The organism is Microbacterium sp. B19(2022) (assembly GCF_012030385.1).
GTDB classification, from domain to species: domain Bacteria; phylum Actinomycetota; class Actinomycetes; order Actinomycetales; family Microbacteriaceae; genus Microbacterium; species Microbacterium oxydans_B.
Window position 1 is genome coordinate 109,895 of the sequence record NZ_JAAUVO010000010.1, and the last position, 48,278, is coordinate 158,172.

At 69.9% G+C, this 48,278-nt stretch carries 49 protein-coding genes and 1 tRNA gene (1 of these 50 cut by a window edge); 25 read left to right on the top strand and 25 right to left on the bottom strand.

Annotated features, from left to right (window positions below):
- Nucleotides 1–948, bottom strand: partial view of a 2-succinyl-5-enolpyruvyl-6-hydroxy-3-cyclohexene-1-carboxylic-acid synthase gene (gene menD / locus HCX50_RS11215; RefSeq protein WP_167634477.1) — the 5' portion only. It extends 702 nt beyond the left edge of the window; the window shows 948 of its 1,650 coding nt (coding positions 1–948); the start codon lies at nt 946–948; its stop codon lies off the left edge, out of view.
- Nucleotides 949–962: 14 nt separating this feature from the next.
- Entirely contained in the window at nt 963–1,313 is a 351-nt protein-coding gene (locus HCX50_RS11220) for a PLD nuclease N-terminal domain-containing protein (RefSeq protein ID WP_029260899.1), read from the bottom strand.
- 74 nt (nt 1,314–1,387) lie between these two features.
- Here HCX50_RS11220 and HCX50_RS11225 point away from each other — a divergent pair, with 74 nt between their 5' ends.
- The 5 genes from HCX50_RS11225 to HCX50_RS11245 all read left to right on the top strand — a co-directional run bounded on the left by HCX50_RS11225 (nt 1,388) and on the right by HCX50_RS11245 (nt 6,492).
- A complete protein-coding gene (locus HCX50_RS11225) occupies nt 1,388–1,816 on the top strand; it encodes a hypothetical protein (RefSeq protein ID WP_237682450.1) in 429 nt (142 codons plus the stop codon).
- 70 nt (nt 1,817–1,886) lie between these two features.
- Nucleotides 1,887–2,537, top strand: a complete 651-nt coding sequence (locus tag HCX50_RS11230) for a DsbA family protein (RefSeq protein ID WP_167634413.1) — start codon at nt 1,887–1,889, stop codon at nt 2,535–2,537.
- Nucleotides 2,538–2,644: 107 nt separating this feature from the next.
- Nucleotides 2,645–3,451 carry a tyrosine-protein phosphatase gene (locus HCX50_RS11235; RefSeq protein ID WP_091029455.1) on the top strand — a complete coding sequence of 269 codons (807 nt, stop codon included), beginning with the start codon at nt 2,645–2,647 and terminating at the stop codon, nt 3,449–3,451.
- 44 nt (nt 3,452–3,495) lie between these two features.
- Entirely contained in the window at nt 3,496–5,574 is a 2,079-nt protein-coding gene (locus tag HCX50_RS11240; protein WP_091029452.1) for a bifunctional lysylphosphatidylglycerol flippase/synthetase MprF, read from the top strand.
- 93 nt (nt 5,575–5,667) lie between these two features.
- On the top strand, nt 5,668–6,492 hold the full coding sequence (locus HCX50_RS11245; protein WP_337749550.1) for a nucleotidyltransferase domain-containing protein: 825 nt from the start codon (nt 5,668–5,670) through the stop codon (nt 6,490–6,492).
- Nucleotides 6,493–6,527: 35 nt separating this feature from the next.
- On the opposite strand, the gene HCX50_RS11250 is transcribed toward HCX50_RS11245, so the two are convergent.
- From HCX50_RS11250 to tet(42), 3 genes are all read right to left on the bottom strand, one after another.
- On the bottom strand, nt 6,528–6,899 hold the full coding sequence (locus HCX50_RS11250; protein WP_167634417.1) for a GntR family transcriptional regulator: 372 nt from the start codon (nt 6,897–6,899) through the stop codon (nt 6,528–6,530).
- Nucleotides 6,896–7,807: a hypothetical protein gene (locus tag HCX50_RS11255; RefSeq protein ID WP_167634419.1), complete on the bottom strand. Its 912-nt coding sequence runs from the start codon at nt 7,805–7,807 to the stop codon at nt 6,896–6,898. The genes HCX50_RS11250 and HCX50_RS11255 overlap by 4 nt, the downstream gene beginning before the upstream one ends.
- 96 nt (nt 7,808–7,903) lie before the next feature.
- Nucleotides 7,904–9,217, bottom strand: coding sequence for a tetracycline efflux MFS transporter Tet(42) (tet(42), locus tag HCX50_RS11260; RefSeq protein WP_237682451.1), 1,314 nt, complete (start codon nt 9,215–9,217; stop codon nt 7,904–7,906).
- Between the two features lie 71 nt (nt 9,218–9,288).
- Here tet(42) and HCX50_RS11265 point away from each other — a divergent pair, with 71 nt between their 5' ends.
- Nucleotides 9,289–9,903, top strand: coding sequence for a TetR/AcrR family transcriptional regulator (locus HCX50_RS11265; RefSeq protein ID WP_167634421.1), 615 nt, complete (start codon nt 9,289–9,291; stop codon nt 9,901–9,903).
- A gap of 25 nt (nt 9,904–9,928) precedes the next feature.
- Here the strand turns inward: HCX50_RS11265 and HCX50_RS11270 are convergent, their stop codons facing one another.
- Entirely contained in the window at nt 9,929–11,143 is a 1,215-nt protein-coding gene (locus HCX50_RS11270; protein WP_167634423.1) for an FAD-dependent monooxygenase, read from the bottom strand.
- 70 nt (nt 11,144–11,213) lie between these two features.
- On the opposite strand from HCX50_RS11270, the gene HCX50_RS20180 reads away from it, so the two are divergent.
- The gene (locus HCX50_RS20180) at nt 11,214–12,092 is read left to right on the top strand and encodes a TetR/AcrR family transcriptional regulator C-terminal domain-containing protein (protein WP_167634425.1); all 879 of its coding nucleotides are present in this window, start codon (nt 11,214–11,216) and stop codon (nt 12,090–12,092) included.
- 1 nt (nt 12,093) lies between these two features.
- Here HCX50_RS20180 and arfB read toward each other — a convergent pair whose 3' ends face one another.
- Nucleotides 12,094–12,534, bottom strand: a complete 441-nt coding sequence (gene arfB / locus HCX50_RS11280; RefSeq protein ID WP_167634426.1) for an alternative ribosome rescue aminoacyl-tRNA hydrolase ArfB — start codon at nt 12,532–12,534, stop codon at nt 12,094–12,096.
- Between the two features lie 117 nt (nt 12,535–12,651).
- Between arfB and HCX50_RS11285 the strand changes: the two genes are divergently transcribed.
- From HCX50_RS11285 to HCX50_RS11330, 10 genes are all read left to right on the top strand, one after another.
- Nucleotides 12,652–13,494 (top strand): helix-turn-helix transcriptional regulator, encoded by an 843-nt coding sequence (locus tag HCX50_RS11285; protein WP_167634428.1) that lies wholly within the window; start codon nt 12,652–12,654, stop codon nt 13,492–13,494.
- Nucleotides 13,495–13,662: 168 nt separating this feature from the next.
- Nucleotides 13,663–14,730, top strand: a complete 1,068-nt coding sequence (locus HCX50_RS11290; RefSeq protein ID WP_167634430.1) for an ABC transporter substrate-binding protein — start codon at nt 13,663–13,665, stop codon at nt 14,728–14,730.
- Entirely contained in the window at nt 14,727–15,812 is a 1,086-nt protein-coding gene (locus HCX50_RS11295) for an iron chelate uptake ABC transporter family permease subunit (protein ID WP_167634432.1), read from the top strand. Before HCX50_RS11290 ends, HCX50_RS11295 begins: the two co-directional genes overlap by 4 nt.
- On the top strand, nt 15,809–16,912 hold the full coding sequence (locus HCX50_RS11300) for a FecCD family ABC transporter permease (RefSeq protein ID WP_091029425.1): 1,104 nt from the start codon (nt 15,809–15,811) through the stop codon (nt 16,910–16,912). The genes HCX50_RS11295 and HCX50_RS11300 overlap by 4 nt, the downstream gene beginning before the upstream one ends.
- A gap of 11 nt (nt 16,913–16,923) precedes the next feature.
- Entirely contained in the window at nt 16,924–17,712 is a 789-nt protein-coding gene (locus HCX50_RS11305) for an ABC transporter ATP-binding protein (protein ID WP_167634434.1), read from the top strand.
- A complete protein-coding gene (locus HCX50_RS11310; protein ID WP_167634436.1) occupies nt 17,709–19,343 on the top strand; it encodes an ABC transporter transmembrane domain-containing protein in 1,635 nt (544 codons plus the stop codon). Before HCX50_RS11305 ends, HCX50_RS11310 begins: the two co-directional genes overlap by 4 nt.
- Nucleotides 19,336–21,153: an ABC transporter ATP-binding protein gene (locus HCX50_RS11315; RefSeq protein ID WP_167634438.1), complete on the top strand. Its 1,818-nt coding sequence runs from the start codon at nt 19,336–19,338 to the stop codon at nt 21,151–21,153. The genes HCX50_RS11310 and HCX50_RS11315 overlap by 8 nt, the downstream gene beginning before the upstream one ends.
- Nucleotides 21,150–22,040 (top strand): SIP domain-containing protein, encoded by an 891-nt coding sequence (locus HCX50_RS11320; RefSeq protein ID WP_167634440.1) that lies wholly within the window; start codon nt 21,150–21,152, stop codon nt 22,038–22,040. The genes HCX50_RS11315 and HCX50_RS11320 overlap by 4 nt, the downstream gene beginning before the upstream one ends.
- Nucleotides 22,041–22,138: 98 nt before the next feature.
- On the top strand, nt 22,139–22,879 hold the full coding sequence (locus tag HCX50_RS11325; RefSeq protein WP_167634442.1) for a DUF3800 domain-containing protein: 741 nt from the start codon (nt 22,139–22,141) through the stop codon (nt 22,877–22,879).
- Nucleotides 22,880–23,051: 172 nt separating this feature from the next.
- On the top strand, nt 23,052–23,243 hold the full coding sequence (locus HCX50_RS11330) for a hypothetical protein (RefSeq protein WP_167634444.1): 192 nt from the start codon (nt 23,052–23,054) through the stop codon (nt 23,241–23,243).
- 27 nt (nt 23,244–23,270) lie between these two features.
- On the opposite strand, the gene HCX50_RS11335 is transcribed toward HCX50_RS11330, so the two are convergent.
- Both HCX50_RS11335 and HCX50_RS11340 read right to left on the bottom strand, forming a co-directional pair.
- Nucleotides 23,271–23,346 (bottom strand) — tRNA-Met (locus HCX50_RS11335).
- 87 nt (nt 23,347–23,433) lie between these two features.
- Nucleotides 23,434–24,420, bottom strand: a complete 987-nt coding sequence (locus HCX50_RS11340; protein ID WP_167634446.1) for a helix-turn-helix transcriptional regulator — start codon at nt 24,418–24,420, stop codon at nt 23,434–23,436.
- Nucleotides 24,421–24,482: 62 nt separating this feature from the next.
- Between HCX50_RS11340 and HCX50_RS11345 the strand changes: the two genes are divergently transcribed.
- Both HCX50_RS11345 and HCX50_RS11350 read left to right on the top strand, forming a co-directional pair.
- Complete coding sequence (locus HCX50_RS11345) at nt 24,483–25,529, top strand: ABC transporter ATP-binding protein (protein WP_167634448.1); 1,047 nt, start codon at nt 24,483–24,485, stop codon at nt 25,527–25,529.
- Complete coding sequence (locus HCX50_RS11350; RefSeq protein WP_091029401.1) at nt 25,526–26,305, top strand: ABC transporter permease; 780 nt, start codon at nt 25,526–25,528, stop codon at nt 26,303–26,305. The genes HCX50_RS11345 and HCX50_RS11350 overlap by 4 nt, the downstream gene beginning before the upstream one ends.
- A gap of 122 nt (nt 26,306–26,427) precedes the next feature.
- On the opposite strand, the gene HCX50_RS11355 is transcribed toward HCX50_RS11350, so the two are convergent.
- Together HCX50_RS11355 and HCX50_RS11360 are read right to left on the bottom strand one after the other, a co-directional pair.
- On the bottom strand, nt 26,428–27,423 hold the full coding sequence (locus HCX50_RS11355) for an NADP-dependent oxidoreductase (protein ID WP_167634450.1): 996 nt from the start codon (nt 27,421–27,423) through the stop codon (nt 26,428–26,430).
- A gap of 9 nt (nt 27,424–27,432) precedes the next feature.
- On the bottom strand, nt 27,433–28,143 hold the full coding sequence (locus tag HCX50_RS11360) for an SDR family oxidoreductase (protein WP_167634452.1): 711 nt from the start codon (nt 28,141–28,143) through the stop codon (nt 27,433–27,435).
- Nucleotides 28,144–28,245: 102 nt separating this feature from the next.
- Here HCX50_RS11360 and HCX50_RS11365 point away from each other — a divergent pair, with 102 nt between their 5' ends.
- Entirely contained in the window at nt 28,246–28,851 is a 606-nt protein-coding gene (locus HCX50_RS11365; RefSeq protein ID WP_167634454.1) for a TetR/AcrR family transcriptional regulator, read from the top strand.
- Nucleotides 28,852–28,860: 9 nt separating this feature from the next.
- Here the strand turns inward: HCX50_RS11365 and HCX50_RS11370 are convergent, their stop codons facing one another.
- The 5 genes from HCX50_RS11370 to HCX50_RS11390 form a co-directional block, all read right to left on the bottom strand.
- Nucleotides 28,861–30,249: a DUF6716 putative glycosyltransferase gene (locus tag HCX50_RS11370; RefSeq protein WP_167634456.1), complete on the bottom strand. Its 1,389-nt coding sequence runs from the start codon at nt 30,247–30,249 to the stop codon at nt 28,861–28,863.
- Nucleotides 30,246–31,118, bottom strand: coding sequence for an N-acetylneuraminate synthase family protein (locus HCX50_RS11375; RefSeq protein WP_167634458.1), 873 nt, complete (start codon nt 31,116–31,118; stop codon nt 30,246–30,248). Before HCX50_RS11375 ends, HCX50_RS11370 begins: the two co-directional genes overlap by 4 nt.
- Nucleotides 31,119–31,211: 93 nt before the next feature.
- On the bottom strand, nt 31,212–32,372 hold the full coding sequence (locus HCX50_RS11380; protein ID WP_167634460.1) for an acylneuraminate cytidylyltransferase: 1,161 nt from the start codon (nt 32,370–32,372) through the stop codon (nt 31,212–31,214).
- A gap of 26 nt (nt 32,373–32,398) precedes the next feature.
- Complete coding sequence (locus HCX50_RS11385) at nt 32,399–33,745, bottom strand: polysialyltransferase family glycosyltransferase (RefSeq protein ID WP_167634462.1); 1,347 nt, start codon at nt 33,743–33,745, stop codon at nt 32,399–32,401.
- Complete coding sequence (locus tag HCX50_RS11390; RefSeq protein ID WP_167634464.1) at nt 33,742–34,722, bottom strand: glycosyltransferase; 981 nt, start codon at nt 34,720–34,722, stop codon at nt 33,742–33,744. Before HCX50_RS11390 ends, HCX50_RS11385 begins: the two co-directional genes overlap by 4 nt.
- A 404-nt stretch (nt 34,723–35,126) precedes the next feature.
- On the opposite strand from HCX50_RS11390, the gene HCX50_RS11395 reads away from it, so the two are divergent.
- Entirely contained in the window at nt 35,127–36,053 is a 927-nt protein-coding gene (locus tag HCX50_RS11395; protein ID WP_167634466.1) for a hypothetical protein, read from the top strand.
- Between the two features lie 9 nt (nt 36,054–36,062).
- Nucleotides 36,063–36,362: a DUF4229 domain-containing protein gene (locus HCX50_RS11400; RefSeq protein WP_091029369.1), complete on the top strand. Its 300-nt coding sequence runs from the start codon at nt 36,063–36,065 to the stop codon at nt 36,360–36,362.
- 15 nt (nt 36,363–36,377) lie between these two features.
- On the opposite strand, the gene HCX50_RS11405 is transcribed toward HCX50_RS11400, so the two are convergent.
- The 3 genes from HCX50_RS11405 to HCX50_RS11415 all read right to left on the bottom strand — a co-directional run bounded on the left by HCX50_RS11405 (nt 36,378) and on the right by HCX50_RS11415 (nt 38,256).
- Nucleotides 36,378–37,352 carry a 1,4-dihydroxy-2-naphthoate polyprenyltransferase gene (locus HCX50_RS11405; protein ID WP_167634468.1) on the bottom strand — a complete coding sequence of 325 codons (975 nt, stop codon included), beginning with the start codon at nt 37,350–37,352 and terminating at the stop codon, nt 36,378–36,380.
- A gap of 51 nt (nt 37,353–37,403) precedes the next feature.
- Nucleotides 37,404–37,694: a DUF4287 domain-containing protein gene (locus tag HCX50_RS11410; RefSeq protein ID WP_091029363.1), complete on the bottom strand. Its 291-nt coding sequence runs from the start codon at nt 37,692–37,694 to the stop codon at nt 37,404–37,406.
- Between the two features lie 103 nt (nt 37,695–37,797).
- Entirely contained in the window at nt 37,798–38,256 is a 459-nt protein-coding gene (locus HCX50_RS11415) for an Lrp/AsnC family transcriptional regulator (protein WP_091029359.1), read from the bottom strand.
- A 72-nt stretch (nt 38,257–38,328) separates the two neighbouring features.
- On the opposite strand from HCX50_RS11415, the gene HCX50_RS11420 reads away from it, so the two are divergent.
- Nucleotides 38,329–39,768, top strand: a complete 1,440-nt coding sequence (locus tag HCX50_RS11420; RefSeq protein ID WP_167634470.1) for a DUF6421 family protein — start codon at nt 38,329–38,331, stop codon at nt 39,766–39,768.
- Between the two features lie 122 nt (nt 39,769–39,890).
- Nucleotides 39,891–40,550 (top strand): SDR family NAD(P)-dependent oxidoreductase, encoded by a 660-nt coding sequence (locus HCX50_RS11425; RefSeq protein ID WP_167634471.1) that lies wholly within the window; start codon nt 39,891–39,893, stop codon nt 40,548–40,550.
- A 12-nt stretch (nt 40,551–40,562) separates the two neighbouring features.
- Here HCX50_RS11425 and HCX50_RS11430 read toward each other — a convergent pair whose 3' ends face one another.
- Nucleotides 40,563–42,011, bottom strand: a complete 1,449-nt coding sequence (locus HCX50_RS11430) for an MFS transporter (RefSeq protein ID WP_167634472.1) — start codon at nt 42,009–42,011, stop codon at nt 40,563–40,565.
- An 84-nt stretch (nt 42,012–42,095) separates the two neighbouring features.
- Here HCX50_RS11430 and HCX50_RS11435 point away from each other — a divergent pair, with 84 nt between their 5' ends.
- Complete coding sequence (locus tag HCX50_RS11435; protein ID WP_091029346.1) at nt 42,096–43,163, top strand: threonine aldolase family protein; 1,068 nt, start codon at nt 42,096–42,098, stop codon at nt 43,161–43,163.
- 21 nt (nt 43,164–43,184) lie between these two features.
- Here the strand turns inward: HCX50_RS11435 and HCX50_RS11440 are convergent, their stop codons facing one another.
- The 5 genes from HCX50_RS11440 to HCX50_RS11460 all read right to left on the bottom strand — a co-directional run.
- Nucleotides 43,185–43,907 carry a FadR/GntR family transcriptional regulator gene (locus HCX50_RS11440; RefSeq protein ID WP_091029342.1) on the bottom strand — a complete coding sequence of 241 codons (723 nt, stop codon included), beginning with the start codon at nt 43,905–43,907 and terminating at the stop codon, nt 43,185–43,187.
- 14 nt (nt 43,908–43,921) lie between these two features.
- Complete coding sequence (locus tag HCX50_RS11445; protein WP_091029339.1) at nt 43,922–45,364, bottom strand: aldehyde dehydrogenase family protein; 1,443 nt, start codon at nt 45,362–45,364, stop codon at nt 43,922–43,924.
- Between the two features lies 1 nt (nt 45,365).
- Entirely contained in the window at nt 45,366–46,751 is a 1,386-nt protein-coding gene (locus tag HCX50_RS11450; RefSeq protein WP_167634473.1) for a glutamine synthetase family protein, read from the bottom strand.
- Nucleotides 46,736–47,500: an SDR family NAD(P)-dependent oxidoreductase gene (locus HCX50_RS11455; protein ID WP_167634474.1), complete on the bottom strand. Its 765-nt coding sequence runs from the start codon at nt 47,498–47,500 to the stop codon at nt 46,736–46,738. The genes HCX50_RS11450 and HCX50_RS11455 overlap by 16 nt, the downstream gene beginning before the upstream one ends.
- Nucleotides 47,501–47,523: 23 nt before the next feature.
- A partial coding sequence (locus HCX50_RS11460) for a gamma-glutamyl-gamma-aminobutyrate hydrolase family protein (protein WP_205829026.1) occupies nt 47,524–48,278 on the bottom strand: 755 nt, incomplete at its 5' end.

Below are 48,278 nucleotides of genomic sequence, written 5' to 3' on the forward strand. Positions count from 1 at the left end.
GCCGGGGGCGACGGACACGGCGCCGACGGCACGGGTGCGGTGGTTGAGGTTCAGCTCCTCCCCGCCCCGGCGCACCGCGATCACGTCGACATCCGCGCGCGAAAGGAGAGCTGCCGCTTCACGGCTGAGCGTCGGGTGGCCGAGGACGACGACGCGTTCGATCCGGCCGCCGAGCTCGTCGCGCGCCAGCAGTCGGCGGTACCCGTGCACGAGCTGTCGCCCGAACCGGGCACCGCTCACGATCTCTGCGATCAGCGGCCAGCCGCCCGCGTAGGCGACCTCCTCGGCATCGGCGCCCGCATCGGCGCCAGCGATCACGACGGTGCGCGGACCGCGGTCGAGCTCGAACGGTTCTTGTGCGAGCGGACGAGGTGCTTCGCCGGGGACCACCGAGAGCGCGGAGAGTGCCCCCGAGAGCGGCTCCCTCGCGGGAAGGTTGAGGTGCACGGGTCCTGCCACGCCGGGCAGCGCACCATCGACCTCGCGCGCGCCCATCGCGGTCGCGACGGCGCGCTCGGCGAGCCCGGCCCAGTCGCCGTCTCCCGGCACCGGCGCATCGACCTGGTCGCGCACCCACGGGTGGAAGAGACCTTCTTGGAGCGTCGCCTGGTTGGCGCCGACGCCGCGGAGTTCCGGCGGACGATCGGCGGTGAGCAGCAGCAGCGGCACACCGGAGTGGAACGCCTCGAGCACCGCGGGGAGCAGGTTGGCGACGGCCGTGCCCGAAGTGCAGATCACGGCCGCGGGCACACCCGTCTCACGGGCGATGCCGAGCGCAGTGAACCCGGCGACGCGTTCGTCGATGCGTACGTGCACCCGGACGTGCCCATCATCGGCGAAGCGCACCGCGGCGAGCGCGAGCGCCTGCGAGCGCGAGCCCGGCGACAGCACGATGTCACGCACGCCGTTCGCGACGAGGTCGGCGATCAGGGAGGACGCCGCCTCCATCGCCGGCGACGACGTCACGGGCGCGGGTCCGAGGCGGGAGGCTCGTCGGTCTCCTCGTCCAGACGGGCGAGCTCCTCTTCGAGGCGGCGGATGCGCGCATCCTGCTCGGTCTTGCTGATGCTGCGCAGGAACGCAGGATCGTCGTCCGGCGCGATGACGGGGCGAGTACCGGAATCGTTCGCACGGCGCCGGCCGATCACGAACCACAGGATTCCGCCGATCACGGGCAGGAGCACCACGATCGCGATCCAGGCGGCTTTGGACACACCCCGGTGACGCGTCGCCGGCTGCACTGCGCAATCGACGATGCTGTACACCCAGAACACGGCGGCGAGGAAGCCGCCGACGATCAGTAGTCTCGCCACCCCTCCAGTGTAGGCGTGTCAGCGCCGGCCCGGCCCCGGAGAGACAGAGGCGCGGTTGCTAGACTGCGCGGGAAATGCTGCCCTCATCGCCGGATCGGATGCTGCGAGTGCGGGCTGATCGGACGCTGATCGCCCGCGCGGTTACGGCCGTCGGCCTCGCGCTCCTGCTCGTGATCGGCGCCTGGTCCAGCTCCCACGGCCCGGCCGATGTGCACGCCACCCTCTGCCTGGCGTCCGGCGTCTCGTCGCCGGTTGACACCGTGGCCCCCGACCGAGGCACCGACAGCGCGACGGCGGTCGATGTGCTCTCCTCCGACATCGGCGTCTGCGTGCTCGCCGTGCTGTGCGGCATCGCCCTGGTGCTGCTGTTCCTCCGGCTTCCCCGTCGGGGCGCGCGACCTCTCGGCGCCCGCATTCCCCGCCTGACGTCGCCGAGCCGTGCCGGCCCGCGCCTCGTCGTCCCCGCGCTCTCCCTCACCCAGCTCTCGATCTCCCGCACCTGAACTCCGACGCGTGCATCGAGCCGCCTCGCGCGGCATCCTTCCCCGTCGTACCCGTGTGTCTGGAGACCCCATGAAGAACTCTGTCAAAGCGACCCTGATCGCCATCGCCGTCGCCATCGTGCTGCTGATCGTCGGCCTCGTGATCGCCCTCAACCAGAAAGCGGCGAGCGCGCCGCCCGAAGGCGAACAGCGGCAGACCGTCCGCACCGACTCCCATGTGCTCGACGACGGCGGCGACGGGGCCGTGACCGTGGTCGAGTTCCTCGACTTCGAGTGCGAGGCGTGCGGGGCGTTCTACCCGATCGTCGAAGAGCTCCGCGAGAAGTACGACGGCGAGATCACCTACGTCGTCCGCTACTTCCCCCTGCCGGGGCACATCAACTCCACCCAGGCCGCCCTCGCCGCCGAGGCCGCGGCGCAGCAGGACCGGTTCGAGGACATGTACCACCGGCTGTTCGACACCCAGGCGCAGTGGGGCGGGCAGGCGGAGGAGACCCCCGAGGTGTTCCGCGCGTTCGCCGAAGACCTCGGCCTCGACCTGGCCGCGTACGACGCCGCGATCGCCGATCCCGCCACCGCGGAACGCGTGCAGGCCGACAAGAGCGACGGCGAGAAGCTCGAAGTGAGCAGCACCCCGACGTTCTTCGTCGACGGGGAACAGCTCGAGCTGCAGAAGTGGGACGACCTCGAGCAGGCGATCGAGAAGGCCGTCAACGGCTGAGTCTCGGTGACGGGATCGTCCGCCCCACAGCATCCGGCGCGGACGGTCCCGTCGTCCTGCGGTCCCGATACGCTGAGATCAAGATCAGGGAGAGGGCCCGGACGACCATGGAACTGACGTCGATTCTGCAGGGGACGCACAACGCTCGAGAGCTCACCGGGCTCCCGCTCACCGGCGGCGGAACGCTCGCCTCCGGTCTCCTCTTCCGCTCCGACGCCCTCGCAGGGCTCACCGACGAGGGGCTGCAGGAACTCGTCGACCTCCGCATCGGGACCGTGATCGACCTGCGCACCGACGGCGAGCGGTCCCGCGCGGCGGACCGGCTTCCCGAGGACGGCAGCGTGACCCTGCTGCCCCTGCCGATGCAGGGCGGCGCCATGGACGAGATGGTGAAGCGGCTGCTTCCCGCAGCGGGTGGCGCGAGCCTGTCGGTCACGCAGGTCGCCGACGTGCTCAAGCAGGTGCCGACGCTGGAGGGGCTGTACGTGGCCATCCTGGAGGCGAGCGCCGCGCAGTTCGCGACCGTCGCGCGCACCGTGCTCGCCGCGTCGCGCACCGACCGCCCCGGAGTGCTGTTCCACTGCACCGCAGGCAAGGATCGCACAGGGCTCGCCGCGGCCGTCCTGCTGTCGGTCGCCGGGGTGCCGCGCGAGGCGATCGTCGAGGACTACACGCAGACGGAGAAGAACCTCGCGCTCGGTTTCGCCGAGGCGCTCACCGCGCTCATCACCTCCCTCGGTGTGCCTCTCACGCCGAGCCTGAAGACGCTCGCGACAGAGTCTCCCGCCTCGGCGATCGAGGCGGCCCTGGAGTGGATCGACGCGAACCACGGCGACGTCTCGGGCTATCTGCGCAGCGGCGGCATGACCGACGAGGAGATCGCGGACCTGCGCCGAGTGCTGCGCGGCGAGTAGCCGGCGCACTCCCGGTAGGTGAGCGCCATCGCTACGCTGAGCGCATGACTGAGGAGCGCTCTCCCACGCCCCACCCGGCCATCGCCGTCGTCCGCCGCATCCCGGCGACGCTGATCATGGTGCTGCTGATCCTCATCGTCGGGCTCGTCTGGAATGGGCTCTGGGCGCCGTTCGAGGACACGAAGCTGTTCCAGACCGTGGCCTACGGCCTGCCGAATCTCGTCGACGGCAAGTGGTGGACCCCTGTGACCGGCACGTTCTTCGTGAACCAGCCGTGGGTCTACGTGTTCACGATCGCCGGGTTCTGGGGCATGGCGTACCTGGAGTTCCGCCGCGGATCGCGGGTCGCACTCGCGTACTACTGGATCGGTCAGCTGTTCGCGATCTTCGCCACCGCGCTGCTGCTCCTCCTGCTCTCGCAGTTCCCCTGGGAGTGGGCCACGACCCAGGCGCAGGCGCTCGACGTCGGAGCATCCGGGGGAACCATGGCCTGCATCGCCGCAGCCGTCGGCCTCTTCCGCCCGCCGTGGCGGGTGCGCGGCTGGCTCATCCTGCTCGGGTTCGTGTTCATCGCGATGCTGTTCTGGGGCAAGATCGCCGATCTCGAGCACCTGCTCGCCGTGCTGCTGATCCTCGCGGTCGACCGTTCACTGCGCGTGCGGCACACGACCGTCCGTGAGCAGAGACTGATCGCGGTGATCGCCATCCTGGTGCTCGGCGCGGTCGAGATCATCACCACCCTCCTCCCCACCGACGGCCCGTTCGGTCCCACCGAGCCCGCATCCGGCGGCTTCATCGACCTCGCGATCGACGTCGTCGTGATCCTGGTGCTCGTGAACGGTCTGCGCCGCGGCCGCCGCTGGACCTGGGTGCTCGCACTGCTGCTCGGCCTCTTCAACGTCCTGGTCGCGGCGCTCGTGCTCACGCTCATCACCGTCTTCAGCCAGGCCCAGGTCGACTTCCGCTGGGACGGCGAGACCGAGCTCTCCCTGGCGAACGGATTCCTCTGGCTGGTCATGCTCGTCTACCTCATCTGGGTGCGCCGGGCGTTCGGGGCGAAGCGCAAGTCGAAGCTCGGCATCCAGCCCTCCCCCACGGCGGATGACATGAAGAAGGAACTGCGCACGCATGGCGGAGGCACCCTGTCGTGGATGACGACCTGGGACGGCAACAGCTACGCCCGCGTGACCGGCGGCATCGTCGCGTACCAGCGCCGCAACGGCGTGGCTCTGGCGCTCGCCGACCCGATCGGGCCGGCGGACGCTCGCGGCGAGGCCGTGACGGGGTTCATCCGCACTGCTGAGCAGGCGGGTCTGGTGCCGTGCTTCTTCAGCGCCGATGAGGCCACCCGCGCCGCGGTGCCCTCGACCTGGCGCAGCATCGTCGTGGCCGACGACACGATCGTCGACCTGCCGGGGCTGGAGTTCACGGGCAAGCGGTGGAACTCGGTGCGCACCTCGCTCAACAGGGCCGGCCGGGACGACATGACCTTCCGGATGACGCACCTGAAGGCCGAGTCCTGGGGTGTGCAGCAGCAGCTGCGGGCGATCTCCGAAGCCTGGGTCGGCGACAAGGATCTGCCGGAGATGCGCTTCACCCTCGGCACGCTCGATGAGGCGGAGGACCCGGAGGTGCGACTCGCGCTGGCCGTCGCACCCAACGGCGACATCGACGGCTTCCTCTCGTGGCTCCCCGTGTACGGCGGCGACGGCGCGGTGCGCGGGTGGACGCTCGATCTGATGCGCCGCCGCGACGGCGGGTTCGGCCCGGTGATGGAGTACCTCATCGGGTCTTCCGCGAAGCAGTTCTCGGAGGAGGGCGCGCAGGTCATGTCGCTCTCCGGCGCACCGCTCGCCCACGACTATCCGCCGGATGCGGGAGTGATCGCCGCACTCAGCGACCGGCTGGCGGACGCTCTGGAACCGGTCTACGGCTTCGGGTCGCTGCACCGGTTCAAGCAGAAGTTCCATCCCCGCTACGAGACGATGTACCTCCTGTTCCGCGACGAGAGCGACCTGACGAGGATCGGCGGCGCGCTCACCCGGGCGTTCCTGCCGGATGCCACGCTGCGGCAGTTCGCCGGGGCCGGGCTTGAACTCGTGCGCGGCGGCGGGAAGGACTGACTATTACGTTTTCCGGATAACACAACACTATGCGGATTTCCGGATAACACCCGCCCCGCACCCGGCGGCCGCGGCGTGAGTACGATCGGTGTCGTGCTCGATGAAGACCGCCTCCGCTCCATGGCCGACGAACTCACCACCGTGCACGGCGTGCGGGCGGTCGCACTCGGAGGCAGCCGGGCTCGGGGCACGCACCGCCCGGACTCCGACATCGATCTGGGTCTCTACGTCGACGCGGACGTCGACCGCGCGGGCCTGGGGCGTGTGGCGAGCAGCTGGACGGGTGCGCCTGTCGAGATCGCCGAACGGGGCGGCTGGGGACCATGGGTCGACGGCGGCGCCTGGCTCATCGTCGACGGAGTGCCGGTAGACCTCATCCTCCGCGACGTGGACCGGGTGGCCGCGCAGTGCGCTCGCGCCGCGAGAGGCGAGTTCGCCTTCCACACCCAGCCGGGGCATCCGCTCGGCTTCCTCGACGTCGCCTATGCCGGCGAAGTCGCGACGAGTGTGCCGCTGCGGGATCCGGACGGGATCCTGGTCGGGCTGGCTCGCAGCGTGACCCCCTACCCGGAGGCTCTGCGGGACGCGTTCCTCGCGAACCTCTGGCAGGTCGACTTCCTGCTGAACGCCGCTCTGAAGGGGGCGAAGTCCGGTGACGTCGCCTACGTGTCGCTGTGCGGAACCACGACGACGATGCTCACCGCGCATGCGTGGCACGCCTCGGCCGGCAACTGGGTCACGAACGAGAAGGGCCTCGTGACGAACGTCGCGCGCCTGCGGATCGACACCGGCGGGTTCAGCGCGGCGGCCGCCAAGGCGCTCGGGAACCTCGGGGCCTCCCCTGGGGAGCTGCTCGCATCGATCGCGCGGCTGCGAGAACTCCCGCGCCCGGTCGCCCACCCGGCGGATGTCCGCTGACGAAACCACGCGACGCCCGAAGGCCCCGGATCGGCTCAGTGCGCCGCGGGCTTCTGGGGGTGCAGTGCGAGCCAGGCGGTCCGGACGGCGCTGAGGGCCTGGTCGAGGTCGAGATCGCCGATGCTGCTCACGTAGCGCTTCGCCGCACGCTGAACCTGTGGAGGATGTGCTTTCCCCGGCGCGACTCGGGTTCCTCGAGTTCTGCTGGTTTCGATGAGACCTTCGGATTCGAGGGTCGCGTAGGCCTTCGCCACCGTCCCGGCCGCGACGCGCAGATCGGCGGCGAGTTGGCGTATGGAGGGCAGTCTCTGGCCGTCGGCGAGGTCCCCGGAGCGGATCAGGTCGGTGATCTGCCCGCGGATCTGCTCGAAGGGGACGACGCTGCTCTGCGGATCGAAGGTGATCATCGAGGCAGTCCCGCAGGCGCGGTCTCGGCGTTCCGCGGACCGGCCGGTGCTCCGGCCGCGAGCGCCGCGTCCGGGAGCGTGAAGGCCCAGAGCGTGGCGAGCGTGAGGACGACGATGCTGCCGATCATCAGGACGAGTCCCGCTCCCGCGAGCGTCTGACCGAGCACGTCCCAGATCGGGGGGACGCCTTCGAAATAGGTGTTGCGCATCGCCGACCCCGATTGGAGGGCCGTACCGCCGAACTGGAGCAGGAGCATCGCGCCGCCGACGGCGAGGATGATCCGATTGGTCGCCCGCCGCCAGCCGGCATCCACGTCGGCGCGCTCGCGCTGGGGCAGTGCGGGCGTGGAGCTGACGCGCCAGAGTGCGAGGAACGTGGCTGCCACGAGGACCACCGTCGCCACGAGAAGAGGAACACCATAGAACCAGCCAGGGTAGGGGCTGCTGGCGCTGGCGGAGTCCGCGGCCTGGAAGGCGATGGTCCGGTAGCGGCCCGATCCGTCCGGACTCGACGTCACCCCCGTGAAGATGAGGAACGCGACTTGGAGGATCACGGCCGCCGCGAGCAGGCCCGCTCCCAGCGGGGGCACGAACGACAACGGCGTCCGCGGCGTCAGGGACGCCTCGCGTGCGGCACCGGAGGCGAGCACGACCGCGCGAGGCGGGGTGGCGGAGTAGAGAAGCAAGCCCGCAGCGCCGCCCAGGGCGGGGGCGAGAGCGATCGGAAGTCCCGCCAACGACTGCAGGAAGGACCCGGCCAGGAAGAGGGCGACGATCACGGCGCCGGAGAAGACGACGGCGATCACCGCCCGCCGCCTGGCCGCGTCGAGAAGCGACTGGACGGATGCCGCCAGCGGCTCGGTTCGCCGTGGACGGCCACGGACGACCAACCATACGACGGCGACCACCGCCGCGACGCAAACGATGTATCCGACAAGCGCGATCCCCGCCATGATTCTGCCTCCGTGTATCACTCAGGTGATACAGAGTCTGCCCGTGGTGTATCAATCTGTCAACACACCGGCCGACGGATCACGCTGCACGACGGACTCCCTCGGGGCATCCGCATCCGCGCCCGCACCGCCAGGACGCTTGGCGGTGTTCGCGATGTGCGCGCGGCTGACGACGATCACCGCGACGATCATGATCGCGACACCCAGCCAGTACGGCGCGGCGGGGCTGACCAGGGCGTAGAGCGCGCCCGCGATGAGCGGCGCGGCCGTGCCCATGGCCGCGTTCAGCGACTGCGTCGCTCCGCCGAGCCAGCCCTGCTCGTCGTCGCCGACGGCGTTCGACATGGCACCGTCCATCGCGGCCTGCGAGGCGCCCTGGCCGGCGGCGAGCATGAGCGCGCCGACGATGAACACCCACGGCTGAGCGAAGATCGAGGCCACGATGGCGAGGGCCGCGAGGCCGATCATCTGCGCGATGATGCCGCTCACGATCACACCGCGCTCCCCGATACGCGGGAGCAGGATGCCGAGCAGCACACCCTGGATGAGGATGTCGATGATGCCGACCGCGGCGGTCAGGAGTCCGATCTGCGTCGGTCCCCACTGGATCGAGTCGAGTGCCAGTACGCTGAAGTTGTTCACGAAGAAGCCGAACGGCAGGGCGAGCAGGCCGAAGCCGATCATGAGCCCACGCAGCTCCTTGCGGCCGAACGCCTCCTTGAAGACAGCGAACGGCTGCACGTCACGGAGCTTGATCGTGGCGATGCGGTTGCCGGGCTTCAGGCTCTCGGGAAGCAGGAAGATGCTGAGGATCGCGATCGTCAACGCGACGGCGGCGGTGAGGAAGACCGGGAGCTGGAGGCTCACGGTGGCGAGGAGACCGCCGATCGCCGGGCCGATCATGGTGCCGATGCCGGACAACGCACCGAGCAGACCGAAGCGCTTGGCGCGCTGCTCGGGTGGGGTGATGTCGGCGAGGTACGCGAAGAGGGCAGGGAGGTCGCCGGCTGTCAGGCCCTGGATGACCCGGGCCAGGACGAGGACCCAGATCGCTCCGCCGATGCCGAACAGCGCCATCGAGAACGCGGCCCCGAACGCGGCGACGATGATGACGGGTCGGCGGCCGAACCGGTCGGAGAGGCGACCGAGGAACGGCGCGGCCAGGAAGGCGCAGAGCCCGTTGACCGCCTCGAGCACGCCCACCCAGATGGCGAGGTCGCTCTCGTGGGAGACGTACTGGAGCACGACGAAGGGAAGGACGGGGAGGACGACCGTCATCCCGATGACGGTGAGCATCGTCAGCACGATGAGCATGATCCAGGCGCGGTTCTGTTCCCGGCGCGTGAGGGTGTTGGGTGAAGTCATACCGAAAGTGTAGCGATACCAGTTTTGGTGTCAAGCCAGTTTTGTGGTCGGTTCACGATAGGGTGAGGACCATGACGACCCCAGAGCCCCTCGGGCGCCGCGAACGGAAGAAGGCCGCGACCCGCAAGGCGATCTCCGACGTCGCGACGATGATGTTCCTCGAGCGCGGCTTCGACAACGTGAGCATCCGCGAGGTCGCCGACGCCGCCGACGTCTCCCCGACCACCGTCTTCGCGCACTTCCCCCAGAAAGAGGCTCTCGTCTTCGACGAGGACGACGAGCAGCGCGACCGCCTCGTCTCCACCGTCCGAGACCGGCAGACGGGGACCACGATCAACCGCGCGATCCACGAGTTCTATACGGCCGAACTCCGCGCGAACGTCGACGAGCACGGCAACGACGTCACCCGCGTGTTCCTGCGCTTCCTCAACGAGACACCGGCACTGCGCGACTACGCGGCGAAGATGTGGCTCCGGCACGAAGACGCCCTGGCCGACGCCATCGCCGAGGAACTCGGTCTCGCCGAGCCGATCGCCGAGATCCGCGTCTACGCCCGGTTCGTGCTGCAGATGCAGCTGCTCGTCAACGACAGTGACGACCCTCTCGGCACCCTGGACGCGGGATTCCGGCTGCTCGACAGCGGCTGGGGACCGATCGAAGCCACGATCGCCGAATCCCGAGCTTGATCGCCCTCAGATGCGACGAGGTTGATCAAGGCATCGCAGCGACCGAGGTCGAGGCGTAGTCCGGGAGCTCGATCGCTTCGGACTTGTCGAGCATTCGCGCGACGATCTGACGCATCGGCCAGTGATGCATGAGTCGCGCGGAGAGCACCCGCATCCGGAGCATGAATCGACTGCGCGGAAGGAAGCCGTCGACGCCACCGGGCGCCAGTGTGTGGGCCGTCGCGACGTAGGGCCGCATGATCTCCTCGTAGCGGGCGAACGCCGCGGCATGATCTCCCGCGGCACGTCCGAGCTCGCCCGCCAGGACATACGCGCCGACGAGAGCGAGACTCGTGCCCATCCCCGTGAGGGGCGACCCGCAATAGCCGGCATCCCCGAGCAGGGCGACGCGCCCTCGGGTCCAGCTGTCCATGTGCACCTGGCTGACGGTGTCGAGATGGAAGTCGGCATCGGCATCCGCCGCCGCGAGCAGCTCTCCGGCCCGCCAGCCCATCCCATCGAAGACCTCGCGCAGGAGCCGCTTCTGGCTGGCGACGTCGCGCCGATCCACGTCCGCGCCGGTGGCGGCGAACGCCAGCATCGCCTTCGCCGAACCGCCGCGCTCGGGCCGCAGCGCAAGCATCCGCCCCGGCTCGCTGTACATGTCGAACCAGTCATCGAGCGGACCGGCGTCCGGCACGGTGCAGTAGCCGAGGTACGCGCCGAGGTGCACGACGTAGTCGGCCTCCGGACCGAAGGCGAGCGCCCGCACACCGGAGTGGATGCCGTCGGCACCGACGACGACGTCGAAGGTGCGGACCAGACCACTGCGAAAAGTGACCTCGACGCCATCCGGACCCTCCACCATCGACTCGATCCGGTCGCCGTAGATGACCTCGGTGTGGTCGTCGATGAGATCGAGGAGGATCTCCGTCAGGTCGCCCTTCATGATCTCGATCTCGGTCACGGGACTGCCGTCGCCGACGAAGAGATCGGCAGGCATCGTGGCGAGCTCGCGGCCCGCGCTGTCGATGTAGCGCAGCCCCTTCTCGTGCACGATGCGCTCGCGCACGCGGGGCATGATGCCCATCCGCTCGGCGACGACCTCGCCGAGTCCGCGGAGATCGACGGCCTGCCCGCCGAGGCGGACGTCGGGCGCCTGCTCGACGATCGTGGGGCGGATGCCCTGCCTGTGGAGCCAGTGGGCGAGGGCGGGTCCTGCAATGCCGGCGCCGGAGATGAGTACGCTGTATTCGTTCATGAGAAGCACGGTAATACAGCGAATATACGCTGTACAAGTGTTCTAGTTAGAAGGGTGGTGTACTAGTACGGTGCGAGCAACTTCACACACCATCGCGGCAGAGATCGCCGAGCGGATCGAGTCCGGAGACCTCAGCCCGGGAGACAGGGTGCCGTCGGCGCGCGGGATCACCCGCGACTGGGGCGTCGCGATCGCCACCGCGACCAAGGCCCTTGCGCACCTGCAGCAGCAGGGCCTGATCGTCTCGACACCGGGCATCGGCAGCGTCGTCGCCTCCCCCACGACGACGCCCACCCCCTCACTGACGACCGCGACCGTTGTCGCGACCGCGATCGCGATGGCGGACGCCGAAGGCATCGAGGCGATCTCGATGCGGCGGATAGCCGCCGAGCTCGGCACCGCCACCATGTCCCTCTACCGGCACGTCGAGAGCAAAGACGGACTCGTCCTGCTCATGATCGACGCGGTGCTCGGGGAGGAGTCGTTCCCCGAGCCGTCAGCGGACTGGCGCGCCGATCTGGAGGTGTCGGCGCGACTGCAGTGGGCGAGCTTCCAACGGCATCCCTGGCTCGCGGGGGTGATGTCGATCTCGCGGCCGCAGCTCGTCCCCAACGGTTTCCGCTACACCGAGTGGTGCCTGCGGGCCCTGGCCCCACTCGGGCTGAGCATGGAGACGATGATGTACATCAGCGTCATCGTCTTCAGCCACGTCAAGTCTCTGGCGACCGACATCGCCTTCGAGGCCGAGCAGCGTCAGGACACCGGCCTCACGGCAGACGAGTACATGACCACCCGATCCACCGACATCGCCGAGATGGTGTCGCCGACCGACCTCCCCCTGCTCGCCTCCCTGGTGCGATCGGACGACTTCGATCTCGACCTGGATGCGCTGTTCGAGTTCGGGCTGCAGCGGCTGCTCGACGGCATCGAGAGCTGGCTCCCGCGCTGACTCAGTCGTCGCGAGGTCGGCGGCGCAGGCTCTTGACGTCGGTGCGTCGCTGCTTGGCCTTGAGGCGACGCTCCTTCGACCCGCGACTCGGCTTGGTCGCACGACGCGGGGGTGCCGGCGGCCTCAGCGCCTCGGCGACCAGCGCGACGAGTCGATCACGCGCGGCATCACGGTTGCGCAGCTGCGCGCGATGCTCGGAGGCCGCGATCGTCAGCACCCCGTCGACCAGGCGGCCACTCAGCCGATCGAGCAGCCGCTCGCGCTGATGCGGCGTGAGCGCTGCGGAGTTCGCCGCGTCCCACACGAGTTCCGCACGCGAGTCGGCGGTGTTCACGCCCTGCCCTCCCGGGCCCGACGACCGCGAGAAGCGCCACGACAGCTCGGCCTCGGGGATCGTGAGACCCGACGAGACCCGCAGACCGGGGCGATGGGCGGAAGGCATGTCTCCATCATCGGGCCTCCCGAAGCCGCCCGCTGCAGTCCGGCTAGCATTGCGGGGTACGACGAGCCGCGCAGCATCCACTCCACGGCAGCGCACGCGGCCCTCACGCGGAGCACGATGAACTCATTCCGGCAGGACGACTGGGCGGCGAGCCCCTCGTTCCCGTCGACGGTGGCCGAGCCGTACTTGATGGGCACGGGTGTCGTCACGGGAGAGGACACCGGCGCCCGCCCGCTCTCCCCTCCACACAGCCACGCCGACCCGATGCTCGCCTGGTGCTACCGCGGCACGGTCTGGGTGCACCTGCAGGACGCACGGTGGCGCCTAGCCCCGGGGCAGGGCGTGTGGATCCCGGCGAACACCCCGCACACCGCCCACCACGAGCCCGACTCGATCGGCTGCTACACCTACATCCCGGATACGGCCCTGCTCGCTCCGGTCGACCAGATCACCCGGGTCCTGGTGCCGCGGGCGGTGCAGGAGATGCTGCTCCACCTCGGCATAAACGACATGCCCACCGACCTGCGCGTGCGCATCCAGTCGGTGCTGATCGAGATGCTGCAGCAGCCGCTGCCCGAGGCCGCGAGCGAGTGGGGCGAGGTGCCGATGCCCACCGACGAACGGGTCGCCCCGCTGGTGCAGGCGGTACTCGCCGACCCCGGCGATCCACGAGGGGCCGTCGAGCTGTTCCTCACGCACGGACTCCACGAGCGCACGGTCCTGCGCATCTTCCAGAACGACGTCGGCATGAGCTTCGGCCGCTGGCGCACGGGAGTGCGGATGACCCTGGGGGCACGCCTGATCGTGGACGGCACACCCATCGGCGCCGCCGCGCACCGCTGCGGCTACGCGACGACGAGCGCATTCTCCGCCGCCTTCAAGGAGCGGTTCGGGATCACTCCCCGCCAGCACGTCGCGCGCGTGCAGGCCGACACCGCCCATCAGCTGTACTGGCGCTGACCGCTCACGGTTGTTCCGACCGCCATTGTCGGTTCCGCGACACAAGTCGTCGCTCCCGCGACACTGAGCGAGCCATCCGCGTTCTAACATCATTCTGTTAGGGCATGCTTACCTAACTTCTCGCCGCGTCGACGCGGCACACCCCTCCCCCCTTCCCGAAGGAGAACCATGTCGCACGCTTCTGCGCGCCCGAAGATCCGCCGAGGCTCGGCCCTCGTCGCCGCGGCCCTCGCCGCCGCGCTCACCCTGGCAGGGTGCACGGCATCCGGTGAAACCGCCGGATCCGCACCCACGTCGGCCGCCGTCGACGGGGTGGTCATCGAGCACGGCCACGGGAAGACCGTGATCCCCGAGAAGCCGCAGCGCGTGGTCGCCCTCGGCTGGATGACGCCCGACATCGTCGCGGCCCTCGGCACCAACCCGGTCGGCATCGAAGAAGTCTGGGGCGCCGACGAGAGCGGCTACCAACCCTGGTTCGAGGACTACGTCACCGAGGAATACGGCGAGACCCCTGAGATCATCCCCTTCGTCGAGGACGGCCCGAACTACGAGGCCATCAAGGAGCTCAAGCCCGACCTGATCCTGAGCCTCTACTCGGGCGTCACCGACATCGAGTACGAGCGCCTGAGCGAGATCGCTCCGACGGTGCCGTACATCGAGGGGCCGTGGAACCCGGGAACCTGGGAGGGCATGACCCGCACGGTCGGCAAGGCCCTGTCGGAGGACGCGAAGGCCGAGGAGCTGATCGCCGAGACCGAGGAGCAGATCACCTCCCTCTCCGGCGAGCACCCCGAGTTCCAGGACAAGACCTTCGTCTGGGGTCTGACCCTGAACGAGGGCGGCACCGACCTCGGCGTCTACCTCGAGTACGACCCGCGCGTGCGCATCACCGAGGCGCTGGGCTTCACCTCCACCTCGGCGATGGACAGCTTCCTCGCGAGCGCCGAGGGCGACAACTGGTACACCGGCGTCAGCCTCGAGAACCTCTACGACGTGCAGGCCGACCTGTTCGCAGCCTGGGGCGGCAGCGCGGATGAGGGGAAGTACACGGTCGAGAACAAGGTCGTCTCCCGCTGGGAGCCGATCGCCGACGGGTCGTACGTGATCTACGCGAACGACGCCGAGGCCTCCGCGATCAGCGCACCGACCGTGCTGTCGCTGAAGTACATCCTCCCGAAGTACGTCGACGACCTCGCAGCCGCACTGCAGGGCGAGCCGACCATCGACGGGAAGTGACCCGCGAGATGTCCCTGGCGACGCAAGACGACACGGACGTCTCGAACACAGGTGCGGGGAGTCGCAGCGACGACTCCCCGCACCGCAACGGGACGCTGGTGCTGGGACTCATCGTCTCCACCGTGGTGCTGGTGGTCGCCGTCATCGCCTCGCTCGCGATCGGCAGCCGCGCGATCGACCCCCTCACCGTGCTGCAGTCCCTCTTCTCCTACGACGACGAGAACCCGCTGCACCTGATGGTCATGGAACTGCGGGTGCCGCGCACGCTGCTCGGCATCGTCGTCGGTGCCGCCCTCGCCGTGTGCGGCGGACTCATCCAGGCCTTCACTCGCAACCCGCTGGCCGACCCCGGCATCCTCGGAGTCAACGCCGGCGCCTCCTTCGCCGTCACCTTCGCGGTCGGCGTGCTCGGCCTGACGGCACCCGGCGCCTACGTGCCTTTCGCCCTCGCCGGGGCCTTCGTCCTGACCGTGCTCGTCTACGTGCTCGGCTCGTTCGGGGCGTCGGGTGCGACCCCCATGAAGCTCACCCTCGCCGGAGTCGCCCTGGGTGCGGCGTTCACCGGATTCACCACCGCGATCGTGCTGCGCGACCTCGGCACCCTCCAGGTCATGCGGTTCTGGGGTGTGGGCTCGATCGGCGGACGCACCCTCGACCAGCTCGCGTGGGCAGCCCCGCTCATCGCGATCGGACTGCTGATCGGACTGCTGTGCGCACGCTCGCTGAACGCCCTCGCCCTGGGCGATGACCTCGCGCAGGCGCTCGGCGCACGCGTGCGCGTGACGCGGATCCTCGTCATCATCGCCGTCACCCTGCTGGCAGGAACCAGCGTCGCCGCTGCCGGCCCCATCGCCTTCGTCGGGCTCATGATCCCGCACATCGTCCGCTGGTTTACCGGACCCGATCAGCGCTGGGTGCTGACCTACTCGATGGTCATCGGCCCGGCGTTCCTGCTGTTCGCCGACATCCTCGGCCGCATCGTGCTCCCGAACGGAGAGATGCGCGTCGGCATCGTCACCGCTCTCCTCGGAGCCCCGATCCTGATCATCCTCGTGCGCCGGAAGCGGGTGAGCGGACTGTGAGCATCGACCAGAAGCCCGTCACCCTGCCCGCCATCGACTCTTCGCACGCCGAGTTCGCCCCGGTCGATCACGGGCGTCGCCTGATCCGGATCGAGACCCGGCGCATCGCCGCCCTCATCCCCGTGCGCTCCGTCATCGTGAGCGTCGTGCTCGTGGTCGTCATCGTCGGAACGGGCCTCGCCTCGATGACCATCGGTGCCTACGAGGTCGACTTCCCCGCGGTCCTGCGCGCCATCGTCGACCCGGCATCCGACCCCGACATCCGCCAGGTGGTCTTCGAGTGGCGTCTGCCGCGCGTGCTCTTCGCGGTGCTGTGCGGAGCAGCGCTGGCCCTCGCCGGCGGGATCTTCCAGTCCCTCACCCGCAACCCGCTCGGCTCTCCTGACATCATCGGCTTCGGCATCGGGGCCCAGTTCGGCGTGACGCTCGTGATGATCGTGCTCGAGCTGAACACCTACATGTTCAAGGCGGCCGGAGCCCTCGTCGGCGGCCTGCTCACCGCGCTGCTCGTCTACGTGCTGGCCAACAAGAACACGATGTCGTCCTTCCGCCTGATCATCGTCGGCATCGGCGTCTCGGCGGGGCTCGGGTCGCTCACCTCGTGGATCCTCATCTCGGTCAGCGTCGAGAAGGCGATGATGGCCGCGACCTGGGGCGCGGGCTCGCTCGCCTCGCTCGGCTTCGACCAGCTGATCCCCGCGACGATCGTGTTCGCGATCGTCACCGTGCTCTCCCTCCCGCTCGCCCGCACGCTGCCGGTGCTGGAGATGGGCGACGACGCAGCCACCGCGCTCGGCATCAGTCCGGGGCGCACCCGCCTCGCGGCCATGGTCTTCGGTGTGGCCCTGGTCGCCCTCGTCACCGCCGCCGCCGGCCCCATCTCGTTCATCGCCCTCGCGGCCCCGCAGATCTCGCAGCGACTCACCCGCTCGAACACCCCGATGGGCACGGTGCCCGTGATGCTGACCGGCGCCGCCCTCGTCGTGGTGTCGGATGCCGTCGCCCAGCTCGTCGCCGTACCGGTCGGCGTGGTGACGGTCTCGGTCGGCGGCATCTATCTCGCCTGGCTGCTGGCCGCCCAGTACGCGCGCCGCACCTGAAAGGAACAACCATGACCGCTTCGCTGCTGGCCCGCGACATCACGTTGGGCTACGGAGAGACCCCCATCATCTCCGACCTGTCGCTCGAGGTCCCCGACGGCTCGTTCACGATCATCATCGGACCGAACGCGTGCGGAAAGTCGACCCTGCTGCGCGGGTTCGCCCGCTTGCTGCGCCCGACCACCGGAGCGGTGCTCCTCGACGGGCATGAGCTGCGCTCACTCAAGCCGAAGGAGGCCGCCCGCAAGCTGGGGCTGCTGCCGCAGTCGTCCATCGCCCCCGACGGCATCACGGTCGCCGACCTCGTGGGCCGCGGGCGATTCCCCCACCAGAGCGCCATGCGCACGTGGAGCAGCGCCGACGAGCGCGCGGTGTCCGAGGCCATGGCGGCGACCGGAGTCACCGACCTGTCGCGGCGCCTGGTCGACGAGCTCTCGGGCGGGCAGCGTCAGCGGGTCTGGGTGGCGATGGCCCTCGCCCAGCAGACCCAGCACCTGCTGCTCGACGAGCCGACGACGTTCCTCGACATCGCGCACCAGATCGACCTGATGGAACTCTTCGCCGACCTGCACCGCGACGGCACCACACTCGTCGCCGTGCTGCACGACCTCAACCACGCCGCCCGCTACGCGACGCACCTCGTGGCGATGCGCGACGGGGCGATCGTGGCACAGGGCGACCCGCGGGAGATCATCACCGCCGAGCTCGTCCAGGCCGTGTACGACCTGCCCTGCAAAGTCATCACGGACCCGGTGTCGGGAACGCCGCTGGTGCTGCCGCTCGGACGGCGGACACCGTGACGTCCACCCCGCGGAGGCTGTTCGGGATCGCACTGAAGTCCGAGGGACGCGGCATCGCCCTCGCCGGGGCGACTGCGCTGCTCATCGTGCACTCCCTCGCCGAAGCCACGATCCCCGTCCTCATCGGAGCGACGATCGACCGCGCCGTGCTGCCCGCCGACCCCGCAGCCCTCGCGCTCTGGCTCGGCGTGCTGGTCGGCACGTTCCTCGTGCTGACCGCGAGCTATCAGGCGGCCTCGCGGCTCATGGTCTCGATCTACGGTTACGGCGAGCAGGCGCTGCGCCACCTCACCCTCTCCCGCATGCTGCGCCCCCGGCTCTCCCGCCGCGCTGTCACTCCGGGCGAAGCGCTCACGTTCGTCACCTCCGACACGTACCGCGTGGCCGGAGTCGCCTGGTCGGTCGCGCAACAGTTCTCGACGATCGCCGCGATCGTCGGCGCAGGACTCGCGATGCTGGTGATCTCCCCCGTCGCGACGATCGTGGTGTTCGGCTCGACGATCGCGATGATGTTCGTGATGCAGGTCGTCTCCCGTCCGTTGGAGCGTCGCGGCTTCGCCGAGCAGCATGCCGCGACCGAGGCCGGGGCCGTCGCGGCCGACTTCATGGGCGGCTTCCGGGTGCTCGTGGGAATCGGTGCGCGCGAGGAGGCTGTGCGGCGGTACATCGCCGCCAGCGACGCCTCCCGCCGGGCCGCGACAGCTGCCGGCCGGTCCCTCGCCGCCTACGAAGCGGTGAGCGGCACCCTGGCCGCGGTCGCGACGACTGCCCTCGCCGGCATGTCGGCCTGGTTCGCGGCGGAGGGCCGCATCAGCATCGGCGAGTTGGTGACCGTGCTCGGACTCGCCCAGTTCATCAGCGGATACCTCGCCTACGCCGGCTCGTTCCCCTCGAACTGGATCCACAAGCTCGCCTCCGCCAAGCGCCTCGCCGAGGTGATCGACGCCGAGGATCTGCTCGATGCGCCCGCCGCATCTTCTCCGGCAGAACCGGCCGGCGATGTCGTGCTGGCTTTCCGCGCCGACTCGGGAGCCCCGCTCGTGGAGGTGCGCGAGCGCGAGGTGCTCGGCATCCGTCCCGCCGACAGCGACGCGGCCCGCGCGCTCTCCCGCCTGCTCGGGCTGCGCTCGCGCGCCGAGCCCGGGCTGGTGTCGGTCGCCGTCGACGGCGGACTCCGTGATCTGACCACCCTCGACCCCGTCGAGTACCGCCGCCGGGTCGTCGCCCCGCCCCACGGACAGACGATCGTGAGCGGCTCTCTGCGCGAGGCTGTGCGCGGTCACGGGACAGACGAGCCCGCGCATCCGCCGTTCATCGAGATGGCGGCACTGCACGACACCGTGGTGCAGGTCGGCGGCTGGGAATCGCAGGTCGGCGAAGCCGGTCGACGGCTCTCGGGCGGACAGCGCCAGCGCATCGGGATCGCCCGCGCCCTGCATGCGGAGGCCGACGTGCTGGTGCTCGACGAGCCGACCTCGGCCGTCGATGCCCTCACCGAGGCGCACATCGCCCGCGCGCTCGCGGAGCACGACGAGACCGTGATCGTGATCACCACCTCCCCGGTGCTGCTCGACGCCTGCGACCGGGTCATCGACCTCCCCTCTCCCGGAACGGATGCTCCCCATGAGTGACCCGACCTCGACCACCGCGCTGCTGCCGATCGCGTCCAGCGCCCGCGTACGGGCCGTCGTCGGCGGGCTGCTGCGGCAGCATCCGGGTCGGACGGCGGCGGTCGCTGCCCTCTTCCTCGCGGCATCCGCCCTCGGGATCGTGATGCCGTCATGCCTCGGCCGGATCGTGGATGCCGTCTCGTCGGATGCCGGCTTCGCGACCATCTCCGGGTGGGTCGCCGGCGCGGGCCTCGGTGCGATCGGCGCGGCCGTGATGATGCTGTGGGCCGTGCGAGTGCTCACCGGTCTGGTGCAGGACATGCTCGCCACCCTGCGCGAAGACGTGTTCGCCTCGGCGATGCGGCTGCCGGTCAGCGAGGTCGACGACGGCGAGAGCGCCGACCTGCTCTCCCGCGTCACCGGAGACGTGGATGCCGTGGCCGAGGCCGGCGGCAACGTCGCCCCGACCCTCCTGTCGGCGGGCTTCGCGATCGGGGTCTCGGTGGTCGCACTGACCGCCCTCGACCCGTGGCTCGCCCTCGCCGGAATCGCCTCGGCACCCTTCTATGTGCTCGGCACCCGCGTGTTCCTGCGGCGGTCACGTGTGGTGTTCCGCGAGGTGCGGGTGCGCGAGGCCGCGCGCAGTCAGGCCGTGCTCGACGCAGTCGAGGGCATCGAGACGCTCACCGCGTTCAACGAGCAGGAGCCCGCGCTCGAGCGGGTCCGTGAGCGCGCCGAAGCATCGATCCACATGCAGATCGAGGGCGTGCGGGTGACGAACCGGCTGTTCCGGTGGATCAACGGCGGCGAGCTCGTCGGGCTGGCTGCGATCCTCGGCACCGGGTTCCTCCTGCAGTCCGCAGGCGCGATCACGGTGGGAGCCGTCACCACGGCCGCGTTGCTGTTCCACCGCTTGTTCGGCCCGGTCGGGCAGCTGATCTTCGGGCTCAACGACATCCAGCGTGCGGCCATCGGGCTCGCGCGACTCGTCGGGGTCATCGACCTCGCGCCCGCCTCGGCCCCGCGGGACGAGGAGACGGATGCGGCACCACGGGCATCGGCCGGCATCGAGGTGCGGGACCTGACCTTCCACTATCCGACCACCGGTCGCGGCATCAGCGATGTGAACCTGCGGGTCGACCAGGGCACCACGGCGGCGTTGGTCGGCACCTCGGGGTCGGGCAAGAGCACGCTCGCGCGTGTGATCGCCGGGCATCATCCGCCGACCTCGGGCAGCGTGCACCTCGCGTCGAGCGCCGATGCCCCGTATTACCTGTCGCAGGAGCTGCATCACTTCCGCGGCACGATCGCCGACAACCTGCGGCTGGTCGCCCCGGAGGCGAGTGACGATGAGATCGTCGCCGCATTGCGAGCGGTCGGAGCGGAGTGGGCGGTCGAGGCGATGGTCCTCGAGCGGGACGGCGGTGCTGCATCCGAGTCCGCCGTGCCGCTCGACGAGGGACGCATCCAGCAGCTCGCGGTCGCGCGGGCGTTCCTCGCCGACCCCGACGTCGTGATCCTCGACGAGGCCACCGCCGACGTCGGTCTCCATCACCGCGAAGCCGTGGAAGACGCGATCGCGGCGCTGCGCAAGGGCCGCACCGCCGTGCTCATCGCGCACCGGCTGCAGCAGGCCGTCACCGCCGAGCAGATCGTCGTGTTCGCCAACGGCAGGCCGACGCAGCGCGGCACGCACGACGAGCTCGTCGCCGCCGAGGGGCTCTACCGCGATTCTTGGCTCGCACAGACCCGCAGCGCTCCCCATCCGCACACCCCCACCGGCCACACCCCTGCCGGCCAGACCCCCACCACAGAGACGGAGACTCCGTGAGCATCCACCGCGGCATCGTCAGCAGCACCACCACCCTCACTCCGACCCTGGTCCGCGTCACACTCGGCGGTGACGGCATCACCGACTTCCTCAGCACCGGCATCGGCGACGAGTACGTGCGGGTGTTCTTCCCGCACGGCGAGGACCCGAAAGACGTCTCGCTGCCGGTGCCCGCGGGCGACTGGTGGGAGACGCCGGAGGGCGCACCCGAAGCGCCGATGCGCACGTACACGATCAGCGGCGTGCGCCCGGATGCCGGCGAGCTCGACATCGACTTCGTGATCCATGAGGCGGGCGTCGCGGGGCCGTGGGCGGCGCGCGCGGAGCCGGGGCACGTGCTCGGTCTGAACTCCCCGACCGGTCTCTACTCGCCGCCGGAAGACATCACGTGGCAGGTGCTCGTGGCCGACCTCACCGGGCTTCCCGCCGTGGCACGCATCATCGCCGAGGTGCCGTCGGGCGTGCGTACCCGGGTCGTGCTCGAGGTACCGAGCGAGGCGGACCGCGTGCCGCTCGAGGTCGGTCCCGACGTCGAGGTCACCTGGGTGGTCGGCGGCAACGGCCATGGCCCCAGCGCGCTCGGCCCGCTCGTCCGCGGCATCGTCGACGACCGGCTCCCCCTCGACGAGGGGTACGTGTGGGTGGCCGGCGAGACCGTGGCGCTGCGCGACGTGCGCAAGTACCTGCGCAAGGAGCTCGGCCTGCCCGCGACCCGCTTCAAGGTCGTCGGCTACTGGACCCCCGTCGCCGCCTGGGACGAGAAGTTCGCCGCGCTCCCCGACTCCGTGCAGAAGGAGTTGGACGCGATCTGGGCCGATGCCGAGGGCGATGAGCCCGAAGACGTGCAGGTGCGTTTCGAGGAGCGGCTGGATCAGTTGGGGTTGTGAGGGGCGGCTCGGCCGTGATCGGAAGGGCGGTGCTATATACCGCTGGAGGCGCGGGCGTGTCCGCACCCCCGGCTCCGAGGTGACATTACGGTGAGCCCATGCCGGCGTTCAGCGACTATGTGATTTACGTCGATGAGAGCGGTGACCACAGCCTCACGAACATCAATCCGCAGTTCCCGCTGTTCGTCCTTTCGTTCTGCATCTTCCCTGTGGATGACTACATCTCGACTGTCGTTCCTCTGGTTCAGGGGATGAAGTTCGAGTTCTTCGGGCACGACATGGTGATCTTCCACGAGCGCGACATCCGCAAGTCGACCCCGCCGTTTGACGTCCTCTTGAATGGGAGTGTCCGTGCACGGTTCATGGAGCAGATGAACGCCATAATCTCGGATTCTCGATTCGGAATCGTGGCGTGCGTCATAGACAAAGAGCAATTTCGGGCGCGACGAGGGAACGACGTGAATCCCTACCATGTCGCGCTCGAGTTCGGTCTGGAGCGAATCTTCCTCCAGCTTCAGCAGCGCGGACAAGCACGACGGACTGCGCGCGTCGTGTTCGAAAGCCGGGGCGCGAAAGAAGATCGGGATCTGGAGCTCGAGTTCCGGAGGATCATGGACACGACCCGGATGCGTGGCATGCCCGAGACGCTGGCCTTCCACTGCGCTCCGAAGAGCGCCAATAGTTCAGGCCTGCAAATCGCGGATATGACCGCCCGACCGATCGGGCTCCACGTGATGCGTCCCGAGCAGCCGAACCGTGCCTGGGATCTCGTCAGCACCAAGCTGGTCCGCTCCAGCGACGGGCGCATCGAGGGATACGGGCTCAAGGTCTACCCATAAAAGCGAAAGGCCTCCGAGATTCCCGGAGGCCGAACGCCGATCGAGCATTCCCGATCCATTTGGTACAACCCTATTCGACGCTCGGATGTTCCACCACACCGACTCACAGGGTCGACGCCACCTAAGAGCCTCGTCGGTCGACATCGACGCACCCGACTGACAGGGTGGAAGGATGCGAGGCAACGGAACCAGCACCGGCATCCACTGGGGGCTGATGGCCTTCGGCGCCCTCTTCGGGCTGACCTGCGCGGTGCTGATCCTCACCGAGGTGCTGAGCCCGACCCTATGGTTCACCGTCGTCGCGATGGCCTGCGTGGTGCTGTCCCAGGCGCTCACGATCCGTTCGAAGCGACGGAACCGCTGACGGTTCCGCCCGCCGGCGGCCCTGAAGTGGACGCGACGGCGGGAGTCGAACCCGCAACGCCATCAGGTATGAGCTGAGGCCCGGGACCGCCCGGATCGCCGCGATGGGAATGACGTTACCCGGCCGTGATCTGACCCGCCAGGATCGTTGCCTGGGATAACCCTATGAGTCTGAGGATGACGGATGCCGGTCACGCGGCGTCATCGGGCTCCGGGGCGTCGAGGGCGCGCAGCAGCCGAGCGACGGCCTCGCGCAACTCGCTCCGGTGCGGTTCGGCGAGCGCCACCGCGTACTCGACGCCCTCGGGGATCCAGAGCAGTGCATACATCGCCTCGCGCCAGTCCGAGCCTCCGAACGGCCACCGCGTGCGGTCGTCGCCCACCGCCGTCGCGCCCTGCGACCACGGCCCGAAGCGCTCCTGCATCTCGGCGAGCGGCAGCTCCATCACCGCGGCCGCCTCGACCTTCTGCGGCGACCACGACGAGGCGATCAGCACGCGTTCTTCGATCTCCTCGTCGGTGATGTCGCGGCGGGAGAACAGCACGCGCGTGTGCTCGACGGCGGCGATGCGGTCGACGCGGAACGTGCGCCAGTCCGCGCGGTCGAGGTCCCAGCAGAGCAGGAACCACTTGCGCCCGGCCGGCGCCAGGGCGTGCGGCTCGACACGGCGCACGCTCTCGCGCCCTTCGCCGTCCACGTACCGCAGCCGCAGCCGCTCGGTGTCGCGGGTGGCGAGCGCGATCTCCCCCAGCACCTCGGGCGAGACGACCGGACCGTCGCCGATGCGCGGCGCCTGCACCGACGCGGCGAGCGCGTTCACCCTCTGACGCAGCGCCGACGGCAGCACCTGCTCGAGTTTCGCGAGTGCCGTGAGCGTGACCTCGGGACCGCCGACGAGCTGCTGCGTGGCGGCGACCCGCAGCCCGATCGCCATCGTCACGGCCTCGTCGTCGTTCAGCAGCAGCGGCGGCACGGCACTCCCGGCCTCGAGCCGGTAGCCTCCGGCGACGCCAGGGCAGGACTCCACCCGGTACCCGAGCTCGCGCAGCCGGTCGACGTCGCGGCGCACGGTGCGCTCGGTCACGCCCAGCCGGGTGGCGAGCTCGGTCCCCGGCCAGTGCCGGTGCGTCTGCAGCAGGTTGAGCAGAGCCAGTGCACGCGAGGTGGTGTCGGTCATGCGTCTCAGATTGCCAGATCATGCGGACAGGATCTGTCCGCATGGGTTTCTACGCTCTCCCCATGAACGAATCCCTCATCGAGACCGAAGGCCTGACCAAGGTCTTCACCGTCAAGAAGACGCCGGTGCATGCCGTGACCGACGTCTCCTTCACCGCCGTGCGCGGCGAGCTCGTCGCCTTCCTCGGCCCGAACGGTGCCGGCAAGTCGACCACCCTGCGGATGCTGACCACCCTCATCCCGCCCACCTCGGGGAGCGCACGCGTGGTGGGGCACGACATCCGCACCGACGCCGCCGGGGTCCGCGCCCGCATCGGCTACGTCGGCCAGCTCACCAGCGGAAGCTTCTCGCAACGGGTGCGCGACGAGCTGCTGAGCCAGGGTGCCTTCTATGGGATGACGCGGAAGGACAGCGCGAAGCGCGCAGACGAACTGATCGAGTCGCTCGACCTCACCTCCTTCGCGACGCGGACCGTGCAGCAGCTCAGCGGCGGGCAGAAGCGCCGACTCGACATCGCGCTCGGGCTCATGCATGCGCCGCCGCTGATCTTCCTGGACGAGCCTTCCACCGGACTCGACCCGCAGAGCCGGGCGAACCTGTGGGAGCACATCCTCGACCTGCGCACGCAGCACGGCACCACGGTCTTCCTCACTACGCACTACCTGGAAGAGGCCGACCGCTACGCCGAGCGCGTGATGGTCATGGACAAGGGGCGCATCATCGCCGATGACGACGCCGCATCCCTCAAGGCGACGCTGGCCGGCGACGTGCTGACCTTCGGGTTCGCGGATGCCGCGGAAGCGGCGAGCGCCCGCGCCGTGGTCGCCCGCCTCAGCAGCGCCGAGGTCACGGTCGAGGGCGAGTCCATCTCGCTCGCGGTGCAGGACGGCGACCGGCTGCTGCCGGTGATCGTGCGCGAGCTCGACGCCGCCGGCATCCTCGTCCGCCGCGCGACCGGCGTCCCGCCCACGCTCGACGACGTGTTCCTGGCACTCACCGGACGCACCCTGCGCGACGCCGGCGAAGGAGCGGATGCCGCCGGCGACGCATCCGATTCCGCCGACACCAGCACGACCGCTGCGAACAGCACGACAGGAGTCCTCTCATGACCACCACCGACACGCTCGTGCGCCCGAACCTCGCGCGCGACACCCGCAACGTGCTGACGCGCGAGCTCAAGCCCGTGGTCCGCGATCCGTTCACCCTGATCTTCAGCCTGCTGCAGCCGCTCGTCTTCCTCGGGCTGTTCGCTCCACTGCTGATCGGCGACTCGGGGCAGCCGGCCGGCGAGACCCTGGCCTGGTTCGTGCCCGGCGTGCTCGTGATGATCGTGCTGTTCGGCACCGGTGCCACCGGGTCGAACCTGCAGTACGAGATGATGACCGGCTCGCACGAGCGCACCCTGGTCGCCCCGCTCGCCCGCTCCTCGCTGCTGGTCGGGCGTGCTCTCAAGGAGATCGCACCGATCGTGGTGCAGGCGCTCGTGATTGTGCTGATCGCCTGGCCGTTCGGCTTCGCCGCCGACATCCCCGGGCTGCTCATCGGACTCGCACTGCTGGCCGTGTTCGGGGTGGGCCTCGGCTCGCTGTCGTATTCGCTGGCGCTGGCGACGAAGGACCGGGAGTGGCTGTTCTGGGGAGTGCAGCAGTCGCTGATCTTCCCGCTGCTGATCCTCTCGGGGATGCTGTTGCCGCTGGACGATGCTCCGGAATGGATGCGCGCCGTGGCGTCGGTCAATCCGGTCAACTGGGTCGTGCAGGCCGAGCGGGCGCTGTTCGCCGGAGACCTCGGCGACGTGACCGTGCTGTGGGGGTGGGTCTCGGCTCTCGCGGTCGCGGTGGTCGGGCTGATCGTCGGGGTGCGCGCCATCCGCCGCAGCAACTGACCCGACCCGGTGCGCCGCTGCCTGCGAAATCGCAGACGAAGCGGCGCACCGTCGGCGTGTCCACCCGCAGCGCGCCGGCGACAGCACGATGCGTCTGGGTTTCGGCTGGCGACCCCGAGGGTTCAGTCGTTCGTGACCACGAGCTTGCCCCGGCTCACCCCGGCGGCGAGGTCGGCGAGGGCCTCGGGCAGACGGTCGAACGGGTACGTCTTCGCGACGACGGGGCGGATCGCGCCGCTGTCGACGAGCGCCGTGATCTCGCGCAGCTGGTCGCCATCCGCACGCATGAAGAGGAACTCGTACCGCACCCCGAGCTTCTTCGCCTGCCGTCTGATCTTGCGGCTGAGCGCCGCGACCGCCAGCCGCACGAGAGCGTTCAGCCCCTGGGCGCGGGCGAAGGCGGGGTCGGGCGGTCCCGATATCCCGACGGCCAACCCACCCGGCTTCAGCACCCGCAGCGACTTCTCGAGGTTCTCGCCACCGAGGCTGTCCAACACGAAGTCGTAGCCCGACAGCTCCTCGGCGAAGTCCTGCCGACGGTAGTCGATCACGACGTCGGCACCGAGCTCACGCACGAAGTCGGCGTTCGCGGCACTGGCCGTCGTGGCGACCGTGGCCCCGAGGTGCGCGGCGAGCTGGATGGCGATGGATCCGACCCCACCGGCACCGGCGTGGATGAGCACCTTCTGCCCCGCCGTGACCCCACCGCGCTCGACCAGCGCCTGCCAGGCCGTGAGGGCGACCAGCGGGAGCGACCCCGCCTCGGCCATCGAGAGACCGGCGGACACGGGGGCGAGATCCTTCTCGGCGACGGCGATCCGCTCGGCGAACGTCCCGATGCGGGCGGCGTCGGGACGGGCGTACACGCGGTCGCCGGGCCGGAATCCGTCGACGAGCCGACCGACGCGGATCACCGTCCCCGCCACATCGTTGCCGAGGACCAGCGGCAGGTCGTACGGCAGGATCTGCGCGAACTCCCCCTGGCGGATCTTCTCGTCCAGCTGGTTGAGCCCCGCGGCCTCCACCCGCACGAGGACGTCTCGGTCACCGACTTCGGGTTCGGCGACCTCCCGCTCCTCGAGCGGCTGCTTGTACTTTTCGACAACGAATGCACGCATGACGGCGTCTCAGGCGTTCGCCCGCAGCTGCGGGTAGACCGCTTCCAGCGGCGCGCTCAGCCCCGCCTTGACCTGCACCGAGATCTCATCGGCGAGCACTTCGTACTCGTCGCGCTCGGTTGCGTCCAGCACGGCGCGGACGAGGTCGGCCGGATCGGTCTTGGGGTCGGTGACGTGCTCCGCCATGGCGGTGTCGACGTACCCGACGTGCACTCCTACGACGTGCACTCCCGCCGGGGCGAGCTCGAGGCGGAGCGAGTTCGTCGCCGACCACAGCGCCGCCTTGGTCGCGCTGTAGATCCCGCCGACGGCGTACCAGGCGAGGGCGGAGTGGATGTCGATGATCGCCGCTCCCTGGCGTCCGGCGAGGAGCGGGGCGTAGCCGCGCGCGAGGAAGAGCGGCCCGAGGAAGTTCGTCTCCACGTTCCGGCGGATGTCCTCGTCGGAGTGGGTGAGTATCCCCGCGGTCGGCACCGAGGCGCCCGCGTTGTTGATCAGCACCGTCACGTCGGGCGCCGCGTCGACGGCGGCCCGGATCGACGCGGCATCCGTCACGTCGAGGGCGAGCGGAACGACGCGCTCGTCGTCCCAGGTGCGCGGCGTGCGGGCGCTGGCGTAGACCTTGGCGGCTCCGCGTGCGAGCGCCTGGTGGACGAACTGCGTGCCGATGCCTCCGTTCGCTCCGGTGACGAGGACGACGGCTCCGTGGAGTGAAGGCATGGACTGCTCTCTTCTTTGCGACAATGATGAATAGTTGAGTGTGCGCATAAGCGACTCTCGTCATAACTGAGCGTAATCAGTTTCTGTTCCCGAAGGAAGAGCATGTCGACCTCCGCCTCGAACGCCCTCGGTCGTCGCGAGCGCAACAAGCAGCTGAAGCTCGAACGGATCACGGCCGCGGCGGCGGAGCTGTTCGCCGAGCACGGCATCGACGATGTCACGACCCAGCAGATCGCCGAGCGGGCCGATGTCGGCACCGGCACCCTGTTCCTCTACGCGAAGACCAAGGGGGAGCTGCTGCTCCTCGTGCAGAACGCGCACTACGCCGTCGCCCTCGAGAAGGGCATCGCGGCCGCCGAAGCGACTCCCGATGCGCGCGCGGCGATCGTCACGCTGCTGCGACCGATCGTCGAGTGCAACCGCGTCCAGGTCGAGAACGGTCGCACCTACCTGCGCGAGATGGTGTTCGCCGAACCCTCTGACGGGCACCATGCCGAAGCGCTCCGCATCGTGGGCGAGACCGAGGACGCCGTGGCGTCGATCCTCCGCCGCGACCCGAAGTCGAGCGAGGAACGTGCCGCCGCCCTCGCCCGTATCGTGTCCGCCGTCATGTTCCTCACCCTGACGGCGAGCACGAACGTCGATCTGACCGTCGACGAGCTCGTCGACGACATCGACCGTCAGATCGTCGCCCTCCTCGGAGGCTGAGACGGCCGGTCAGCGCCGGAGGGAGTCGTCGAACGGGTTCGGCTCGAGCGTGTAGTCGGTCGACGCGTCGGACCAGGTGCCTCCGCCGGACGGAGCTCGCCGCGCGCGGACCGCGGAGAGCGCGCGGGTCGCGGGAGCCCCCACGGCGAGCGCGACAGCACCCGGCACCGTGCGATCCTCGGCGCCGAGCACGCTCGCCCGATGCCACGCCTCGTGCAAGGCTCCCCCGCGAGCCGCCGGCACACGACGCGCCGGCAATGCCCCGGAACGCCGAAGAGCCACGAGCTGCTCGACCCGCTCCCACCACGTCGACTCGCCCTCGGGATGGAAGTAGTTGTCGCGGAGCCAGTCCGGATGCGGATGCCGGAACCGCCCGGCCACGACCTCGCTGCGACCGCCGAGCAGACCGCTTCCCACGAACACCGTGTTCAGCAGGCTCTTGCTCACCCCGAACGAGTCGAGTGCGATCACGGGCACGCCGAGGGCGGTGGCCTCGATTGCGGCGGTCGAGCTCACCGTGACGAGACCGGCGGCCGTCTGCAGAGCGGCGGACATCGAGTCGTACGAGAACACGAGGTTCTGCGGCAGGCGCGACGGCAGCAACCCCGCGTAGGGCTCGCGTTCGAGGTGGGTCTCCGACTCCCCCGGCCGCGACCGCAGCTTCACCACCACGCGTCGCGCGGGCTCGGCCTCGGCCGCCCGCACCAGCATGGCCGCGATCTCGGCACGCTCGTCCTTCCCGACGGGCACGAGCGCCTGCGCGGCGAACACGATGTCGGTCGCAGGCGGACGTGCCGGAGCAGCCGGTGCCGGGCGCTCGGCGACCGCGATGCCACCGCGACCGCCGGCCGCCGCGTCGACCCGCATCCGCTCCGGGTGCAGCATCCGCTGCCGGCGCCGGGCGAACGGCAGGGTCGCGAGCGCCACGGGCGTCTGCACGCCGATGCGTCGTCCGAGCTCTTCGAAGGCCCGCACCTCTCGATGGGAATGCACGACCAACAGGTCGGTGTGGCGTCGGTAGTCGAGCGCCCCGCGCTGGGCGGGGATGGCCATGCCGGGAAGCCCCGAGACGGTGACCGGTCGATGCTCCAGCGCGTCGATGACCCGTCCCATCAACCGCACGAACGGTCCGCGCCCGGCGAGCAGCACCACGTCGGGGCGCTGCCCGGCCAGCCAGGCCGCCGTCTCCGCGAACCCGATCCGGGTGATGTCGTCGGGGCCGAGCGTCGTGCCCGCCAGAGCGGTGCGCTGCTGCTCGACGCTCGCCGTGAGCGGGGTGCGCACGAGCAGCAGGTGTGGACGCAGGCCCGGCACCGAGCCGAGGAGCGAGGCCGCCCACTTCACGAAGGAGTCGGCGTCCGCGATGGCGACGACGCGGATGCCGGTGGCCTCGGTCATGCCGAGATGCGGCGCAGCTTCGCCATCGGCGCCCGCTCGCTGTCGAACACGCGCTTGACGCCGTCGCCGGTCGCGCGCTCGATCACCCGGATGTCGCGCACCAGGTGCTCGAGACCCGTCGGCTCGAGGGAGGCCGCGTGGTCGGAACCCCACATAGTGCGGTCGAGTGTGATGTGGCGCTCGACCGCGACCGCGCCGATGGCAACCGCGGCGAGCGAGATCTGCAGGCCGCGCTCGTGCCCCGAGTAGCCGACGGGCACACCGGGGTAGCGGTCGCGCAGGGTGGCGATCACGCGCAGGTTCGCCTCCTCGGGTTCGAGCGGGTAGGTCGAGGTCGCGTGCATGAGGACCACGCGGTCGGTGCCGAGCGTGTCGAGTGCGCGGTCGATCTGCTCGATGGTCGACATGCCGGTGGAGAGGATGACGGGCTTGCCGGTCTCGCGCAGGGCGACCAGGAGCTCGGTGTCGGTGAGACTGGCCGAGGCGACCTTGTGCGCCACCACATTGAGGTCTTCGAGGAAGGCGACGCTCGGCACATCCCAGGGCGATGCGAACCAGTCGAGGCCGAGCATCGTGGCGTGGTCGCCGATCTCGACGTACTCCTCGCGACCGAACTCGACCCGGCGACGGTAGTCGAGGTAGCTCATGACGCCCCACGGTGTCTCACGCGGAACGTCGCGCATGTGCTCGGGGGTGGAGATCTCGGGCGTGCGCTTCTGGAACTTCACGGCATCGGCGCCGGCGCGGGCCGCGACGTCGATGAGCTTCTTCGCGATCTCGACATCGCCGTTGTGGTTGAGTCCGATCTCGGCGATGACGTAGGCAGGACGCCCGCCGCCGATCACTCGTGAGCCGATGCTGACAGTCATGATTCCTCCGGTCGTCGAGCGCTGGTGCAACCCCTCCCTCCTGAGTACGGGCCGAGGATGAACACCGGGCGACGGCCGGGTTACCGGCATCGGTCAGCTCGACAACACTCGTTCGATCAGCTCCCGTACGGCGCCCTCGCCACCGCGGCGGCGCAGCACCACGCGGGCCTCTTCGATGACGAGCGGATGCGCGTTCGCGACGGCGATGGGCCATCCCACGATCCGCAGCGCCGGCAGATCGTTCACGTCGTTGCCGAGGTAGGCGATGTCGGCGAGGGGCACGTCGTTCTCCCGCGCCCAATTCCGCAGCGCCGTCTCTTTGTCGTCGATGCCGTGCAGGACAGGCACGCGGAGCTTGTCGGCACGAGCGCGGACGACCGGATTGACCTCGGTCGACAGGATCAGCAGGGGCACGCCGGCGCGGCGCAGCAGGGCCACCCCCATCCCGTCCTCGCGGCTGACCCGCACCCGTTCCCCGCCGTCGGCATCGATGATCGCGGTGTCGTCGGTGTGCACGCCGTCGAAATCGGTCACGACCGCCCGGACCGGGATGCGCCCTGGGACCTCGTGCAGTGCCGCCAGGGTCCGGGCGACCCGGAGCTGATCCGCATCGTCGATCTCGATCGCCGTCCACTCCGGCACCGCCGCGATGCGGATCCTGCCGAAGAACCGATGCCGGCTCTCACGGAACCCCGCGGCCCGGAAGACGTAGAAGGCGCCGGTCTCGAGGTGGTGCGGCTCCCGGTCCTGCCGGCGCGGGCGGTGCGCGGCCTCGTGGTTGATCGCGACCGCCTCGCCACGGTCGTCCTCGCGCCACAGGAATCCGTAGGTCTCGTGGGCCGCGAAAACACTGTCGGCGCGGTCGGCGCGGATCTCCTCCACTGCCGCGGCGAGCGCGTCACTCGGGATGAACGGCGACGTCGCCTGCAGGAACGCCACGATCTCGACCCTGTCCCCGCCCGCCTCGAGCTCGTCCAGGGCGTGCAGGATCGCACTCTCCGAGGTCGCCGTGTCGCCGGAAAGCTCGGCGGGGCGGCGGATGACGCGGGCCCTCGCGGCCGTCGCGACCGCGGCGATCTCGTCGTCGTCGGTGGAGACCACGACCAGGTCGATGCCGGCTGCGGCAGCGGCCGCCCGCACGGCCCGCTCGACCAGCGGCACCCCGCCCACCCGCTGCAGGTTCTTGCGCGGCACCTGCTTCGATCCACCGCGCGCGGGGATGATCGCCACCGTGAGGGGCCGCTGCTCGTCCATGTCGTCCATCCTCGTCGTCATCGTCATCATCGCCCGCGCAGCGCGCGCCAGGCTCGGCCGACGCGTCGCCGCGCGCCGAGGGCGTGGAGCCGCCACTCCTCGACCCTGCCCACTCCCCCGGCGGGGCGCAACGCCCGGCGCAGCGCACTCTCCTGCGGCGCGCCCGGCAGCCGCAGCTCCGCCAGCCGCCGCGGGGCGAAGTATCGATCCCGCTCGAACGCATCGAGCCCCCGCAGCAGCTCTTCGGCGCGACCGCGCAGGTGGCCGGCGTTCTCGGGCTGCATCGCGTAGCCGACCGCGTCGACCAGCAGCTGCAGCCGGGCGGGGTCACCGTAGGGCGAGTCGTCGCGGGTGAGGGCGTCGACCAGGGTCACGGGTATGCGGTTGCTGTTCTCGAACGGCGTCAGTGCCGCCAGCAGCCGGTCGTTGCCCGCTGATCCGATCGCCCTGCCGAAGAGCGTGTGCACGGTCGGCAGCGCGGTCGAGAACCCGGCGACGACGGCCAGCACATCCAGTCGTTCGGCGAGCAGCTCCGCCGCGAGCGGGCCGCGATACTCGACGAAGTCGATCCCGTGCACGTGCGCCCTGTCACGGACCGCCGCGGTCACCAGGGGCGGCGCGGCGGGGTGCGGCTTGAAGACGATGCGCTGCGGAGCCCACCGCGCGGCGCGGTCGATCAGCTGCTTCTGCAGGTCGATCTCCTCGGCAGGCGTCATGAGCCCGAGCGCCGACAGGTACTGGCCGAGGACGAGCACGCTGGAGGCATCGTCCGCGGCGCCCGACTCGCCGGCATCCGTCTCCCGCAGTGCCGCGGCGAACGCAACGGGAGGAACCGGCACGATCTCGGCACGAGGGGACCCGACGAGCGGCCGCACTCCGGGCACCACGTCCGCATGGACCACACGTTCGATGCGCGCCGCGACCGCATACGGCAGTCGCACCCGCATCGGCGAGTACGTCATGAGGCCGTCCCCCACGATCGTGATCCGCGCGTGCGGGAACAGCGTCATCAGGGTGCGGGCGGGCGCGACCTGCGGGCTCTGCACGAAGAGTTCCAGGTCCCGCGGCTCCAGTCGCCACGTCCGCACGAGCAGGCGCTCCAGCATCGGGAGGTCGGCCTCTGCGGGTTCCCACGAGCTCGGATGCAACGGGCCGAGAACGTCTTCCAGCGGCTCGATGCGGTCGAACCGCGCGCGCAGCGGCGCCACGACCGGGTCGTGGGCGATGCCGACCGCCGTCTCCGGCACCCGGCTCGAGGTGAACGGCACGAGGATGCGCTCCGCCCCACTCTCACGGCCGAGGAGCCCGGCGTCGATCGCCGCGGCGGCCGTGGCGAGTCCGTACGCACTGTGCAGCGCGAAGACCTGGGTCATGCCGTGCGCCCTGCCTGTCGGAGAACACGCGCCAGCACCCGCCGGCGCGGCCCGTCGAAGCGCGTGAGCGTCTCGTCGAGCTCGTCATCGGGCAGCCGGCGGAGCATGTCCCGGATGCCGCTGCGCATCTCGGCGCGCAGCCGCGGGTGCATGCGACGCGCACGCACCAGATGGTGGGAGCTGAGCGCGAGCGCGGTCCACACGACCTTGGGCAGGAAGCGCTCCGCCTCGGGATCCTGCTCGACGACGGCGATGACCTCGTCCATCGCGCGGGCGAAGTCGAGCTGGCGGCGATCCCGGGCCTGGGTGAGCGACGTCGCGATGCCGCGTCGGTAGAGCAGCGCGGGGGCATCCACGACGGCGAACGACCCCGCGCGAAGATGGAGCCGCCAGATCCAGGGCCGGTCTTCCGCCGTGAACAGCCCCTCCGGGAACGATGCCAGCCCGTCGTCGAGAACGCGGCGGTGGAAGACACCCGCCCACGCGTAGGGGTAGTCGACCATCGTGGATTCGTTCTCGGGCAGGATCGCCTCCCTCGGGACGAGCACGCGTTCGCGCCACGGGTGCGGGGCACGCACGAGCGCCCGGTGCGATCCGGTGACCGTGACGTGGTCGGTGCGGAGGAAGTCGCAGTCCAGCTCGCGCAGCCTCGCCGTCAGCACCTCGAGCCGGCGCGGCTGCATCCAGTCGTCGCCGTCGAGGAAGCAGAAGGCGTCGCCCTCGACCCGTTCGAGCCCTTGATTCCGGGCGGTCGCCAGCCCCCGGGCGATCGGGTTCCGGATGAGCTCGACGTTCGGGAGGCGCTCGGCATACGCGCGCATGAGTGCACCGGTGTCGTCACGCGAGCCGTCGTCGATGGCGACGAGCTTGAGCGCAGAAGGATCATCGAACTGGCGGGTGAGCGTCTCGAGCGTCGTCCCGATGTACGCGCCGGCGTCTTTCGCGGGCAGGATGACGGTGACGAGGGGTGTGCGCACGGAACTCCAGGGACAGGTGGTGTCCCGGAATCGTGCCAGCCCGCCGTTGCCGCGCGGCGACGCGGAGGTGAACGACCGGTGTCCGCAGAAGCAGCCGAGGCACGCAGTGAGGTGTGGCCCCGTACCCGAACGGAGCCACACCTCCCAGTGCTACGCACTGCCGAACGCGAGGCGTTCGGAGAGCGGGGCCACCGATGATGGCCCCGCCCGCCTCGTGCCCTGCTGACCCCCATCAGCCGGACCCGGGACGTTCCGTGTCGTCGCGCTCCCTCCCCCTAGAGCTCAACGCGACGACACGTAACATGATACATGTCGCATTTCGTAAATCTGTACATCGGCCGAGATCCGACGCACGGTTCGTTGTCGAGTTCGCGACGACGCCTTCGATCGGCCACGATGAGAGCATGCTCTGGCCGTTCGGATCGACGTGGCGTCCGGTGCGGCAGAAGCAGCGCGACACCCTGGATCTGCGCTGGCTGACCGCCCGGACCTGGACTCGACGTTGGTACCCGCAGGGCATCGATCTCGGCGAGTGGCGCGGGCGGCGCACTGTGGCGGTGAGCTGGTTCCGGCAGCAGCTCGACGGCGTGCACCTCGCCTCGCGCGTGACGTTCGTCGACCTCGAGCGCTCCCGCCATCTCGACGTTCTGCTCGCCATCGCCGACGACGACGGAGAGCTGCAGCCGGCTCCGATCCATGCCGGGGGCCTCGCCTGGTTCGACGACCGGCTGTTCGTCGCGGCGACCGGACGCGGTATCTGGGAGTTCGATCTCGCGGATGTGCGGACGGTCCGCGGTGCCACCGCTCAGCGCATCGCCGGCAGGCGACCTCGGCGCGGTCGCACCACGGCGCTCGTCGCCGTCCGCACGCGCGTGCACCCCGTCGCGCTGCGCTGCTCGTATCTGGGTCGCGTGTTCGACGAGGACGGCACTCCCCTCCGGCGTGTCCTCATCGGCGAGCACCGCACCGACGACCGCGGCCGGATCGGCGAGTTCTCGATCCCGGAGGACGCCGACGGCCGGTTCACGGAGGAGCACGTCTTCAGCCCCAGCATCCCCCGCATGCAGGGCGCCGTGCGGTGGGGAGACCGCCACTTCGTCTCACAGTCCGACGGCCTGCGCCCCGGTGCGCTGTGGAGCGGGCCGCGGTCGGCGCTGGAGCGGGATGACATGCCCCTCCCGGTCGGCTGCGAAGACCTGGCGCTCGACATCGACGCCAAGCTGCTGTGGTCACTCGGGGAGCACCCGTGGCATCGTGTGGTGCGCGGCATCCCGTTCGCTCGGCTCGGCATCGAGGGCACCGGCGCCGAGCCACCCCCGCGTCGAACGTAGACTGGAAGGGTGAAGAAGCCCGCGCCTTTCCTCGTCTACACCGTGCTGCGGCTGCTGGCGTTCCTCGTCCCGCTCGCCATCCTCTGGTTCTTCTTCCCGATCTTCCGCGAGTACTGGTGGCTCGCCGCGATCTTCGCCGCGCTCATCGGCATGAGCATCTCGATGCTGTTCCTGCGCACGCCGCTCACCGATGCTTCGGCCCGACTCGCGGAGCGCCGCGAGAGCCGGTCGTCCGGCAGCCAGGCCGATGCGGATGCCGAGGACCAGGCGATCGACGCGAACGAGCCCACCGACGACCCGAGGGCCTGACCGCCGCGCTGCCGCTCAGCCGACGAAGGCCCAGAACAGGGCGCCCGCGTACAGCAGTGATGTCAGTGACGTCAGGGCGAGCGCGGTCACCAGTTCCCTCGGCTGCCGGTAGGCCCAGACGATCACGATGGCAGGAAGCCCGGCCAGCAGCGCGAGGAGCGAGATCCACGCGATCGGGAACAGCAGCGCGAGGGACACGGCGATGCCGAACGGCGCCAGGACGAACAGGGTGAACAGCACCTGAGTGGCCCGGCGCCCGATCAGAACGGTGAGCGTGCGCTTGCCGACCTCGCGGTCCTGGTCGATGTCACGCAGGTTGTTGGCGAGCAGCACAGCACACGCGAACAGGCCGGCGGCGATGGCTCCGAGCCACGCCTGCAGCGGCAGCTCGAACACCTGCACCCAGGTGGTGCCGAGCGTGGCGACGAGCCCGAAGAACACGAACACGAAGACCTCGCCGAGGCCGTAGTACCCGTATGGCCGCTTGCCGCCCGTGTAGAACCAGGCCGCGACGATGCACGCCGCACCGACCGCCAGCATCCACCACTGCTCGGTGCGCACGACGATCGCGAGGCCGACGACCGCGGCGAGCGCGAAGAAGACCAGGCCGATGATCAGGACGGTGCGTGGCTTCACCCGCCCGGATGCCGTCAGGCGCGCGGGCCCGACGCGGTGGGCATCGGTGCCGCGGACGCCGTCGCTGTAGTCATTCGTGAAGTTCACGCCGATCTGCAGCAGCACCGCGACGGCGAGGCACGCGAGCGCGATCACCCAGTGGAACTCGGGTCCGGTGCTGCGCGCCGCACCGGTGCCGATGATCACCGGGGCGATCGCGAGCGGGAGGGTGCGCAGCCGCGCGGCCCCGATCCAATCGGATGCGGTGACCGGGCCCGCCTCGACGACCGGACGCCGCGCCGGGTTGCCGCTGGTGCGGGCCGGGGTGTGCTTCGCGGTCCGACTCTTCTTCTTGCGCTGGGAGGATGCTGCCACGCAGGGAATCCTACTGGCCGGGGCGATGCCCGACCTCAGCGGGACGACGGATCAGGGATTCGGGTTGCTGTCCTTGCCGTCGAGCCAGAGCGTGTCGGAGGCGTCGCCGTGGGCACCGCCCGTACCGACGTGCTTGCTGCTGATCTGCGGGCCCTTGGTGATCACATGCACGAGGGCCATCGCGTGCCCCTGCCCCAGCGCGTAGTCCTCCTTGAGCCACGCGACGATGGGAGCGGCCTTCGTCGTCTGGTCGAACCCCTTCTCGGTCGCGAGCTCGATGAACTGTCGCGGGGTCAGCCCCGTCTTGGTCTCGATGTTGTCGAGGTATGCCTGGAAGGACATGGTGCTCCTGGTGCTCAGTCCTCGTCGAGGAACAGGGGTGGCCGGGGATCTGCCCGAAACCTAGCACCGCACCCCGACATCGCGGGAGGCCTTGTCCTTCGTTCTACTCGGCCGAGCCGACGGGGATGATCGGCCGGTGCTCGTAATAGGTCTGCAGCACCACGGTCGTGCGGGTGCTGACGTTGGCCGCGAGCCGCACGTCGCGGACCAGCTCCTCCAGCGCGCGCGGAGACGGGACCCGCACGAACAGCATGTAACTCGCGTCGCCGGCGATGGAGTGGCAGGCCTCGATCGCGTCGAGGTGCTCGAGCAGTTCGGGGGCATTGTCGGGCTGGGCGGGGTCGAGCGGAGTGATCTCGATGAACGCCGAGAGCGGGGTGCCCACCTGCTCGGGGTCGAGGATCGCCTGATATCCGGCGATGACACCCCTCGTCTCGAGTCGTCGCAGCCGCGACTGGACGGCCGAGACCGAGAGCCCGACGGCATCCGACAGCTGGGAGAGCGTGGCGCGCCCGTCACGGGAGATCGCGGTCAGGATCGCACGGTCGACAGAATCATCCATGGCTGTAAGATTATCGTGAGTATTCCGTTTATACCGGAATCTTTCCGTTGAAAACTCCGATCGGAGGTCCCGATGTCCCTTCTTTCCGCCAACAGTTCCGCTGTCCAGGCCATCGTCGGCGAACCCGAGGTCGTCGAGGACGCGTCGACCGCCGAGCAGTCCGCCGCCTGGGCCCAGCTCAAGGACGCCGCGATCGCCATCCGCGAGATGCAGATCAAGGACGGCTCGATCCCGGACGCCGCGCACCACGCCGCGGCCCGCGAGCTCGTCGGCGCCATCACCGCCGCGATCCGCGCCCTCGCCCCCGCCTTCCCGCACGACGCGGAGTACCTCGCCGCCTCCGTGATCGACTTCGACCGCTGGGCATCCGAAGACTTCGGCGTGCCGGACTTCCTCGACTCGCTGATGGCCTTCCAGCCGCAGCAGACCCGCGTCGACGGCATCCGTCACCTGGTCGTGTTCCCGATGTACACGCAGAACGGCTCGAGCGACCGCCTGGTGGAGGCGCTGATCGTCGAGACGATCTGGCCGGAGTTCATCGCCGCCCTCGAGGCCGGCGACTACGGCAACAAGCTGTTCGTCTCGCTGCGCCTCGTCGACTTCACGCCCGGCTACGACACGAACTCGGCCGTGCTCTTCCCCGAGACCGTCGCGATGCGCGAGATCCCGACCTTCACGTGGGGCGCGATCTTCCAGGACCGCGAGGCCGCTCGCTACCGTCGCGTCACCCGTGCCGCAGCCGAGATCACCAACCTCGAACTGCCCGAGCGGGCCGCCGCGATGCTCGAAGACCAGCAGGTGGCCGAGAAGACCTTCGTCATGTGGGACATCATCCACGACCGCACCCACATGCGCGGCGATCTGCCCTTCGACCCGTTCATGATCAAGCAGCGGATGCCGTTCTTCCTGTACTCGCTGGAGGAGATGCGCTGCGACATGACCGCGTTCCGCGAGTCGGTGAAGATCGAGCGCGCCCTCGCGGCCCGCATCGCCGCCGGTGAGGAGCTCACCGAGACCGAGCAGGAGATGCACGACTACGCGCACCTCGTGCAGTACGCGGTGATCTTCGACCGCATCTTCCGCTTCTCGATCACCGGCACCCGCACGCGCAATTACGACGCGGTGGGCGGACAGCTGCTGTTCGCGTGGCTGCACCAGCGCGGCGTGCTGCACTGGACCGACACGGCTCTCACCTTCGACTGGGACGCTGTGCCGGACGCCGTCGTCGCGCTCGGCGACGCGATCGACGATCTGTACTGGCACTCGATCGACCGCCCCAAGGTCGCGCACTGGCTCGCCGCCTACGAGCTCGTCCGCGGCACGCTCACCCCGCACCCGGCCTCGCAGTGGGCCCGCGGACTGTCGGACGAGATCCTCGCCGGGGCGCCGAAGGGCTACACGGATGCCGTGATGGACGACGAGTTCCCGCTGTCGATGTTCTTCGAGACCCTCCACAAGAAGATGAAGCCCGTCATCGAATCGACCGTGGGCATCCGCGGCACGGACGACTGATGACCACGCGCGCGTTCCGAGTGTGACGCTGGGGCGCACCGCGCTGCGGCCGGAACCTGTTCTGCGGATATCTCCGCGGGTTCCGGCCGCAGAAGCCCCTCCGAACCGGAAGAGTGAGCGACATGGATGAACTCATCGACTCGAGACTGTCCGGCCGCACGGTGGTGCTCGCCGGAGCGACCAGTGCGGCGGGGCGGGCGGTGGCACACGCCCTGCACAGCGCGGGGGCACGCGTGATCGCGACCGGCCGTACCCCCGAAGGGCTGCAGCCGTTGGCAGATGCGGGCGCGGAGGTCTTCCTCGCGGATGCGACCTCGCTCGACGAGATGACGGCGCTGGCGGCGCAGATCGGCCCCGTCGACGCGGTGGTGCCGCTCGTCGGGGGTTGGCGCGGGGGCGGCGGCCTCGCCGGGCAGTCCGACGAAGACTTCGCCGCACTGCTGCCCGCGCTCGAGGCAGTTCGCGCGACGAGCCGGGCGTTCGACGCGGCACTGCGTGCGTCGGGGGCGGGTCGGTTCGCGATCGTGTCGTCGACGGCGGTCGCGCGGCCCCTCGCCGGCGGGGCGAACTACGCCGCGGTGAAGGCGGCGAGCGAGGCCTGGACCCGGGCCGTCGCCCAGGGGTACGCGAAGTCCGCACGCGATTCCGGTGAGCAGCTGCGCACGGCATCCGTCGTGTTCCGGGCCAAGTCGCTCGATCCCGAGGTCTTGGCCGCACGGATCCTCACCCTCTGGGATACCGACGCCAGCGCCCTCAACGACCGGGTGTTCGACCTCGACTGACCGCGGTCACGGTCACCGCGATTCGGGCGGCATTCCCGGCACGATGGGCGGGGCATCGGCATGCCGGTGCTCGCTCGCCCGCTCCTCTTGCGCGCCCGCCTCGGCCGTGTGCACTTCTCCGTCGGTCTCTCCGTGGTCGATCTCCTGCTCCGGCGCCTCGGCGTAGAGCTCGGTGAGCTTGCGGTACGAACGGGTGAAGAAGGCCAGCGTCGCAGCCACCACCATGATGAGCCCCGCGAACAGGCAGATCAGTGCGATGCCTCGAGCCTCACCCTCGCCGAGCAGCCAGCCCCACCTCTGTTGCCCCTCGCGGGTGTTCATGTACGGGATGATCAGGAACTCGGCGATCGGGGCGATCATGAACGCCGTGATCGGGGCCGCCGCCGCCTCCATCGCCGCGGCCACGCCGAACACGCGCCCCTGCCGTTCGTACGGCACGACCTTCTGGATGATGGTCTGCTCCGCCGCCTCGACCGGCGGCACCAGCGCCATGTACGCCCACATGCCGATCACGTACAGCGGCCACCACTCGCGCAGCATGAACACCGAGCCCAGCAGCCCCATGGCGATCACGACGAGCAGCATCGTGCGCATGGGCTTGGGGCCGAGCCCGAACTTCGCCACCAGGCCGCCGCCCACCAGGAAGCCGGTCGAGGCGAACGCCAGAGCGAAGCCCCAGGTCTGCGCATCGAAGAGGGTCAGGCCGTACGGGTCCATGAGCGCCATGTAGACGCCCCCGATGAGGTTGTTGAAGGTGGAGAAGATGATCAGGGCGAACAGGCCGGGAGCGAGTCGGATCGCCCGCACGCTGCCGCGGAAGTCGAGTGCGCTCGATGCGTCGGGGTCGGGCTCAGGCGTCCCCTCGGGGATGCGGATGAACAGCAGGTGGGCGAATGTGAGCGCCATGGCGGCGATCGCGATCGCGAGGGTCCAGCCCATGCCGAGGAACCCGATCGACAGCCCCGAGAACACGCTCGTAACGAGGAAGGCGATGCCCTGCACCGTGCCGACGAGTCCGTTGGCGTTCGCGCGCTTGTCTTCGGGGATCAGCAGCGTCACGGTCGTGGACAGGGCGATGTTGCGCAGCTGCTCGATCACGCCGCCGAACAGGATCACACCGGAGAACAGCCAGAACCACGGGCCGCCCAGATCGAGCAGCGCGGCCTCGGGCTGCCAGAGGTAGAGAAGCCCCGCCACCAAGAAGGCGGCGGCGGAGATGACGCTCGAGATCACCATGACGGTGTGCTTGCGGTTGCGATCGACGATCGTGCCGAACGCCATCGCGAAGAACGCGACGAACAGCATGTACGCCCCGCCGATGATGCCCGTGGCCAGCACTGACTGCGTCTCGATGTACACCCAGAACGTGAGCGCGAACCAGAGGAAGCTCGTCGTCACGTTGGCGATGAGCGTGTTGACGAGGACGTTGCCGAATGCCCGAGTGGCGGCGGTGCGCTCCATGGCTATGAGGGTAGATCCGGCATCCGACATCCGGAAGACCCTCCCCCGGACCGCGAGCGCGATGCGGACAATTAGGCTGGGTCGGTGAGCATCCAGCATGACCCCGCGATCCGGGGCTTCGCCAGTGACAACTACTCCGGCATCCACCCCGAGGTCCTCGCGGCCATCGCGGCGGCGAACGGCGGACACCAGAGCGCCTACGGCGAGGATGCGTACACCGCGCGCCTGCAGGAGGTCTTCCAGGCGCACTTCGGCGAGGGCGTCGAGGCGTTCCCCGTGTTCAACGGCACGGGTGCGAACGTCACCGGCCTGCAGTCGATGCTGCCCCGCTGGGGCGCGGTGATCGCGGCATCCACCGCGCACATCAACGTCGACGAGGCAGCGGCACCCGAGAAGATCGGCGGCTTCAAGCTGCTGACGGTCCCCACCGACGACGGCAAGCTCACCACCGAACTCATCGATCGCGAGGCCTGGGGCTGGGGCGACGAGCACCGCGCGCAGCCACTGGTGGTCTCGATCACCCAGTCGACCGAGCTCGGCACGCTGTACACGGCCGACGAGATCCGCACGATCGCCGACCACGTGCACGAGCGCGGCATGAAGCTGCACCTCGACGGTGCGCGCCTGTCGAACGCCGCCGCCGCCCTCGACCTGCCGCTGCGTGCGTTCACCCGCGACGCCGGCGTCGACGTGCTCACCTTCGGCGGCACCAAGAACGGCGCGATGCTCGGCGAGGCGATCGTGGTGCTGAACCCCGACGCCGCCGACGGCCTGAAGTACTCGCGCAAGTTCAACATGCAGCTGTCCTCGAAGATGCGGTTCGTCTCGGCGCAGCTGATCGCGCTGCTCGAGGGCGACCTGTGGCTGCGCAACGCGAAGCACGCGAATGCCATGGCCGCGCGTCTGCGTTCCGAGATCGAGGCCGGCATCGCCGACGGATCCATCCAGGGCGTCGACTTCACGCAGCCGACCCAGTCCAACGGTGTCTTCGCGATCCTGCCCGACGGCGTCGCCGACCAGCTCCGCGACTCGTTCCGCTTCTACGACTGGGACGCGGCGCGCAAGGAAGTGCGCTGGATGTGCGGCTTCGACACCGAAGAGGCCGACGTCGACGCGTTCGTCGCCGAGCTCTCCCGCCTCACCACGCGCTGACCTGCCCGAGCCCCTCGGGCGTCAGGATTCGACGACGCGCGTGAATTCCTCGCGCGTGGTGAGCAGGTGCGCGCGCATCGCGGCATCCGCGGCCTCGGCGTCGCCCCGACGCACCGCGTCGAGGATCTGCTCGTGCGCCTGCCAACTCGATTCCTTCACGAAGTCGAAGCTCATCAGGTCGACGGGCTCGAACATGCGAACCCTCGCCTCCTCGACCGCATCACGGACGAAGGAGTTGCCGGATGCCTCGGCGAGGGCGATGTGGAAGTCGGTGTCGGCGATGCGGGATTCGGCCTTCGTGCCGGCGGCGGCGAGATCGCGCTGCGCCAGCGCCATCGCCTCCAGGTCGGCGTCACTGCGGCGGTTCGCAGCCAGCGCCGCCCCACCGGACTCGACGATCGAGCGGAACTCGGTGAGCTCGCCGATCTCGGCCGAACGCGTGCGCACCTCCTCGCGGATGAGCCGCGGGTCGAGGGCGGCATCCTGCACGAACGCCCCACCGGACGCACCGCGCGAGATCACGATCTGCCCGCTGCCCTCGAGGATCCGCAAGGCTTGACGCAGGGTCTCGCGCGAGACGCCGAGCTGCTCCGCGAGCCGACGCTCCGGCGGGAGCCGATCGCCGGGGCGGATGCGGCCGAGCGCCATCTCGCGCCGCAGGAACCCGGCGACCGCCTGATAGCCGGAGACCGGCTGCAGCGCGGCACGGGAGAAGTCGTGCGGCGCGTCGTCACGCTCGCTCATCCGTGCTCCTCCGATCAGAGGGGCAGACCCGGGCGGTCGGAGCCCACGATCTGCTTCCCCACGAAGAAGTCAAGCACATCGGCGTCTCCGTGCCCTCCCAGCCCGCTCGCACCGAAGAAGCTCTGCGACGACTCCGGCGACATGTCGAGCACGCTCGTGCCGTTGACCTTGACCTCGCCCGCGACGAGCCGTGTGCCGAGTGCGGCCGCTGCGTGCTCGTCGGCGCCGAACACGTAGCCGGCGAGTCCGACCTGCCCGGTGTTCGCGAGGGCCACCGCCTCGTCCTCGTCGGCATAGCCGCCCACGAGCAGCAGGGGTCCGAAGACCTCGTCCGCGAGGCCGGGACCGTCGAGCACCGCCACCGTCGGCTCGAAGAACCATCCCTGTGCGGGCACCTGCGTGACGCGCAGCAGCTCGGCACCGGCCTGCGCCAGCCGCTCCCGCTGCTCGGCGAGCTCGTCGCGGCGCCCGGCGAACGCGACCGGCCCTACCTCGGTCGCATCGTCCAGGCTCGACCCGATCGCCCGGCGGCCGAACTCGGCGATCAGGAGACCTGCCAACTCGTCCCGGCGCGCACGGTCGATGAGCACCCGGCGGGGTGCCTCGCACCACTGGCCCGACAGCTTCAGCACACCATCGGTCAGCGCCTTCGCCGCCTGCTCCAGGTCGGCATCGGGGCGGACGATCGCGGCGTTGTTCGAGCCCAGCTCCAGCTGCAGTCTCGCGAAGCGCGGAGCGGCCGTCGCGGCGATCGCGCGCCCGGTCGGCGTCGAACCGGTCATCGAGATGGCAGCGATGCGCTCGTCGGCGACGAGACTGCGTCCGACGCCCCCGCTGCCCTGCACGAGACCCACCACCCCGTCGGGGATGCCGACCGCGTGCATACCCTCCAGCAGCAGCTGCGCACTCCACGGCGAGAACGAGGAGGGCTTGAGCACGACCGTCGCACCGGCGGCGAGCGCGAACGCCGTCTTCTTCACCGCCATGGCCGACGGGGCGTTCCACGGCAGGATCAGCGCGGTGGGACCCCAGGGCACTCGATACAGTCGCACGGGTCCGTGCTCGGCGGCGAGCGCCCGCGAGTCGCCGACCGCGACCGCGCGCCGGGCGGCATCCCGCAGGGTCGCGCCGTTCGCCCCGCCGAACAGCCGCGTGACGGAGATCGGCACGCCGCTGTTGAGTGCGTCGAGACGCGCGACTTCCTCGGCCCGCTCGTCGAGCCAGTCGGCGAGCGCTTCCAGCTTCTGCGCGCGGCGCTCGGGGGCGAGGCCGCGCCAGCGCCCGTCGTCGTGCGCCTGCTGCGCCGCGGTCACGGCGCGGCCGACCTGGTCGAGTGAGCTCGACGCGGAGGCGACCAGGGCCTCCCCCGTGTTCGGATCGTGCAGCCAGGTGCCGTCGCTCTCGGGGCTGTCCTCGGCGACGCCGGCGATCCAGGTGCGCAGGGCGGGGTACGTCATGTCAGATCCGATCGAAGTAGCGGTGCAGGTCCCAGTCGGTGACGCGGGCCATGAACGTCGTCCACTCGTGGTCGAGCAGCACCTGCTGGTGCGAGATCAGCTCGGGAGTGAGCAGCTCCTGCACGAGCGGGCTCTCGCCGAACAGGATGCTCGCCTGCCGGGGATCCGCGGGCATGGCCCCGTCGGCGGGAAGGTCGTAGGCGCTTCCGACCACGGCGTCGCCCAGCACGGTGTCCTTCTCCATGCCGTCGCGCGCCGACGCCAGGACCCCGGTGAGGGTGAAGTACGGGTTCGTGTCGGCGCCGGGCAGGCGGAACTCGAAGCGCAGCGCCTGCGGCGAGTGCCCCACCACGCGCACCGTCGTGGTGCGGTTGTCGAAGCCCCAGGTCTGCCCGCTCCCCGCCACGTCGGACGAGTTGCTGCGGCGGTAGGAGTTGACGGTCGGCGCGTACCAGGCCATCAGCGCGGGTGCGTGTTCGAGCGCGCCGGCGATCGCCGACCGCATCCGTCCGCTGAGGCGATCGGAAGCCGACTCGTCCCAGAACACCGCCGTGCCCTCCTGGTCGACGAACGAGACATGCACGTGACAGGAGGATCCGGGCTGGTCATTGAGCGGCCGCGCCATGAACGTCGCCGACATGCCGGCGCGAGCGGCGGTGTCGCGCACCGCCAGCTTGTAGAGCGCGTGCCGATCGGCCATCTCCAGCGGGTCGCCGTACTCGAAGGTCATCTCCCACTGCCCGAGTCCCCATTCGCTCTGCGCGGCCTCGACGAGGATGCCGCTGGCGCGGAGGTCGGCGCGCAGCTTCTGGAAGAAGGGCTCGTAGAGATTGCCCTCGTGGATCATGAAGTCCGACGGCGTGAGGGTGGTCGGGTCGAGGTCACGGAATCCCGAGCGGCGCAGCTCCCTGGGGTCGTTGCGGAACAGATAGAACTCCAGCTCCGTCCCCGCGAGCGGGGTGAGCCCGAGCTCCCGGATGCGAGCGAGCTCCTGCTTCAGCAGCACGCGGGGCGAGAGCGGCATCGGTTCGTGCGTGTGCACGTCGACCGGGTCGGCGAGGCAGATGGCCACACCCTCGAGCCAGGCCGCGGGGCGGAGGGTCTCGAGGTCGGGGATCAGCGTCACGTCGGGGACGCCGTTGTGCATGCCGCACAGCGCGAACTTGTTCGCATCGATCAGTTCGAGGCCCTGGTCGATGTCCCACGCCCAGGCACAGGTGCAGATGTCGACACCGTTCTCCACGACGCGGCCGAAGCCCTCGACCGGGATGCGGCGGCCGACGAGTCGACCCTGCAGGTCGGGCGTCGCGACGATCACGGTGCGGATGCCGGCAGCCTCCAGCTCGTCCGGAGCCAGGCGCACGTCGTCGATCATCGCGTCAGCCACCCTCCGTCGACGGGGAGCTGGATGCCGTCGATCCAGGACGCCTCGTCGCTGAGCAGCCAGGAGACCGCGGAGGCGATGTCGGCGGGCACGCCCACCCGCGGCACCAGGAGGCGTTGCTTCATGAACTCCAGAGCCTCGGGGCTCGTGACGCTCTCGTAGTCGAAGAAGTCCGTCGCGATGGGGCCGGGCGCCACGCAGTTGACGCGGATGTTCTTCGCCGCGAGCTCGACCGCGAGCGCCTTCGTGAGCATCGGCACGCCGCCCTTGCTCGCGTTGTAGTGAGGCTGCGCGGTGCCGGTGCTCGTCACGACGACGAGGGCCTCGACGGTCGACAGGTTCACGATCGCCCCGCCGCCGGACTCGGCGATGAGCGGGGCGGCCTCCTGCGCGACGAGGAACTGTCCCTTGAGGTTGATGTCGAAGACGAAGTCCCATGCCTCCTCGGTGAGGGTCTCGAACGAGTGCTCGGTGACGACCCCGGCGTTGTTCACCAGGAGGTGCAGCGCCCCCCACGCCGCACGGGCGACGTCGACCGCCGCGCGGATCTGCTCCCGCGAGCGCACGTCCACCACGGCCGCGAGGGCGGTGCCGCCTGCCTCCTCGATGAGGCGGACCGTCTCGGCCGCACCATCGGCGGACACGTCGGTCACGAGGATGCGCGCTCCTTCACCGGCGAGCCGGAGGGCCGTCTCCCGCCCGATGCCGGAGCCTGCGCCCGTGATGAGGGCGTTCTTGTCTGCGTGTCGCATTTCTTCTCCTTGTTCGGTGACGCCTAGGCGATGTTCTGTGTGGCGGAGGGGGTGAGCGTCGCACGGGCGGCGGCCTGTGCGACCAGCCACCCGAAGACCGGGTCGGCTCCGAAGGTCTCGGGATGCCACTGCACCCCGATCACCGGAAGACCCTCGAGCTCGATGGCCTCGACGACGCCGTCCGGCGCCCACCCGGTCACCACGACTCCGCGGCCGGGCACATCGACCGCCTGGTGATGGAACGAGTTGACACGGGTCGTCTCGCCATAGAGCGTCTGGGCGACGCTGCCCGGCGCCGTGCGCACCTCGTGCACCCGATGGGCGCGCGGGTAGGCGTAGGAACCGTGCGACTCCCCCTCGCCCGGCGGCAGGTGCGAATGGAGCGTGCCGCCGCGGACGACGTTGAGGAGCTGTGCACCGCGGCAGACTCCGAGCAGCGGGATGCCGCCGCTGATGGCGGCCTCGATCAGCCCGGCTTCGAACGCGTCGCGCTGCGGGTCGATCAGAGGGGTGAACGGTCCCGGGGTCTGCCCGTAGAGGCGAGGATCGACGTCGTCACCGCCCACGATCACGACGCCGTCGAGGCGCTCGACGAGCTCGGCCGGCACGGCATCCATCGGCAGGTGCACCGGCAGCCCGCCGGCGTGCAGCACCGAGGTCGAGTACTCGCTGAGGTAGGCCTCGAGCGGAGCGTCGGCGAAACCGTGCGGAGCGCCGATCGCCGCGCCGCGCAAGCGTCGTCCGGAGATGCCGATCAGGGGTCGGGGCAGGGCGGGGG

What these genes read in the sequence shown, in the direction of transcription:
- HCX50_RS11340 (WP_167634446.1), bottom strand. Translation starts at nt 24,420, where the DNA reads ATGACCGACACCACCTCGCGTGCACTGGCTCTGCTCAACCTGCTGCAG.
- HCX50_RS11385 (WP_167634462.1), bottom strand. Translation starts at nt 33,745, where the DNA reads ATGACCCAGGTCTTCGCGCTGCACAGTGCGTACGGACTCGCCACGGCC.
- HCX50_RS11265 (WP_167634421.1), top strand. Translation starts at nt 9,289, where the DNA reads ATGACGACCCCAGAGCCCCTCGGGCGCCGCGAACGGAAGAAGGCCGCG.
- HCX50_RS11350 (WP_091029401.1), top strand. Translation starts at nt 25,526, where the DNA reads ATGACCACCACCGACACGCTCGTGCGCCCGAACCTCGCGCGCGACACC.
- HCX50_RS11380 (WP_167634460.1), bottom strand. Translation starts at nt 32,372, where the DNA reads ATGGACGAGCAGCGGCCCCTCACGGTGGCGATCATCCCCGCGCGCGGT.
- HCX50_RS11425 (WP_167634471.1), top strand. Translation starts at nt 39,891, where the DNA reads ATGGATGAACTCATCGACTCGAGACTGTCCGGCCGCACGGTGGTGCTC.
- HCX50_RS11290 (WP_167634430.1), top strand. Translation starts at nt 13,663, where the DNA reads ATGTCGCACGCTTCTGCGCGCCCGAAGATCCGCCGAGGCTCGGCCCTC.
- HCX50_RS11445 (WP_091029339.1), bottom strand. Translation starts at nt 45,364, where the DNA reads ATGACGTACCCCGCCCTGCGCACCTGGATCGCCGGCGTCGCCGAGGAC.
- HCX50_RS11370 (WP_167634456.1), bottom strand. Translation starts at nt 30,249, where the DNA reads ATGACCGAGGCCACCGGCATCCGCGTCGTCGCCATCGCGGACGCCGAC.
- HCX50_RS11430 (WP_167634472.1), bottom strand. Translation starts at nt 42,011, where the DNA reads ATGGAGCGCACCGCCGCCACTCGGGCATTCGGCAACGTCCTCGTCAAC.
- HCX50_RS11285 (WP_167634428.1), top strand. Translation starts at nt 12,652, where the DNA reads ATGAACTCATTCCGGCAGGACGACTGGGCGGCGAGCCCCTCGTTCCCG.
- HCX50_RS11235 (WP_091029455.1), top strand. Translation starts at nt 2,645, where the DNA reads ATGGAACTGACGTCGATTCTGCAGGGGACGCACAACGCTCGAGAGCTC.
- HCX50_RS11375 (WP_167634458.1), bottom strand. Translation starts at nt 31,118, where the DNA reads ATGACTGTCAGCATCGGCTCACGAGTGATCGGCGGCGGGCGTCCTGCC.
- HCX50_RS11240 (WP_091029452.1), top strand. Translation starts at nt 3,496, where the DNA reads ATGACTGAGGAGCGCTCTCCCACGCCCCACCCGGCCATCGCCGTCGTC.
- HCX50_RS11315 (WP_167634438.1), top strand. Translation starts at nt 19,336, where the DNA reads ATGAGTGACCCGACCTCGACCACCGCGCTGCTGCCGATCGCGTCCAGC.
- HCX50_RS11420 (WP_167634470.1), top strand. Translation starts at nt 38,329, where the DNA reads ATGTCCCTTCTTTCCGCCAACAGTTCCGCTGTCCAGGCCATCGTCGGC.
- HCX50_RS11355 (WP_167634450.1), bottom strand. Translation starts at nt 27,423, where the DNA reads ATGCGTGCATTCGTTGTCGAAAAGTACAAGCAGCCGCTCGAGGAGCGG.
- HCX50_RS11325 (WP_167634442.1), top strand. Translation starts at nt 22,139, where the DNA reads ATGCCGGCGTTCAGCGACTATGTGATTTACGTCGATGAGAGCGGTGAC.
- HCX50_RS11250 (WP_167634417.1), bottom strand. Translation starts at nt 6,899, where the DNA reads ATGATCACCTTCGATCCGCAGAGCAGCGTCGTCCCCTTCGAGCAGATC.
- HCX50_RS11395 (WP_167634466.1), top strand. Translation starts at nt 35,127, where the DNA reads ATGCTCTGGCCGTTCGGATCGACGTGGCGTCCGGTGCGGCAGAAGCAG.
- HCX50_RS11415 (WP_091029359.1), bottom strand. Translation starts at nt 38,256, where the DNA reads ATGGATGATTCTGTCGACCGTGCGATCCTGACCGCGATCTCCCGTGAC.
- HCX50_RS11270 (WP_167634423.1), bottom strand. Translation starts at nt 11,143, where the DNA reads ATGAACGAATACAGCGTACTCATCTCCGGCGCCGGCATTGCAGGACCC.
- HCX50_RS11455 (WP_167634474.1), bottom strand. Translation starts at nt 47,500, where the DNA reads ATGCGACACGCAGACAAGAACGCCCTCATCACGGGCGCAGGCTCCGGC.
- HCX50_RS11230 (WP_167634413.1), top strand. Translation starts at nt 1,887, where the DNA reads ATGAAGAACTCTGTCAAAGCGACCCTGATCGCCATCGCCGTCGCCATC.
- arfB (WP_167634426.1), bottom strand. Translation starts at nt 12,534, where the DNA reads ATGCCTTCCGCCCATCGCCCCGGTCTGCGGGTCTCGTCGGGTCTCACG.
- HCX50_RS11365 (WP_167634454.1), top strand. Translation starts at nt 28,246, where the DNA reads ATGTCGACCTCCGCCTCGAACGCCCTCGGTCGTCGCGAGCGCAACAAG.
- HCX50_RS11440 (WP_091029342.1), bottom strand. Translation starts at nt 43,907, where the DNA reads ATGAGCGAGCGTGACGACGCGCCGCACGACTTCTCCCGTGCCGCGCTG.
- HCX50_RS11305 (WP_167634434.1), top strand. Translation starts at nt 16,924, where the DNA reads ATGACCGCTTCGCTGCTGGCCCGCGACATCACGTTGGGCTACGGAGAG.
- HCX50_RS11330 (WP_167634444.1), top strand. Translation starts at nt 23,052, where the DNA reads ATGCGAGGCAACGGAACCAGCACCGGCATCCACTGGGGGCTGATGGCC.
- HCX50_RS11345 (WP_167634448.1), top strand. Translation starts at nt 24,483, where the DNA reads ATGAACGAATCCCTCATCGAGACCGAAGGCCTGACCAAGGTCTTCACC.
- HCX50_RS11225 (WP_237682450.1), top strand. Translation starts at nt 1,388, where the DNA reads ATGCTGCCCTCATCGCCGGATCGGATGCTGCGAGTGCGGGCTGATCGG.
- HCX50_RS11360 (WP_167634452.1), bottom strand. Translation starts at nt 28,143, where the DNA reads ATGCCTTCACTCCACGGAGCCGTCGTCCTCGTCACCGGAGCGAACGGA.
- HCX50_RS11410 (WP_091029363.1), bottom strand. Translation starts at nt 37,694, where the DNA reads ATGTCCTTCCAGGCATACCTCGACAACATCGAGACCAAGACGGGGCTG.